This window comes from Faecalibacillus sp. H12, from assembly GCF_013361255.1.
GTDB lineage: Bacteria > Bacillota_I > Bacilli_A > Erysipelotrichales > Coprobacillaceae > Faecalibacillus > Faecalibacillus intestinalis.
In genome coordinates, this window is sequence record NZ_JABWDK010000002.1 from 115,344 (window position 1) to 172,551 (window position 57,208).

General features: G+C 29.6%; 61 protein-coding genes and 1 riboswitch (2 of these 62 only partly in view). Of the genes, 38 read left to right on the forward strand and 23 right to left on the reverse strand.

Going from position 1 to position 57,208, the window contains the following annotated elements; all coding sequences use genetic code 11:
- Together tnpA and HUU89_RS03620 are read right to left on the reverse strand one after the other, a co-directional pair.
- Positions 1-50: the 5' portion of an IS200/IS605 family transposase gene (gene tnpA / locus HUU89_RS03615; protein ID WP_217498416.1), read on the reverse strand. The gene continues 343 nt to the left of window position 1, outside the view; the window shows 50 of its 393 coding nt (coding positions 1-50); the start codon lies at positions 48-50; the stop codon falls past the left edge of the window.
- 96 nt (positions 51-146) lie between these two features.
- Complete coding sequence (locus tag HUU89_RS03620; protein WP_032090409.1) at positions 147-332, reverse strand: hypothetical protein; 186 nt, start codon at positions 330-332, stop codon at positions 147-149.
- Between the two features lie 102 nt (positions 333-434).
- Here HUU89_RS03620 and HUU89_RS03625 point away from each other — a divergent pair, with 102 nt between their 5' ends.
- Positions 435-983, forward strand: a complete 549-nt coding sequence (locus HUU89_RS03625; protein ID WP_217498417.1) for a D-glycero-alpha-D-manno-heptose-1,7-bisphosphate 7-phosphatase — start codon at positions 435-437, stop codon at positions 981-983.
- Positions 984-988: 5 nt separating this feature from the next.
- Here the strand turns inward: HUU89_RS03625 and HUU89_RS03630 are convergent, their stop codons facing one another.
- The 3 genes from HUU89_RS03630 to HUU89_RS03640 form a co-directional block, all read right to left on the reverse strand.
- Complete coding sequence (locus tag HUU89_RS03630; protein ID WP_032090408.1) at positions 989-1,849, reverse strand: Cof-type HAD-IIB family hydrolase; 861 nt, start codon at positions 1,847-1,849, stop codon at positions 989-991.
- Positions 1,850-1,926: 77 nt separating this feature from the next.
- Positions 1,927-2,565, reverse strand: a complete 639-nt coding sequence (locus HUU89_RS03635; RefSeq protein WP_175301016.1) for a ribonuclease HIII — start codon at positions 2,563-2,565, stop codon at positions 1,927-1,929.
- Positions 2,566-2,613: 48 nt separating this feature from the next.
- Positions 2,614-3,264, reverse strand: a complete 651-nt coding sequence (locus HUU89_RS03640) for a Crp/Fnr family transcriptional regulator (protein WP_175301017.1) — start codon at positions 3,262-3,264, stop codon at positions 2,614-2,616.
- An 85-nt stretch (positions 3,265-3,349) separates the two neighbouring features.
- On the opposite strand from HUU89_RS03640, the gene HUU89_RS03645 reads away from it, so the two are divergent.
- The 5 genes from HUU89_RS03645 (at position 3,350) to HUU89_RS03665 (ending at position 6,685) form a co-directional block, all read left to right on the forward strand.
- Positions 3,350-4,201, forward strand: coding sequence for a YitT family protein (locus tag HUU89_RS03645; protein ID WP_175301018.1), 852 nt, complete (start codon positions 3,350-3,352; stop codon positions 4,199-4,201).
- Between the two features lie 64 nt (positions 4,202-4,265).
- Positions 4,266-4,856 carry a GNAT family N-acetyltransferase gene (locus HUU89_RS03650; protein ID WP_032090405.1) on the forward strand — a complete coding sequence of 197 codons (591 nt, stop codon included), beginning with the start codon at positions 4,266-4,268 and terminating at the stop codon, positions 4,854-4,856.
- Entirely contained in the window at positions 4,857-5,393 is a 537-nt protein-coding gene (locus HUU89_RS03655; protein WP_175301019.1) for a prolyl-tRNA synthetase associated domain-containing protein, read from the forward strand.
- A complete protein-coding gene (locus HUU89_RS03660) occupies positions 5,386-5,943 on the forward strand; it encodes a hypothetical protein (RefSeq protein WP_175301020.1) in 558 nt (185 codons plus the stop codon). The genes HUU89_RS03655 and HUU89_RS03660 overlap by 8 nt, the downstream gene beginning before the upstream one ends.
- Complete coding sequence (locus HUU89_RS03665) at positions 5,933-6,685, forward strand: hypothetical protein (protein ID WP_175301021.1); 753 nt, start codon at positions 5,933-5,935, stop codon at positions 6,683-6,685. Before HUU89_RS03660 ends, HUU89_RS03665 begins: the two co-directional genes overlap by 11 nt.
- Here the strand turns inward: HUU89_RS03665 and dnaK are convergent.
- The 4 genes from dnaK to HUU89_RS03685 are packed head-to-tail and all read right to left on the reverse strand — an operon-like array spanning position 6,659 to position 10,280.
- Positions 6,659-8,419, reverse strand: a complete 1,761-nt coding sequence (dnaK, locus tag HUU89_RS03670) for a molecular chaperone DnaK (RefSeq protein ID WP_147579601.1) — start codon at positions 8,417-8,419, stop codon at positions 6,659-6,661. The two genes, HUU89_RS03665 and dnaK, sit on opposite strands and share 27 nt — an antisense overlap.
- Before the next feature lie 12 nt (positions 8,420-8,431).
- Positions 8,432-9,055, reverse strand: a complete 624-nt coding sequence (locus HUU89_RS03675) for a J domain-containing protein (protein WP_175301022.1) — start codon at positions 9,053-9,055, stop codon at positions 8,432-8,434.
- A complete protein-coding gene (locus HUU89_RS03680) occupies positions 9,052-9,885 on the reverse strand; it encodes a DUF5685 family protein (RefSeq protein ID WP_032090400.1) in 834 nt (277 codons plus the stop codon). Before HUU89_RS03680 ends, HUU89_RS03675 begins: the two co-directional genes overlap by 4 nt.
- A gap of 2 nt (positions 9,886-9,887) precedes the next feature.
- Entirely contained in the window at positions 9,888-10,280 is a 393-nt protein-coding gene (locus HUU89_RS03685; RefSeq protein ID WP_052010899.1) for a hypothetical protein, read from the reverse strand.
- Positions 10,281-10,494: 214 nt separating this feature from the next.
- On the opposite strand from HUU89_RS03685, the gene HUU89_RS03690 reads away from it, so the two are divergent.
- The 11 genes from HUU89_RS03690 (at position 10,495) to HUU89_RS03740 (ending at position 21,892) form a co-directional block, all read left to right on the forward strand.
- Entirely contained in the window at positions 10,495-12,084 is a 1,590-nt protein-coding gene (locus HUU89_RS03690; protein ID WP_175301023.1) for a vWA domain-containing protein, read from the forward strand.
- A 45-nt stretch (positions 12,085-12,129) separates the two neighbouring features.
- Complete coding sequence (locus tag HUU89_RS03695) at positions 12,130-13,881, forward strand: ABC-F family ATP-binding cassette domain-containing protein (protein WP_147579604.1); 1,752 nt, start codon at positions 12,130-12,132, stop codon at positions 13,879-13,881.
- 57 nt (positions 13,882-13,938) lie between these two features.
- Positions 13,939-14,832 carry a haloacid dehalogenase-like hydrolase gene (locus HUU89_RS03700; protein WP_175301024.1) on the forward strand — a complete coding sequence of 298 codons (894 nt, stop codon included), beginning with the start codon at positions 13,939-13,941 and terminating at the stop codon, positions 14,830-14,832.
- 106 nt (positions 14,833-14,938) lie between these two features.
- Positions 14,939-15,118 (forward strand): hypothetical protein, encoded by a 180-nt coding sequence (locus tag HUU89_RS03705; RefSeq protein WP_175301025.1) that lies wholly within the window; start codon positions 14,939-14,941, stop codon positions 15,116-15,118.
- Between the two features lie 55 nt (positions 15,119-15,173).
- On the forward strand, positions 15,174-16,034 hold the full coding sequence (locus HUU89_RS03710; protein WP_052010897.1) for a diacylglycerol/lipid kinase family protein: 861 nt from the start codon (positions 15,174-15,176) through the stop codon (positions 16,032-16,034).
- Positions 16,035-16,044: 10 nt separating this feature from the next.
- Entirely contained in the window at positions 16,045-17,418 is a 1,374-nt protein-coding gene (locus tag HUU89_RS03715; protein ID WP_175301026.1) for a UDP-N-acetylmuramoyl-L-alanyl-D-glutamate--2,6-diaminopimelate ligase, read from the forward strand.
- A complete protein-coding gene (locus HUU89_RS03720) occupies positions 17,411-18,211 on the forward strand; it encodes an HAD family hydrolase (RefSeq protein WP_175301027.1) in 801 nt (266 codons plus the stop codon). Before HUU89_RS03715 ends, HUU89_RS03720 begins: the two co-directional genes overlap by 8 nt.
- A complete protein-coding gene (locus HUU89_RS03725; protein WP_175301028.1) occupies positions 18,208-18,492 on the forward strand; it encodes a hypothetical protein in 285 nt (94 codons plus the stop codon). The genes HUU89_RS03720 and HUU89_RS03725 overlap by 4 nt, the downstream gene beginning before the upstream one ends.
- A gap of 65 nt (positions 18,493-18,557) precedes the next feature.
- Positions 18,558-19,895, forward strand: coding sequence for an MATE family efflux transporter (locus tag HUU89_RS03730; protein ID WP_317992319.1), 1,338 nt, complete (start codon positions 18,558-18,560; stop codon positions 19,893-19,895).
- A gap of 10 nt (positions 19,896-19,905) precedes the next feature.
- Positions 19,906-21,318: a beta-Ala-His dipeptidase gene (gene pepD / locus HUU89_RS03735; RefSeq protein WP_175301030.1), complete on the forward strand. Its 1,413-nt coding sequence runs from the start codon at positions 19,906-19,908 to the stop codon at positions 21,316-21,318.
- A gap of 1 nt (position 21,319) precedes the next feature.
- Positions 21,320-21,892 carry a PolC-type DNA polymerase III gene (locus tag HUU89_RS03740; RefSeq protein ID WP_175301031.1) on the forward strand — a complete coding sequence of 191 codons (573 nt, stop codon included), beginning with the start codon at positions 21,320-21,322 and terminating at the stop codon, positions 21,890-21,892.
- 8 nt (positions 21,893-21,900) lie between these two features.
- Here HUU89_RS03740 and HUU89_RS03745 read toward each other — a convergent pair whose 3' ends face one another.
- From HUU89_RS03745 to HUU89_RS03760, 4 genes are all read right to left on the reverse strand, one after another.
- The gene (locus tag HUU89_RS03745; RefSeq protein ID WP_175301032.1) at positions 21,901-24,249 is read right to left on the reverse strand and encodes a homocysteine S-methyltransferase family protein; all 2,349 of its coding nucleotides are present in this window, start codon (positions 24,247-24,249) and stop codon (positions 21,901-21,903) included.
- Positions 24,231-24,878, reverse strand: coding sequence for a vitamin B12 dependent methionine synthase (locus HUU89_RS03750; protein WP_032090388.1), 648 nt, complete (start codon positions 24,876-24,878; stop codon positions 24,231-24,233). Before HUU89_RS03750 ends, HUU89_RS03745 begins: the two co-directional genes overlap by 19 nt.
- Complete coding sequence (gene metF, locus HUU89_RS03755) at positions 24,859-25,746, reverse strand: methylenetetrahydrofolate reductase [NAD(P)H] (RefSeq protein ID WP_119363579.1); 888 nt, start codon at positions 25,744-25,746, stop codon at positions 24,859-24,861. The genes HUU89_RS03750 and metF overlap by 20 nt, the downstream gene beginning before the upstream one ends.
- An 86-nt stretch (positions 25,747-25,832) precedes the next feature.
- Positions 25,833-26,372 carry a DUF1836 domain-containing protein gene (locus tag HUU89_RS03760; RefSeq protein WP_032090386.1) on the reverse strand — a complete coding sequence of 180 codons (540 nt, stop codon included), beginning with the start codon at positions 26,370-26,372 and terminating at the stop codon, positions 25,833-25,835.
- A 141-nt stretch (positions 26,373-26,513) separates the two neighbouring features.
- On the opposite strand from HUU89_RS03760, the gene lspA reads away from it, so the two are divergent.
- From lspA to HUU89_RS03775, 3 genes are read left to right on the forward strand one after another with little or no spacing between them, the layout of a single operon-like run.
- Positions 26,514-27,014: a signal peptidase II gene (gene lspA, locus HUU89_RS03765; RefSeq protein WP_022002754.1), complete on the forward strand. Its 501-nt coding sequence runs from the start codon at positions 26,514-26,516 to the stop codon at positions 27,012-27,014.
- A complete protein-coding gene (locus HUU89_RS03770) occupies positions 26,989-27,894 on the forward strand; it encodes an RluA family pseudouridine synthase (RefSeq protein WP_119363577.1) in 906 nt (301 codons plus the stop codon). Before lspA ends, HUU89_RS03770 begins: the two co-directional genes overlap by 26 nt.
- Before the next feature lies 1 nt (position 27,895).
- Positions 27,896-28,363, forward strand: a complete 468-nt coding sequence (locus tag HUU89_RS03775) for a deoxycytidylate deaminase (RefSeq protein ID WP_022002752.1) — start codon at positions 27,896-27,898, stop codon at positions 28,361-28,363.
- Between the two features lie 26 nt (positions 28,364-28,389).
- Here the strand turns inward: HUU89_RS03775 and rnhC are convergent, their stop codons facing one another.
- Positions 28,390-29,148: a ribonuclease HIII gene (rnhC, locus tag HUU89_RS03780; protein ID WP_175301033.1), complete on the reverse strand. Its 759-nt coding sequence runs from the start codon at positions 29,146-29,148 to the stop codon at positions 28,390-28,392.
- A gap of 99 nt (positions 29,149-29,247) precedes the next feature.
- Between rnhC and HUU89_RS03785 the strand changes: the two genes are divergently transcribed.
- From HUU89_RS03785 to mgtE (HUU89_RS03820), 8 genes are all read left to right on the forward strand, one after another.
- Complete coding sequence (locus HUU89_RS03785; RefSeq protein WP_032090382.1) at positions 29,248-30,018, forward strand: CvpA family protein; 771 nt, start codon at positions 29,248-29,250, stop codon at positions 30,016-30,018.
- A 2-nt stretch (positions 30,019-30,020) separates the two neighbouring features.
- Positions 30,021-32,324 (forward strand): endonuclease MutS2, encoded by a 2,304-nt coding sequence (locus HUU89_RS03790; protein ID WP_175301034.1) that lies wholly within the window; start codon positions 30,021-30,023, stop codon positions 32,322-32,324.
- A complete protein-coding gene (gene uvrC, locus HUU89_RS03795) occupies positions 32,324-34,087 on the forward strand; it encodes an excinuclease ABC subunit UvrC (protein ID WP_032090380.1) in 1,764 nt (587 codons plus the stop codon). The genes HUU89_RS03790 and uvrC overlap by 1 nt, the downstream gene beginning before the upstream one ends.
- Before the next feature lie 36 nt (positions 34,088-34,123).
- Positions 34,124-34,327 (forward strand): helix-turn-helix domain-containing protein, encoded by a 204-nt coding sequence (locus HUU89_RS03800; protein ID WP_022002747.1) that lies wholly within the window; start codon positions 34,124-34,126, stop codon positions 34,325-34,327.
- A 53-nt stretch (positions 34,328-34,380) separates the two neighbouring features.
- Complete coding sequence (locus tag HUU89_RS03805) at positions 34,381-35,517, forward strand: M15 family metallopeptidase (RefSeq protein WP_175301035.1); 1,137 nt, start codon at positions 34,381-34,383, stop codon at positions 35,515-35,517.
- Between the two features lie 259 nt (positions 35,518-35,776).
- Positions 35,777-35,940: riboswitch (M-box (ykoK) riboswitch) on the forward strand.
- A gap of 101 nt (positions 35,941-36,041) precedes the next feature.
- Positions 36,042-37,373 carry a magnesium transporter gene (mgtE, locus tag HUU89_RS03810; RefSeq protein WP_147579618.1) on the forward strand — a complete coding sequence of 444 codons (1,332 nt, stop codon included), beginning with the start codon at positions 36,042-36,044 and terminating at the stop codon, positions 37,371-37,373.
- A gap of 41 nt (positions 37,374-37,414) precedes the next feature.
- The gene (locus tag HUU89_RS03815; RefSeq protein WP_175301036.1) at positions 37,415-38,362 is read left to right on the forward strand and encodes a ketopantoate reductase family protein; all 948 of its coding nucleotides are present in this window, start codon (positions 37,415-37,417) and stop codon (positions 38,360-38,362) included.
- A gap of 218 nt (positions 38,363-38,580) precedes the next feature.
- Complete coding sequence (gene mgtE, locus HUU89_RS03820; protein ID WP_175301037.1) at positions 38,581-39,924, forward strand: magnesium transporter; 1,344 nt, start codon at positions 38,581-38,583, stop codon at positions 39,922-39,924.
- A gap of 32 nt (positions 39,925-39,956) precedes the next feature.
- On the opposite strand, the gene HUU89_RS03825 is transcribed toward mgtE (HUU89_RS03820), so the two are convergent.
- On the reverse strand, positions 39,957-40,808 hold the full coding sequence (locus HUU89_RS03825; protein WP_175301038.1) for a Cof-type HAD-IIB family hydrolase: 852 nt from the start codon (positions 40,806-40,808) through the stop codon (positions 39,957-39,959).
- Between the two features lie 124 nt (positions 40,809-40,932).
- On the opposite strand from HUU89_RS03825, the gene HUU89_RS03830 reads away from it, so the two are divergent.
- The gene (locus HUU89_RS03830) at positions 40,933-42,279 is read left to right on the forward strand and encodes an MATE family efflux transporter (protein ID WP_032090372.1); all 1,347 of its coding nucleotides are present in this window, start codon (positions 40,933-40,935) and stop codon (positions 42,277-42,279) included.
- Here the strand turns inward: HUU89_RS03830 and HUU89_RS03835 are convergent.
- Complete coding sequence (locus HUU89_RS03835; protein WP_032090371.1) at positions 42,276-43,205, reverse strand: 4-hydroxy-3-methylbut-2-enyl diphosphate reductase; 930 nt, start codon at positions 43,203-43,205, stop codon at positions 42,276-42,278. The genes HUU89_RS03830 and HUU89_RS03835 overlap by 4 nt on opposite strands.
- 21 nt (positions 43,206-43,226) lie before the next feature.
- Positions 43,227-43,529 (reverse strand): hypothetical protein, encoded by a 303-nt coding sequence (locus tag HUU89_RS03840; RefSeq protein WP_107029031.1) that lies wholly within the window; start codon positions 43,527-43,529, stop codon positions 43,227-43,229.
- Positions 43,530-43,667: 138 nt separating this feature from the next.
- Here HUU89_RS03840 and HUU89_RS03845 point away from each other — a divergent pair, with 138 nt between their 5' ends.
- On the forward strand, positions 43,668-44,078 hold the full coding sequence (locus HUU89_RS03845) for a PTS sugar transporter subunit IIB (RefSeq protein ID WP_175301039.1): 411 nt from the start codon (positions 43,668-43,670) through the stop codon (positions 44,076-44,078).
- On the opposite strand, the gene HUU89_RS03850 is transcribed toward HUU89_RS03845, so the two are convergent.
- A complete protein-coding gene (locus tag HUU89_RS03850) occupies positions 44,070-44,996 on the reverse strand; it encodes a DUF1848 domain-containing protein (protein WP_175301040.1) in 927 nt (308 codons plus the stop codon). The genes HUU89_RS03845 and HUU89_RS03850 overlap by 9 nt on opposite strands.
- Positions 44,997-45,116: 120 nt before the next feature.
- Between HUU89_RS03850 and HUU89_RS03855 the strand changes: the two genes are divergently transcribed.
- Positions 45,117-46,496 (forward strand): DEAD/DEAH box helicase, encoded by a 1,380-nt coding sequence (locus tag HUU89_RS03855; RefSeq protein WP_032090367.1) that lies wholly within the window; start codon positions 45,117-45,119, stop codon positions 46,494-46,496.
- The gene (locus HUU89_RS03860; RefSeq protein WP_175301041.1) at positions 46,483-47,343 is read left to right on the forward strand and encodes a deoxyribonuclease IV; all 861 of its coding nucleotides are present in this window, start codon (positions 46,483-46,485) and stop codon (positions 47,341-47,343) included. The genes HUU89_RS03855 and HUU89_RS03860 overlap by 14 nt, the downstream gene beginning before the upstream one ends.
- Here HUU89_RS03860 and HUU89_RS03865 read toward each other — a convergent pair.
- The 4 genes from HUU89_RS03865 to rpsT form a co-directional block, all read right to left on the reverse strand.
- Positions 47,319-47,573: a hypothetical protein gene (locus tag HUU89_RS03865; protein ID WP_032090365.1), complete on the reverse strand. Its 255-nt coding sequence runs from the start codon at positions 47,571-47,573 to the stop codon at positions 47,319-47,321. The genes HUU89_RS03860 and HUU89_RS03865 overlap by 25 nt on opposite strands.
- Before the next feature lie 44 nt (positions 47,574-47,617).
- A complete protein-coding gene (gene ispG / locus HUU89_RS03870) occupies positions 47,618-48,676 on the reverse strand; it encodes a flavodoxin-dependent (E)-4-hydroxy-3-methylbut-2-enyl-diphosphate synthase (protein ID WP_119363562.1) in 1,059 nt (352 codons plus the stop codon).
- 25 nt (positions 48,677-48,701) lie between these two features.
- The gene (gene pepF / locus HUU89_RS03875) at positions 48,702-50,471 is read right to left on the reverse strand and encodes an oligoendopeptidase F (protein WP_175301042.1); all 1,770 of its coding nucleotides are present in this window, start codon (positions 50,469-50,471) and stop codon (positions 48,702-48,704) included.
- Between the two features lie 121 nt (positions 50,472-50,592).
- Positions 50,593-50,853, reverse strand: coding sequence for a 30S ribosomal protein S20 (rpsT, locus tag HUU89_RS03880; RefSeq protein ID WP_022002730.1), 261 nt, complete (start codon positions 50,851-50,853; stop codon positions 50,593-50,595).
- 113 nt (positions 50,854-50,966) lie between these two features.
- On the opposite strand from rpsT, the gene gpr reads away from it, so the two are divergent.
- Genes gpr through fmt form a run of 4 tightly spaced genes read left to right on the forward strand, consistent with a single transcriptional unit; the run spans position 50,967 to position 53,926 of the window.
- Positions 50,967-51,920: a GPR endopeptidase gene (gpr, locus tag HUU89_RS03885; protein WP_175301043.1), complete on the forward strand. Its 954-nt coding sequence runs from the start codon at positions 50,967-50,969 to the stop codon at positions 51,918-51,920.
- Positions 51,921-51,959: 39 nt separating this feature from the next.
- On the forward strand, positions 51,960-52,676 hold the full coding sequence (locus HUU89_RS03890) for a stage II sporulation protein P (RefSeq protein ID WP_175301044.1): 717 nt from the start codon (positions 51,960-51,962) through the stop codon (positions 52,674-52,676).
- Entirely contained in the window at positions 52,673-52,957 is a 285-nt protein-coding gene (locus HUU89_RS03895) for a hypothetical protein (protein WP_022002727.1), read from the forward strand. The genes HUU89_RS03890 and HUU89_RS03895 overlap by 4 nt, the downstream gene beginning before the upstream one ends.
- Positions 52,958-52,972: 15 nt before the next feature.
- Positions 52,973-53,926 carry a methionyl-tRNA formyltransferase gene (gene fmt / locus HUU89_RS03900; protein WP_022002726.1) on the forward strand — a complete coding sequence of 318 codons (954 nt, stop codon included), beginning with the start codon at positions 52,973-52,975 and terminating at the stop codon, positions 53,924-53,926.
- Between the two features lie 10 nt (positions 53,927-53,936).
- On the opposite strand, the gene HUU89_RS03905 is transcribed toward fmt, so the two are convergent.
- Positions 53,937-54,902 (reverse strand): D-2-hydroxyacid dehydrogenase, encoded by a 966-nt coding sequence (locus HUU89_RS03905; RefSeq protein WP_175301045.1) that lies wholly within the window; start codon positions 54,900-54,902, stop codon positions 53,937-53,939.
- Positions 54,903-55,310: 408 nt separating this feature from the next.
- On the opposite strand from HUU89_RS03905, the gene HUU89_RS03910 reads away from it, so the two are divergent.
- Both HUU89_RS03910 and HUU89_RS03915 read left to right on the forward strand, forming a co-directional pair.
- Positions 55,311-56,612, forward strand: a complete 1,302-nt coding sequence (locus tag HUU89_RS03910; protein ID WP_175301108.1) for a pyrimidine-nucleoside phosphorylase — start codon at positions 55,311-55,313, stop codon at positions 56,610-56,612.
- Between the two features lie 12 nt (positions 56,613-56,624).
- Positions 56,625-57,208 carry the 5' portion of an HAD family hydrolase gene (locus HUU89_RS03915; RefSeq protein ID WP_147579628.1) on the forward strand. 247 nt of this gene lie beyond the right edge of the window, so 584 of the gene's 831 nt are visible here — the first part of the coding sequence; its start codon is at positions 56,625-56,627; its stop codon lies off the right edge, out of view.

Consider the following 57,208-nt stretch of genomic DNA (forward strand, 5'->3'; position numbering starts at 1 on the left):
ACATGATATTTACAGGAATAGATCACATTATTATTCGATTTGTATTTCATGGGAATATTATACTATCAAAAGTTATCTGACGATATGATTTATTAATAAAATCTTAAAAAAGTTGCCTTATATCTCCACAGCTAAAGCCGAGAGCTTTACGGCAACATTTGGTAATATTTAATATATTCTTCAATTGCTTTCTTTAATTTAATAGAAATAATTTTCCTGTCTGAAACGAGTTCTTGACAAATAAGGGTTCTAATTCTTTCATTTTCTACAAGCAAATGATGAAAATATAAATCATTTGAATATTTTATAAAATTTTCTCTATTTTTGTTCATATAGATTCCTCCCTATATATATTGTCTTTTTTTGAGAAGTTTTCTTCTTTTTAGTAAAAATAAATGATAAAATTTTAGAAATAGAAGCTTTGGAGGTAAAGTATGAATCAAAAGGTTAAAATGAAGCCATCCTATTTAAAAATTGCTTTTTTGGATAGAGATGGGACTCTTATTAAAGATTATCCAGATGAAAAATGGAGAGAAATTAAAGAACCTGAATTTTTAGAAGGTTCAATAGAAGGACTTAAGAGATTAAAAGAGATGGGATATGGTTTTATCATTATAACAAATCAATATCTTATTAATGATGGAATTATTTCATTGAATGATTATCAACAGTTTACAGGAAAATTTCTAAAAAAATTAAAAGAAGAAAATATAGATATTCTAAAAATCTACTTTTGTCCGCATAATGAAAAAGATCATTGTCACTGTAAAAAGCCAAAACCTGGGATGATAGAACAAGCTAAAAAAGATTTTTTAATTGATATGAATAACTCTATCTATATAGGGGATAGTCAAGTTGATTATTTACTAGCAAAACATTTTAATTTAACTTTTTATGGAATAAATTATAATGGTGATAATGTTAAAAGTTATCGTAGTATTTTAGAAATTTCCAAACAAATAAAAAAGATTCAAAATAAATGAATCTTTTATAAGTTTTCTAAAGCATATTCAATAGCTTCACTAACAGCTCCATCTTTACAACTTGAAACAACTTTATAAGCTTTTTCTTGAATAACTTTTTCAGCGTTGTTTGGCGCAAAAGAATAAGGGAAACGTTCAAAGAGAGTAATATCATTCATACCATCTCCTAAAACAATAACTTCTTCTTTTTTGATGTTTAATAGGTCAATTACTTTTTCTAAAATAAGTCCTTTTTGCGCATTTTCATTTGTGATTTCAACATTATCAGGATATGAAGATAAATACGCAATCTTTTTCATATCTTTAAAATAAGGAAGGACCTTTTGTATTTCAGATTCATCATGTGAAAAAGCTTCTACTTTGATGATGTCTAAATCTTTTTTTATGAATTCATCAATCGAATCAAATTGTTGAATTTGACAGGCAGGAGAATCACTCATTGGACCTCCTGGTAAAAAATCTTCCATTTTATTTCCAAAACGGACACTACCGCGATAAGCAAAACGATCTCTTACGTAATCAGGTTTTAAAGTACTATAAAAACCATTTGTGGTAAAAATCATATACGGTGTATTATTTTCAATAAAGACAGGAAGAATTTCTTTAAGCATTTCTTTATCTAAATAACAATCCATGATGGCTTTTCCTTCTTTATTACAATATTGAGCACCATTTCCTAAAATGGCCGAACATTTTATACCTAAAGGGTCTAAAACACTTGTCACGCCATAATAATCTCTCCCTGAAGCCACAACAAATTCAATGCCTTTCGCTTGTGCTTTTTTTATACTTTCAATACATTTAGGATTGATGTAACCATGAGATAATAAAGTTCCATCAACATCACTGACAATCATTTTAATCATTTCTCTTTCCTCCGATAATCTTATTATATAAAAAATAAAGCATCATTTTATTTTTTTACTTAATAAGAAAAAAGAGTTTATTCAACTCTCTCTAAGATCTGTTTGTAGTTTGGAAAATTTGTTTTAGAAACTTTCCATAAAATGTCTTTTCCATGTTCTTGTACTAAAGAAGTTCCAACATCATTTGCGAGAATGTTAAAACCACGAGGAAGTGTTGTATTTAATGATTGACACATGTTTTGATAATATTGAAGATAAGCATACTGAGAAAGAATATGCGCACATTTCATCGCTAAAGACATTTCTTCTTTTTTAAATTCAATATGACGAACAACAACGATTTTGCTTTTTAAATAACGATAATATTTTTTAGGTGCTAAAAAAGCATCAATCGTTACTTTAGAAATAGGGTGTTCAATACGTTGAATAACATTGATCATCGCTTGATTATAAAGTTTTGCTTTAATACATGAAAGTTTTTGACCTTCTTTTACATATTGATTGTAATGACTATTATCAAGCAAAAGTAAACTATAGGTGAGTTTATCTTTTAATATCTTACCAATTTTTTCAATATCGCTCGATGACATTTCTTTATCTAGTCCAAGTTCATTCAGTTCTTTTTCATCTTTTTGATCAACATAACAGGCAACGACACATAATGGTCCAAAGAAATCAAGTGAACCTGTTTCATAACATCCTACATGACTTTCCATTATAAATTCCTCCTCTTTATATCTTATTATAACATAACTTATTTTTGTTTAAACTAGTGTTGATAAATATTGCTCGTAGAGTTTATCTCGTTTTAAAACTTTGATATGACCATATTCAATTGAAATCAAACCCTCATCTTTAAATTGATTTAAAACCTTTGTAACAGTTACTCTTGAAATGGCAAGTGAATCCGCAATTTCTTGATGAGTATAGGGAATATCTCCAAAAAGTAAATTTTTTTCAATATTGTTTGTAGCACTTAATTCATATAAAAAAGCAGCTACTTTTTCAAATCGGTCATAAGTTTGTGCCCATTTTAAAAGCTGAGTTAAATGATTGCAGTTATCATTAAAAATCTTAAGTAGAGTAATCGTCAGATCAAGTGAAGATGATAAATAAGGATAAAGATCTTCAAGATGACAAGTAATAATTTCAACATCATTAATAGCCGAAACGGTTGTTGGTCGATAAGCATTTTCATAAAGTGAAGATTCACCAAAAATACGTCCTTTATCTAAAACATCGTAATTAATTTCATCACCATTTTTAGTAATATGGTAAACCCGTACGCGACCTTTTAAAACCAGACATAATTCATCAGCATGGTCATCTTGCATATAAATAATATCATTTTTTTGATAGTGTTTAATGGTACCAGCTTGTTTAAAATAATCAAAGAGTTCGTCATTAATTTTCATTTTTTTCACCTACTTGTTTAAATTGTAACATATGTTACATTCTTAAAAAAGAAAAATTGTTAGGATATATCCCGAGGTGAGAGATATGAAAAAAATTATTCAAATTATTATTGGTAATGTTTTAATGGCTTTTGCTATTAGTACTTTGATTTTAGATAATTCCATTGTGGTAGGAGGGGTTTCTGGTATTAGTACAGTTTTTCATTTTTATACAGGAATTTCTGTTTCCCTTTGTGTAGGAATTATTAATATTGCTTTATTTATCATTGGATTTTGTTTTTTAGGAAAAGCATTTGCGATGAAAACATTGGTTTCAACATTCTTATTTCCTATTTTATTAGAATTCTTTAATCAACAACCTTATTTACATGGTTTATTAAATGATCAATTATTAATTTGTATTTTAGGAGGATTTTTATTAGGACTAGGAATTGGTCTTGTATTAAAAGCGGGAGGATCTACAGGAGGATTTGATATTTTAGCACTTATTGTTGAAAAATATTTTAAAATACCTGTGACTTTGCTTGTTAATGGGATTGATGCAGCAATTCTTGTTCTACAAATTTCATTCCATAGTGCTCCTGAAATCATTTATGGAATCATGACAATTTTAATTACAGCCTATATGATGAATTATTTATTATCATCAGGTAAAGGATGTGTCCAAGTTCTTGTAATGTCTAAAGAAATTGAACGTATGAAAACAATGATTTTAAATGATATGGACGCAGGTGTGACTTTATTAGATGGTAAAAGTGGTTTTTATGGAAATGAAACAGAAGTTGTTTTAACGATTTTACCTTATCGTAAACTTCCTGATTTAAAAGATAAAATTAAAGAAATTGATGAAAAAGCATTTATTATTGTTTCTCATGTAGAAGAAGTTAGTGGAAATGGTTTTACATATTCTAAAGAAATGCGAGAAGTTTTATCTTAGGTGTTCATTTTTATGGACATCTTTTTTAATTTGGTAGATAATAAGACAAACGGGGGAATGAGTTATGAAAATAGAGATCAGGTATGCAAAATTAGAAGATGCTGCAAGACTAGTAGAAATCTATTGTTATTATGTTGAAAAGACAGCGATTACTTTTGAATATGAAGTACCAGCTGTCGAAGAATTTCAACAAAGAATGGTACATGTCATGGAAAAATATCCATATTTAGTAGCTAAGGTGGATGATCAAATTGTCGGCTATGCTTATGCTGGTACTTTTAATGTTAGAGCGGCTTATGATTGGTGTGTAGAAACATCGATTTATGTAGATCATACTTTAAGAAAATGTGGGGTAGGGAAAAGACTTTATCAAGCTTTGGAAAAAGCTTTAAAAGCACAAAATATTACGAATTTAAATGCATGTATTTCTTCACCAATTCAAAATGATGAATATTTAGATACCAATAGTATTGATTATCATCATCATTTAGGATATCAAATGGTAGGAGAATTTCATCAATGTGGGTATAAATTTAAACGTTGGTATAATATGGTATGGATGGAAAAGTTTATAGGGGAACATCATGAAAATCAATTACCAATGATTCAATTTAATGAAATCAAAGATCAAGTGAATTTAAATGAGGTAGATTAAATGGAATTAGTAACAGGGAGACCACAAGATAAAAGAATAGATAAAGAAGAAAGAGTTTATGATTTACTCGATCAATTAAACATTGACTATCAACGCCTTGATCATCAAGAAGCAAATACCATGGAAGTGTGTTTAGAAATAGAAAAAAATTTAAAATCAACAATTTGTAAGAATTTATTTTTAGTTAATTCAAATAAAAGTCAATATTATTTACTAATGTTGAAAGGACATAAAAAATTCAAAACAAAAGTGATTTCAAAACAAATCAACAGTTCACGTCTATCCTTTGGAAGTGATGAAAAAATGTTGGAATATTTAGATATTACACCTGGTTCAGTGAGTGTTTTAGGTTTAATGAATGATCATGAACATCATGTTCAATTATTGATGGATAAAGATTTATTAGAAGATGATTACTTAGGATGTCATCCTTGTATTAATACAAGGAGTTTAAAAATAAAAATGAAAGATGTATTTGAAAAAATTATACCGGCTCTTCATCATGAACCTATCTTTGTAGAGGTTGATGATGAATAAAAAAGGAATCATCATTTATCTTGTCATGAAAGGACAAGATGAATTTGTAGAAAAGGCAAAAACTTACTTTCAAAAGAGTTCGTATTTTTTAGAGGTTATTGAAATTAATGATTGGCAAGATGAACTTTCTTTTGAATCAAAAACAGGAAAAGCATTATTCTATACAATTGACACAATTAAACAAAAGAATCTTTCTTTAAAATGTTATATTAGTGGTTATTCACTTGCAGGGCTTTTTAGTCTTTATGCGATGCATGAATTAGATTTAGATGGAGCAATTAGTGTATCGGGTTCTTTATGGAAAGAAGGATGGTTGGATTATTTAAAAGAACATCCCATTTATCATAAGAAAATATATTTGAGTTTAGGAAGTAAAGAACATAAAACGAGAAATGTTTTAATGAAAAATGTGTTAAAAAATACTTTAGAGACATATGAGATTTATCAAAAAGAGAATCAATGTTTCTTTGAAAAGAATGTAGGCAATCATTTTTTTCAAAGTGAACAAAGGATGATGAAAGGGTGGGATTATATTCTTTATGAAAAATAGAAAATTAACAGAGAAAAGGCTATTATTTATTAAAAAAATATTATTTGTTTTAACAATTTTATTACTGATTTATCATGTGGGATGGACAATCTTTATTTTAGCTTATCGCCATCATATTGGTGATGTTTACATAAAATATGTGACAACTATGATTTTTCGTATTCTACAGTTTAGTGCAATGTTGCTTGTTTTAGCAGCACCTAAATTTTTAAAGAAATGGTTTAAGATCAATGTTCCTTTAGCACTTTATATTGTGATTGCACTTTTTGCGTTTAATGCTTTAGTTTTAGGAGATGGACTTGATTTTTATGGAAAATATCCATGGTGGGATTCTTTTTTACATTTCCATTCGGGAATTATTCTATCTTTTGTAGCTTTATGGTTTATACATATTATGATGGCAGAAAAAAGCAAATTTATTTATATGAATAAATATTTTACATGCTTATTTTTAGTGGTTTTCTCTTTAGGAATTGGAGCGTTTTGGGAAATTTTAGAATATAGTTGTGATGGGATTTTTCATACAAATTCCCAACAATATATGGCTTCAACAAAGGGAACACTTGTTTCTAAAAATGATATTCCTTTAAAAGGGCATGAAGCATTAAAAGATACGATGAAAGATTTAATGCTTGATTTAGGCGGCTCTTTGATTGTCGCAACATATGGATTTGTAAGACATGATGAAATTGTCAAAAAAATATCGAGAGATCATTTATCTCCCGATGATATTTTGAGCTAGAGATTCTAAATGATTTTTAGAATCTTTTATTTTTTGTATTTCTTTGGATGAAGCTGTTTCATAATTGAATTTTCTTGTCATTTTCATTAAAGAAGAAAGTTCTGCTTTAATTTGTTTTCTTAATGCTTTATCCATTTCTTTTTTATGTGAGGCAAGACCATTTTGAACATTGATAATGAGAGTTTCTACTTCATTTTTTAAAAGCATATTATCTTTTGTCACTTGGTCTTGGCTTTCATACATCTTAGCTTGTCTAATTGCTTCTTCAATATCACTATCAGACATTTTAGAAGAGCCTTCAATCGTCATACTTTGACTGTTTCCAGAGGCAAGGTCTTTGGCAGAAACATGAACGATTCCGTTACTATCAATATCAAAAGTAACTTCGATTTGTGGAACACCGCGCATCGCACGTTTGATTTTTTTTAGTTTAAATTTTCCTAAAGATTGATTATCTTTTGCGAGTGGTCTTTCACCTTGTAAAACATTGATTTCTACTTGTGTTTGAAAGTTGGCTGATGTCGTAAAGACTTGACTATGACTGGTTGGAACCGTTGTATTTCTTGGAATTAAAGGTGTAGCGACACCACCAACTGTTTCAATAGAAAGTGTTAAAGGAGTGACATCTAATAAAAGAACATCATTCTCTTCACCATATAAAACCATTTCACCACTTAATTTTCCAGCTTGAATCGCAGCACCCAAAGCCACACATTCATCTGGATTTAATGATTTACTTGGTTCCATGTTCGTAATTTCTTTTACTTTTTCTTGAACCGCTAAAATACGAGAGGATCCACCAACTAAGATAATTTTATTGAGATCCTGTGGTGTAAGTCTGGCATCATTTAAAGCTGTTTGCATTGGTAAAACAAGACGGTCAATAAGTCCTTTTGTAAGTTCATTGAATTTTTGTCTTGTAAGTGTGATTTCTAAGTTTTTAGGTCCGTTTGTATCTTGATAAATAAAAGGCAAATTAATGAGGGTACTTGATTGACTTGAAAGTTCGATTTTAGCTTGTTCACTGGCTTCTAAAACGCGACTATAAGCGACGGTATCTTTTCTTAAATCAATACCTTCTTGTTTTAAAAAGCTTTCTAAAATAAAATCACAGATAGCTTTATTAAAATCATCCCCACCTAAATGATTATCACCAGCTGTTGATAAAACTTCGATTACACCACTACCAATTTCAATAATCGAAACATCAAAAGTTCCACCACCTAAATCAAAAACCATCACTTTTTGCCCATAAGCATTTTCAAGCCCATAAGCCAGTGCTGCAGCGGTTGGTTCATTAATGATTCTTAAAACTTCTAATCCCGCAATTTTTCCAGCATCTTTTGTTGCTTGCCTTTGGGCATCATTAAAATATGCTGGAACAGTAATAACCGCTTGGTTGACTTCTTCTTGTAAGTAAGCTTCGGCATCATTTTTTAATTTTTGTAAGATCATTGAAGAAATAAGCTGTGGAGAAAGTTGTTTTCCATCAATTTCTACATGATAATTTTGTCCCATTTCTCTTTTAATAGATGAAATCGTACGTTTTGGATTCATTGATTGTTGACGTTTAGCCAGTTCTCCAACAAGTTTCTTTCCATCTTTATCAAAAGCAACAATACTTGGTGTTGTCTTTTGGTTTTCTTTATTTTCAATAATTTTAGCTTTTCCATTTTCATAAAAAGCCATACAACTATTTGTTGTTCCTAAGTCAATTCCAATAACCTTTGCCATAATTTTCTCCTTCTAACAACATAAAATAGGGTAATGATATCCGCCACCACAACAACATGACATCATACAATTTAAAAGCATAATCGAATAACAACAATTCATCATACTTGCTGGATTACCGTATTGTTGACTGGTTTGACGATATTGTCTTGTATTTCCTTGTAATTGATTTAATAATAAAATATATTGCATATTCATGGGTTCCATTTGAACAGCTGTTTGAGCATATTCCTGTGCACGAATATTATTTCCTAAACTATTTTCAGCTAAAGCAGCTAAATAAAACCACATACCTGTTTTATTTTGAATTTGATTTAAAACATTTAAAGCTTCTTGATAACGTCCACCTTGAATAAAACCACTAGCTTCTTGATAAGCTTCTTGGTCATTTCCATGATACTGATAGCCGCCGGTTGTTTGACTACCATAACTTTGTTGTTTAAAACCTTTTTTTCTTTCATCCATAATGGTTTTATATGCATTTTGGACTTCTTTAAATTTTTCAGTGTATTCTGCTTGATGAGGGTTTCCAATATTAGCGTCAGGATGATATTTTTTAGAAAGTGTACGATAAGCTTTTTTGATTTCATCATCACTGGCACTAGGGGAAATTCCTAGTATTTGATAAGGATTCATGATTTTTCCTCCATTCTTTTCTTTTTAATCAGTTCAAATTTTGTCCAAATACCACTATAGATAATATTTCGTAAAAGTTCAACATTTTCAATCAAAGGAAGCTTTTCAAAATAAAAACTGCTTCTAGAAATCATCATTTCTAAAATATTAAAACAATATTCTTGAAAGTGTTCTTCTTTAAATTTATTTTTAAAAGGATTATAAGTTTGTTTTTTGATATCTTCTTCTACATCTTCAAAAGCATCAATCAAATAAATAAATTTTCCTAAATAAAATCCCATTTGATAAAGATCATCTTTAAAAACATCTTCTTGATAAACACAAATACTTGCCATGATATGACCAAAATGACCAGCAACTTCATCTAAATCTAAACAATGTGATTTTTCTAGATAATGAATTTGGTCTAAATGTTCTTTAATTTTTTCTACTTTATCAGGATATTTCTTTTTAATTCTATTAAATTCTTTTTTTAAAAGTTGTTTAAAAGTTTTACTTTTTAAAGAATTTTCATCTAAAACATCGTCTTCTAATTTATAGTACGTTAAAACAATATTCATATCACTGACATAATCCATATATTGATTAGTACGTACACTCTTTTTATGAAAAGGATGTAATGGGCAACGAATTAAATATTGTTTATCTGTCGGTTCATACAGACTAGAAAGCAAAATTCCTACAAAGTTTAAATCATAATTTAAAGTCAATTGACCACGGCGACCATGATTTTGTTTTAAAGATTGACATAAACCACAATAATATTCTTGATATTTATCATAATCTTTAATTTTTAATTCTGGTTTATTAATAACGACATAGCCAAACATAATTAAGTTCTCTTTTCAAATTTTTGATGACAACTTGGACAAGTCACAATAATTTTTCCTTTTCCTTTAGGAAGTCTTACCATTTGTTTACAAGAGGGACAACGGTAGTATTTATGACTACGATCAGAAAATCTTTTCTTTTGAAGATTAAAAAATTGTTGAACAGGTTTAATTGCTTTTAAGTATTTTTCATTTTCTTGATAACGTTTATATGTTTGTCTAGAAAACATACGATAGATAACTAAAAGCCAAATAAGATATCCAAGTGACATAATGATTCTATTATTAAAGAATATATTAAGGATAAATAAAGCGATGACAAAAAATAATGCATGATTATTTAAAGTATCTATTCCATATCTTCCTTGCATGAATTGAATTAATTTTTCTTTCATAAACATCTCTCCTTACATTGATGAGGTGATTATATGCTTGAATTATGTATTGAACATGAACTCTAAAAAATACGATAAATTGAAAGTCTTTGACATCTTCTTACAAGATAGGGCATAGCTTGTAAAAATATTTTTAATAATTATTTAAAAAGGCAATCAATCGACATGATTTGTATTTTTTTCTTTTTATTGTAGAGATGGAAAGGAGAAAAAAATGAAAAAATTAATATGTCTTTTAACAGTTTTTGTAAGTTTATTTTTTATGCAAGTTCCTGTTAAAGCAAGTGACATCAATTGGGATATTTCTAAATCAAAAACAGCCACACAACTTGATGAAAATTATCGAAGCCAGGTGACACTTTCGCTTCCTGCTAAAAGTGAAAAACTTGTTTCAGATGTTGTTTTTGTTTTAGATAAATCAACAAGTACACAAATTGAAAATCAAACTTTAGATATGTTGGAAAATTTACAAACACAAATTTCACAAACAAATGCTAAAGTAAAAGTCGGGATTGTTATTTTTAATAAAGAGGCAAATGTTTTTGGATGGTTTGATCTAGAAAATGATTTGGATGATATCAAAAAGGCGATTTTTAAAGAAATAACATCTGGAACGAATTGTCATGCAGGATTATTAGCAGGAAAAGAACTATTGGATCAAGATCAAGAGGTAGCAGCTAAACGTAAGTATATGGTCTTTGTTAGTGATGGTATTACTTATATGTATAATCAAAAAGCAACGGTTACAGCTTGGTCGTTTGAAAATGATGGCATTGTTGCAAGTTGGCCAGGACCTGATAATTGGAATTTAAAATATGGTCAAGAAGATCTTCCTGATTGGGATAATTATTTAACAGATGTAAAAGAAAAATTAGCCATTCAAGGAGATCAGTATGATTATCTTTATGGTGAGGCTCCAACAAATATAATGCCTCTAGAAGAATCTAAAGAAGGGTTAAATTCTGTTGATAAAGCTCTTTATTATACTGTTTCTACTTACCAAGCAATGAAAGATGAAGGATATCATTGTTATTCAATGCTTGCTAATGGATATAGTAATTATCCATGGGCAACATCTTTTATGAATTATTTATCTAAAGGACAAGAAATTTCTTTTAAAGATATTCAAAATGATATTTATTATTTATTGGATCAAGGAACTTATGTAGAAGACTTTATGGGTAAAGGAAAAGACAATTATGGAAATGATTATGATTTTGACTTTATAACAGATGTAAAACAATTTTATATGATGGTTGGAAATCACAAATATGTTCCAGAATTCATCGAAGAAAATCATTATGGTTTTAATCATCAAGAAAATGGTTATGCTTATGAATTATTCTATTATCCTGAAGAAAAGGAACATTTTATTTGGAAAATGAATGTATCTGTGAGTCAATTCGAACATGTTCAACTTGTTTATACTTTACAACTTATAAATCCTCAAAAAAAAGCAGGAGAATATGGGGAATACGATGAAGATGGTCATCTTTTTAAAGAAGGATTAAAAACAAATACGCAAGCTATTTTACATCCTATTGATAGTTTTTCTAAAGAATTAGAACCTGAAGAATTTTTGTTCCCAACAGTTTCATACAAAGTAATAGAAACTAATGTTAATGAACCTGAAAAGCCAAGTGAAACAATTAAAACGGAAGTTAAAAAGTCAACACCTGTAACGACAAGTCCTGTTGCTACGGGAGATGATACAAAACAAGAATTTTGGTATGCATTATTGGGATTATCAATTTCAACACTTCTTCTTTTATTAATAAAACATTACAAGACAAGACGCGAGTAGTCGCGTTTTGTTTTTGTTTGTGGTATGATAGCGTGGGTGATGAAAATGTTAGTGTCAATGACAGATTTAACAAAATATAATGGAGAAAAGTGTATTTTAGATCATATAGAATTACATATAGAAGATAAAGATAAAGTAGGAATCTTAGGAGTTAATGGGACAGGGAAATCCACATTATTAAAAATAATTGCGGGAATAGAAGAATATCAAGGTAAAATAAGTTATCAAAAAGATATCCGTATTAATTATTTACCACAAACGCCACTTTATAATGAAAATGATAGCATTATGGAAACTGTTTATAAACAATTAGATTCTAAAGAAATTCATGATTATGAAATTAAAGCACAGTTAGGTAAGTTTGGTATTATAGATGAAACACAAAAGATTAAAGAACTTTCAGGAGGTCAACTTAAGAGAGTTGCTTTAGCAATTGCTTTAATTAAACCTTGTGATTTACTTATTTTAGATGAACCAACAAACCATTTAGATAATGGGATGATTGAATATTTAGAAAAATTCTTAATTAAATGGTCTAAAGGCTTATTAATGGTGACACATGATCGTTATTTTTTAGAAAGAGTTGTTAATCGTATTATTGAAATAGATCATGGTCAAATTTATAAATATGAAGCGAATTATTCAAAATATCTTGAGCTTAAACAAGTTCGTTTAGAAACACAACTTTCTAGTCAAAGAAAAAGAAAACTTTTTTTAAAAAAAGAATTAGAATGGGTACGTGCTGGTGTACAAGCACGTACAACTAAAAGTAAAGATCGTCTTCAAAGATTTGAAGAATTATCAAAAGTTAAAGATGTAGAAGTCAATGGAAAAGTAGAAATGATTCATACGTTCTCTCGTCTTGGTAAAAAGACAATCGAACTTCATGAAATTTCTAAAAGTTTTGAACAAAAGAAACTCTTTGATGAATTTTCATATATGTTTAAACAACATGATCGTATTGGGATATTAGGAGATAATGGAACAGGGAAATCAACTTTATTAAATATTATTACAGGAAATTTAAAGAGTGATACGGGTTATGTAGAAATTGGCGAGACTGTTCGTTTTGGTTATTTTAAACAAGGATATGATGATCTTCCAATGAATAAGAAGGTCATTGATTATATTCAAGAAATCTCCAATGACTTTAAAGTAGATGGTCAAGGATTATCTGCTAAAGATATGTTAGAAAGATTTTTATTTGATGCTAGGTTACAACATACACCAATTTCTCGACTTTCTGGTGGTGAAAGAAGAAGACTTTATTTGTTGCGTGTATTAATGATGATGCCTAATGTTCTTGTCTTAGATGAACCGACAAATGATTTAGATATTGATACTCTTAATATTTTAGAAGATTATTTAGATGATTTTGAAGGTATTATTATGACTGTTAGTCATGATCGATATTTCTTGGATCGTATTTGTGATGGTTTATTTATCTTACAAAATCAACATTTAAGATATGTTAATGGGGGTTATAGTCAAAATCTTGATACTACAACTAAAGAAGAAAAAGAAAAGAGTCAAGGGGCTTTAGCTTATAAACAAAGTAAACAAAAGAAAATCAAAATGACTTATATGGAAAAGAAAGAATTTGAAGAAATTGAAGATGTCATTATGGATTTAGAAACAAATTTAAGTCAAATTGAAGAAAAGATGAATGGTGTTACTAATTTTAAAGAAATTGATGAACTTTCAAAACAAAGAGATGACTTGCAAAAACAAATTGATGAGAAAAATGAAAGATATCTTTATTTATTAGAATTACAAGAACAAATAGATAATCAATAATTGACTCTTGTATATACATATAGGATAATAGAGACATGAAAAGGAAGGTTTTAAGAAATGAAAAGATTATTAAGTTGTACAAGTAGTGAAATGTTGAAAATGGATGGACAAGAATTAAAACAAGCTATTCTTGCTAGTGAAGGAAGAACTGTGATGACAGAAACAGTTGTTGCGATTGAACCTTTATTAGGAGATCTTACAAATGCTGAACTTGCTGTTTCATTTGGAAGTGACATGGTTTTATTAAATTGTTTTGATTGTAATAACCCAGAAATCAAAGGGTTACCAGAATGTGATAATCCTGTAGAAAAATTAAAAGAAATCGTTGGTCGTCCAATTGGATGTAATCTAGAACCAGTTGATTTAGAAGCTGAATTAATGGAAGAAAGACGTGTGATTTCTACAGGTAGACAAGCAAGAAAAGAAACTTATATTAAAGCTCAAGAATTAGGTTTTAACTTTATTTGTTTAACAGGAAATCCAGGAGTTGGAGTTTCAAATCATTCAATTTGCGAAGCAATCAAAGAAGCTAAAAAATATTTTAAAGGATTAATTATTGCAGGGAAAATGCATGCTGCAGGAATTGATGAACCAATCGTTGATATGGAAAGTATTAAAGAGTTCATTGAAGCAGGGGCAGATGTTATTTTAATGCCAGCAGTTAATACAGTTCCAGGTTTATCTGAACAAGAAGTGACAAAAGCTTGTCGTTATATTAAAGCTCATGGGGCTTTATCATTAAGTGCGATTGGTACAAGCCAAGAAGGTGCAGATGAAGGAACAATTCGTGAAATTGCTTTATTAAATAAAAGATGTGGAATTGATATTCAACATATTGGAGATGCAGGATTCTGTGGTATTGCCTTACCTGAAAATATTATGGCATTATCAATTGCGATTCGTGGTAAAAGACATACTTATCATAAAATTGCTTCATCAATTAATAGATAGAATGTCACTTATGTTTGAAAGATGTCATTTAAGTTATAGATAATGAAAGAACGGTTGATTTATGATACATTAATCATAGATCTATCGTTTTTATATGGAGGTTATTATGAAAAAGGCTCTTATTATTGTATTTATAATGTGTTTATTAGGGATGATTTTTTTATCAGGAAGTATCGGTGTTTTTTTTGAACCGATTGAAGTTTTTAATAAAGCTATTGTTGTAGCTATTTTAATTATTGCTTTTATTATTTGTTGTCTTTATAGAAAGAATAAGAAAAGAAGATAAGATGGAGAGTGTTAATTGCACTCTCTTTTATGTTATAATGGATAAGGTGATAAACATGAAACATATCTTTATATTAAAACCAGATACTTCTAAAAGTTTGATTAATTGTATAGTAACAATGATGCAAGGAAAACGTTATGAATTACGCTATACCAAAGATTTAGATGATGCAAGAAAGATAGCCTTATCTTATCAAGATGAAAAGGAAGTTTGTCGTTTATATGCGATAGGTGGCGATGGTTTTGTTCATAAGGTGGTCAATGGCATGGTAGGATCTTTTCATGAACTCGTTGTCATTCCGCAAGGAACAGGTAATGATTTTGCTAGAAGCATCTACAAAAATTTAGATGCGATAAAGATTTTTAAAGAGTCATTAAATAAGCAAGCCAAAGCAATTGATGTGATTCAATGCAAAGAAGATTTATATTGTATCAATGTCTTTTGTTGTGGTTTAGATGCTGATGTTGGAAATCTAGTGAATACAAATCGTAAGACAACCTTATTTCCAAGAATTATGCAATATAGTTTAACGATTTTAAATAAGATTTTTCATTTAAAATTTTATCCAACCGATATTTATACATATAATAAAGATATTTATCAAGGTAATGTTTTGATTTGTACCTTTTGTAATGGTCATTATTTTGGGGGTGGCTATCAAGCTGGTTATTATTCATCTTTAGAAGATGGTATGATTGATATATCGGTGGTACCAGAAATATCTAAAAAAGAATTACCATATTATTTAAAAGGACTGATCACCAATACATTACATAAAACAAAAAAATTTCAACATTTTAAAGAAGATGATGTTTGGGTCAAAACCAATCAATATGTTAATATTGATGGTGAAAAATATGAACCAGGAACATATCACTTAAAATGTTTACATAAAAAAATTCAATTAGTTTATTAAGGAGATTACTATGGAAATAGATTTAAAAACAGATTCACGTAAAGTAAAACCAGGAGATACTTTTATTGCGATTAGAAATGTTAATCGTGATGGTCATGATTACATTCCTCAAGCTATTAAAAATGGAGCAACGAAAGTCATTGTAGAAGAAGGAAACTATGATGTTGAAACTGTTGTTGTTGAAGATACAAGAGCATATTTAAAAGATTATTTGTACAAACATTATTATCCTTATTTCAAAGATATGAAATTAATAGGGGTTACAGGTACAAATGGTAAAACAACGATTGGTTATATGATGTATCAAATGATGACGATGCTTGATATTCCTTGTGCTTATATGGGAACAATTGGTTTTTATTATTGTGGGAACTTTATTAAAATGGTTAATACCACACCTGATGTAGATGTACTTTATGATTATTTTATTAAAGCAAAAGATGCGGGGTGTAAAGTATTAGTGATGGAAGTTTCTTCTCATGCGCTTGCGAAAGATCGAATTCATGGCTTAGAGTTTGATGAAGTGGCTTTTACAAACTTAACACAAGACCATTTAGATTTTCATAAAACATTAGAAAACTATGCGAATGCTAAACAACTCTTATTTAAAAAGACAAGAGGAAATAAAATTGCAGTCATAAATGGAGATGATCCACATGCTTCTCACTTTGAACTGGAAGGAAATCATAACCTTCTTATTTCAGATACAAAAGGGGATGTGTTAATTCAAAATATTGAATTTTCTCATTTAGGGACAACTTTTACTTTTAAATATCAAGAAAAAGAGTATCAAACACATATTCAAATGGTAGGAAGATACAATGTTTATAACTATCTTACAGCGATGCTTTTAATTCATGAATTAGGATATGAAATTGATGCTATTTTAGCCTTAAATACAAAACTCAAAGCACCTAAAGGAAGAATGGAGTTAATCGTTTATGGTACAAATGGTATCTTTGTAGATTATGCCCATACCCCTGATGCCACTTTAAATGTTTTAGAAAGTGCTCAAGAATTTAAAAAAGGAAGAATTATTACGATTATTGGTTGTGGGGGAGATCGTGATACGACAAAACGACCAATCATGGGGGAAATTGCCTGTAAACATAGTGATCATGTCATTATTACAGATGATAATCCACGAACAGAAGACTCTCAAAAAATCATTAATGATATTTTAGTAGGTGTTAGTGGTGATTATGAAGTCATCAATGACCGTCATCTAGCGATTGCTAAAGGAATGAGTTTATTAAAAGAAAACGATATCTTAATGATTTTAGGAAAAGGTCATGAAGATTATCAAATTATTGGAACAGAAAAGATTCATTTTTCTGATCAAGAAGAAGTAGAAAAATATATAAGGGAGCATATACATGACTAAAATTGCATTTTTTGATGTGGATGGAACGATGATCAATGTTCCTCATCAATTATTAAAACCAACAGATAAAACAATTCATGCTTTAAAAGAATTTCAAAAACAAGGAAACTATATTGTTGTAGCGAGTGCAAGAGGGGTTAAACCAGAATGTTTAGACGAAATTCCTTTTGATGGCTTTATTGGTTGTGATGGAGGCTATATTGAATTTCATCAAGAAGTTTTATTAAATAACGTTTTTAGTGTGAAAGATTTAAACTTACAAAATAGTGTTTATGAAGCAACCAATGGTCAATATATTATCAGTGAAAGAGCGACAAGTTATTTCAGTGATGTAGATGGAGAACTCATCAAAAAACATTTAAGGCTTTATAATGGGACAGATAAATTACCTGAAGAGTATAATGATGATTGGCGTTTTCAAGATATTAAAGCCAATACAGTAACAGCGCTTTTCTATAATGCAAAAGACTTACATGAAGCCTTAGATATGTTACCAAAAGAATGGTCCATCAATGCTTATGATACAGGACATATTCGTATGGATGTACATCCTCAAGGTTACACAAAAGGAACAGCGTGTGAGTATTTATATCAAAAATTAAATATTCCAAGAGAAAATACTTATGCTTTTGGTGATGGTGAAAATGATATTGAAATGTTTCATCTTGTAGGAACTTCTGTTGTGATGGGTAATGCGGATGATGAAGTTAAAAAACATGCTTCTACAGTGACTTTAACAGTGGCTGAAGATGGTATTGCAGATTTCTTTGAAAAGGAATGTAATATTAAATGAGAATTAGAAAAATAAATTTTCAAGAAATAAGTTTTGAGTATTGTCCTTATCCTCAGTCAATGTATGATTCCATAAAGAGAATAGGTTTATCTTTTCCTATTAAAGTTAATATTATTGATGGTCAATATTATTGTAAAGACGGGAACAAACGTCTTTCAATTATTCAAGATTTATTAAAAAATGAAGAAGGCTATGAAAGAAGAAGGGCAGTTCCTTATATTATTTATAATGATGGAAGTTCTAGATCTAATGATTGTTGGCGAGATCGCAACATGCATTAGATTTTTTTCATTTTTTGAAAGCATAAAACGAGAATAAATAAGAGGTATATAATAAATGCGAGGAAGTGATTATTTTGTTATTTAGTAATAGAGATTTAAAAAAATTGATAATACCTTTAATTATTGAACAGGTATTAGCATTGACAATTGGGATTTTTGATACGATGATGGTTTCCCAATGCGGGCAAAGTGCAGTTTCAGGAGTGAGTATTGTCGATGGGTTAAATGTGTTGATTATCAATATCTTTTCGGCACTAGCTACAGGAGGAGCTGTTGTTTGTTCGCAATATATTGGTAAAAAAGATGAAAAGATGGCTTGCCATAGTGCCAAACAGCTCTTATTTACCATTTTAAGTTTATCGCTTGTTATTATGGTTTTATGTATGATTTTCAATGGGAATTTATTGAATTTGATTTTTGGACATATTGAAAGTGATGTGATGGCTTATGCAAGAACTTATTTTTTCTTTTCAGCCTTATCTTATCCTTTTATTGGTTTATTTAACGGTGGGGCTGCTTTATTTAGATCAATGGGAAATAGTAAAGTGGCTATGACAAATTCATTTTATATGAATATTGGAAATATCGTTTTAAACTACTTCTTTATTTTTATTTTAAATATGTCAGTCAAAGGAGCAGCAATTGCTACTTTACTTTCAAGAATGTTCTGTTCATTTATTATTTTATATATGTTATTAAATAAAGAACATATTGTACATATTGATACGTATTTAAAATATAAGTTTGATTTTTCAACTGTCAAAAGAATCTTAAAAATTGGTATTCCAAATGGTTTAGAAAATGGAATGTTTCAAATGGGGAAAATCCTTGTTCAACGACTTGTTTCAACTTTTGGAACAGCTGCCATTGCAGCACATGCTGTTGCCTTTAGTTTAACGTCTATTGCCGTTGTTCCAGGAATGGCTTTAGGACTTGCTATTTTAACAGTTGTAGGCCAATGTATTGGGGCTAATGATTATCAGCAAGCTAAATATTATACGAAAAAACTGATGATTATTGCTTATATTTCTACGATTATATCGGCTGGTATTTTACTTGTTGGGGTTAGATATATTTTAAGATTTTATGCTTTACCACAAGATACTGCTAATTTAGCGGTTTCCATGGTCTCTCTTCACTGCATTTTTGATTTCTTTGTTTGGCCAATGGCATTTTCTTTCCCAAATGCCTTACGTGCAGCCAATGATGCAACTTTTACAATGATCGTTTCTACATTTTCAATGTGGACTTTCCGTTTTGCTTTAAGCTATGTTTTTGCTTTGTATTTACACATGGGTGTCATTGGTGTTTGGTGGGCTATGATTGTTGACTGGATTTTTAGGTCAATTTGTTTTATGATTAGATATAGATCCAATAAATGGATGAATAGAACATTAGTATAGGGGAATATATATGGAAAAAGTAGAATATTATTTTAGAGAAATTTCAAAGATTCCAAGAGGATCTTACAATGAAAAAGCAATTTGTGATTATGTGGAAAACTTTGCAAAAGAAAGAAATATAAAATATGTAAGGGACAAAATGCATAATATCGTGCTTTTTAAAGAAGCAACAAAAGGCTATGAAGATCATGAAACAGTCATGTTAGAAGGACATATGGATATGGTCTGTGAAAAAAATAATGATAGTGATCATGATTTTTCAAAAGATTCTATTGAACTTATTGAAGAAGATGGTTTTTTACATGCCAATAAAACAACATTAGGAGCGGATGATGGTGTTGGTGTTGGTTATATGCTTGCTTTACTAGATGATGAAAGCTTAAAACATCCAGCTTTAGAATGTGTTTTTACCGTTCAAGAAGAAGTAGGACTTAATGGAGCAATGGGTCTTGATAAAAGTATTTTAAAAGCGAAAAAGATGATTGGACTTGATAGAGGGAAAGAAAAAATTATTACTGTAAGCTGTTCTGGAGGAAGAAGAGCTGTTGTTGAAAAAGGACTTTCTTATCTAAAAAACGAATCACCTTGTTATCAACTTTATGTGGGTGGCTTACAAGGTGGACATTCAGGAGGCGTTATTCATTTAGAAAGAGGAAACGCTAATGTGATTATGACACGTGTCTATTATCATCTTTCTTTAAATAATATTGAATTTTTATTAGGAAGTTTTAAAGGTGGTTTAAAAGATAATGCGATTCCTAGAGAATGTGTCAGTGTCTTTGCTTCAAATGATGATTTTAAAAAAATCAAAGAAGTTGTTTTAAAAGTAGAAAATGATTTAAAAGAAGAATTAAAAGAAAGTGATAAACATATATTTGTTCGTTTAGAAAAAGTAGATTCTTTAAATGAAGTGATTTCAGTTAAAGAAAGCCAAGATATTATTTCAATGATGTATTTAATGCCTAATGGTTTTATGCATAAATCTTTAAAAATGGATCTTACCAATATTTCTTTAAATATGGGTGTAGTGGAAATGAATGAAAAATTCAATATTTATTTTTCAATTCGTTCACCAATGGAATCAGCTAAAGATGAATTATCAAACAAATTGAGTTTAATTGCTTCAATGTTTAAGGCAAAATATGTTTTAGATAATAACTATCCAGGATGGAATTACGATGAAGGTTCAAAACTTAGAAAACAATATGTTGATTTTGTTAAAGAAACAGAAGGAATCACTTTAAAAGAAGAAGGAACACATAGTGGTCTTGAAACAGGTATTTTCAAAGGGGCACTTCAAGATTTAGATATTATTACTTTAGGTCCAGATATGTTTGATATTCATACTCCTGATGAAAGATTAAATATGAATTCATTTTATAAATGTTATCAAAGATTAATTCATTTTTTAGAGAGATTATAAGATGTTAGAACTTATTAAAGTAAAATATGATCAAGATATCAAAAAACAATTAGAAAAAAGATTTATTGCTTTTGACGTAGAAACAACAGGTTTGAATCCAAAAGAGGAAAGAATTATTGAATTAGGAGCTGTTCTTTTTGAAAATGGACAAGCTGTTCAAAAATTTAATACACTTGTTAATGCAGAAGTAGAAGTTTCTGAGTTTATTTCTAATTTAACACATATTACTAATGAAATGTTAGAAAACCAACCAAGAGAAGAAAAAGCGTATAAAATGTTTCAAGAGTTTATGAAAGAAGCGCTTCAAGGAGAAGTTCTTGTTTGTGCGCATAATGCTCAATTTGATATGTCGTTTTTAAAGAAAACATTTGATCGGCTTCAATTAACAGGAAAGATCTGTTATGTAGATACCTTACAATTATCAAGAAAATATATTCATGGACCTTATAATTATAAACAAGGAACGATTGCTCGTTATTTACATATAAAAAATGAAAATGCGCATCGTGCTTATGATGATGCTTATGTTTGTGGACAAATTTTAAATCATATAGTAAAAGGAAGTTTTCAATAAACTTCCTTTTAATGTACAATTTCATTAAGTAAATTGACGGCAGCCATGGCATCTTTTGTATAGTGATCCGCATGAATATCTTGTGCGATATCTTCTGTTAATACGGCACCACCAACAAAGATTGGACACATGTTTTCTTCTTGCTTTAATAAAGTAATCGTTTCTTCCATTGAAACAACCGTTGTTGTCATTAAAGCTGAAAGACCAATAGCTTTAGGATGATGCTTATGATAGGCTTCTAAAACGACCTCTGCAGGCACATCTTTTCCTAAATCAATGACTTGATAACCGTAACTTTCTAAAACAACTTTTACAATATTTTTCCCAATATCATGGATATCACCATGGACAGTCGCAATTAAAACAGGACCTTTAGAAGATTTCGTTGTTTTAAATGTTTGTTTGATCACATCAAATGCAATTTTGCTTGCTTCTGCTGATTGGATCAATTGAGGTAAAAAGATTTTACCTGTTTCATAGTCTTTTCCAATTTGGTCAAGAGCAGGAATTAAAATGTCATTGACGATTGTTAGTCCATCTTGACTTTCTAAGGCTGTTTCTGTTGCTTTTTTCACTTCATCTTTTAAACCGTGTAAGACAACATCGTTTAAAGAAAAGGATGTTGTTTGTTTTGGTAAAACGACTTGGTTTTGTGCTTGTTTTTGAATGTAATTTGTAGCATCTTGGTCATAATTATAAAGTACATTGAAGGCGTCGATTGTATTCATTAATTCTTGATCTAATGGATTGATAATTGGTAAATCAAGTCCTGCCGACATGGCCATTGCTAAGAATGTTTTATTAAGTAAAGGACGATTTGGTAAACCAAAAGAAACGTTACTTACTCCTAAAACAGTATGGACACCCAATGTTTTAACCATAGAAACAGCTTTGACTGTTTCCATAACTTCTTTTTGTTGGGCAGAAGCGGTTAAAACAAGACAGTCGATAATAATGTCTTTTTTATCAATGCCATATTCTTTTGCTTTATTAATAATTTTTTTAGCGATTTCAAATCTTTGCTCAGCTTTTGGAGGAATGCCATTTTCATCTAAGGCTAAACCAATGACAACACCACCATATTTTTTTACAACAGGGAAGACGGCTTCCATGGTTTCATCTTTCCCGTTGACAGAGTTAATAAGTGGTTTTCCATTATAATAACGACAAGCTTCTTCAATTGCTTGGAAATTAGAACTATCAATTTGTAAAGGGAGTTGAATAACTTCTTGTAATAATTTAATAACATGCTTCATCACTTTTGGTTCATCAATACCAGGTAAACCGACATTGACATCTAAAACATGAGCTCCTGCTTGTTCTTGTTTGATGGCTTCTACAACAAGTTCATCATAACGTTCTTCTTTTAAAGCAGCTTTTAATTTTTTCTTTCCTGTTGGATTTAATCTTTCTCCACAAACAACAACATGTTTTCCAAATTCAACAGTTGTTGTTCCTGAAGAGACACGTGTCAACAAAGAAACTTCTCTTGGAGTCACTGTTGTTGGGCAGTTTTCTTTTAATTTTTGAATAAATTCAGGGGTTGTTCCACAACATCCACCAACGATAGCGATTCCTTTTTTAACAAGGGGAACGATTGCCTCAATAAATTCATCTGCTTTCATTGGATAAACGGTTTGTCCGTCTTCTAAAAGAGGGAGACCTGCATTTGGTTGAATCATAACAGGAAAAGAGGTACTTTCTAAAATGCTTTCAATAATTGGAGCCATTTCATTTGGTCCTAAAGAACAGTTGATCCCTAAAGCGTCCACTTTTAATCCTTCTAAGACATTGACCATTGTAAGAGGATCACATCCTGATAAACTACGACCATTTGTTTCAAAGGTCATCGTCGCAAAAATAGGAAGATCACTACATTCTTTAACGGCTAAAATACTTGCTTTTAATTCATAAATATCTGTCATTGTTTCAAATAAAACAACATCAATATCCTCTTTTACAAGTTCTACCATTTGCTTAACGCTTTGATAAACTTCATCAAAAGTTAAAGTTCCCATCGGTTCCATAAGTTTACCAATAGGTCCAATATCTAAAGCAATATAAGCATCAGGTTTGACTTTTTTAGCTTCTTTTGCATTTTGAATAGCCGCTAAAATCACTTCTTGATAACTATATTTATGTTGTTCTAATTTAAGGGGATTTGCGCCAAATGTATTGGTTGTAATAAAATCAGCTCCTGCTTTTAAATAACGATGATGGATATCAATAATCATTTCAGGATGTTCAATATTATAATATTCTGGAATTTCTCCAGCCTTCATTCCTAGTTCTTGAAGTTGTGAACCAAAACCACCATCAAAAATAAGAAGATCTTTATTTAATCTTTCGCGTAACATGTTTGACCTCTCTTTCTAAAATTACAATCTTTTATATGTAAACAATTCTGACATGTTTTTTCTTTTCTATTATCACCTAAACCAATCAAACCAATCATTGATTTTTGAGGTAATAAAATATTACTTTCTTGAACCGTCAAACCAATTTTTTTAGAACTTTCGATAATGAATGCAAGCTCTTTATTGAGTTCAATAGGGACACAACCATAACCTGGACAAAAACGAAACGTTCTTTTACCAATCAGTTGTTCATTTTCATATTCATTACATTGCACTTCTAAAAAACTACTTGCAACGGCATCAAAAATAGTTGCTTTGGTCATATCGATATGACTGTAATAATGAGATCTTTTTTCAACTTGCAGGCCTAAAGTACAGCCAATAATAACAACATCATGACAATTTTGAAATAAATTATTCAAGTCTGGATAATCGAGATTTAAAGAAATTTCATCAATTCTTAAAGGATGAAAAGAAAGAGGAAATTTACGATAAGTTGCTCTAAAAGAACTCATTTTTTCAATTTCCTCTATGCATTCATCAATCAAAACATTCATTTTTTCATCAAGTATTTGATGATGATATCCTAAATACTTTAAAGCATTTTCTTTAATCTTTGAAAAATTCATCACGAATATATTCTGTTCTTTTTAAAATTTCTTTTGCAATCTCTGGTTTATTCATTGTATAAATATGTATTCCATCTACACCATGAGTCATTAAATCGATGATTTGATAAGTTGCATAGTGTAAACCAACTTCCCTTCCCGCTTTAGGATTTCCAGCAAAACGATCGATCATAGCTGCTAAATCAAACGGAACAGAACAATTTGACATTTTTGCGATATTTTTTAACTGTTTTGGATTATGAGCAGGCATAATTCCTGCAAGAATAGGGACATGAATTCCAATTTTTCTTGCTTCTCTGACTAGACGATAATAATATTGATTGTCATAAAAAATTTGAGTAACAAGATATTTAGCTCCAGCATCGACTTTTTTCTTTAGGTTTAAAAGATCTTCTTCAAAGTTTTTAGCTTCATAATGTGTTTCTGGATAACATCCACCAGATAAACAAAAATCATTAGGAAAGTTTTCTTCAATGAATTCATTTAATTCACTGGCATATTTAAAATCACCATGATTAATACCATCACCATCTTTAGGATAGTCGCCACGTAAAGAAAGGACATTTTCAATACCATTTTCTTTAAGTTCTTCTAGAATTTCTTTGATTTCATCCTTTGTATTATTCATACATGTTAAATGAGCTACAGATTCAATACCATATTTATTTTTAATGGTTGAGGCAATCTTACATGTATTTTTAGATGTAGAACCATTAGCTCCATAAGTGACAGAAATGAAATCAGGATTCATTTTTGCTAGTTCATCAATGGTTGCATAAATAGATGTGATATCATTTTCATTATTTTTTGGTGGGAATATTTCAAAAGACAATGTTGGTCTTTTCTTTAATAATTCATTAATTTTCATATAGTACCTCGCTTTTTTTATACATTATATAGAAAAATAAATAGATAGTAAACGAAGAAAAAATAAAAGTTGGCTATTGTTTTAAACTATATTTCTTTCGTTTCAATAAGCATTTCCGCAATATTTGTTAGCGAATGACTTAATGAAGATAAAATAGCCACCAATAAAAATAAATCTTGATAGTTTTCAATTTTTAATTGATAATCATCCATTATTTTTTGAATCATTTTTTGAAGTTGGAAATTTAAAGAGTGTTTAATATCTATAAAATGATCATAAAGATTTGATAAATCATCGTTATTTTCATAAATAGGTGTCAATAGATCTTTAATTTCCTGAATGGAAAGATTATTTTTTAATTGATAGATGATCAACATTTGAATGATTTGTTCCTTAGTGTATTTTTTTCCTTTTACAGGCGTAATGACTTTTGCTTTGGAATAATTATTGATCATGGTTTTAGTAAGTAATTTATCATCTTCATTTTTTTTATGATTTGCTAGATGGGTTTCAAAAAGAGTCATAATTTGATCCATATAGAGATCTAAATCAGGAATATCTTTAGATGTAATAGAACTTTTTTGACTTTCTTTTTCAACAAGAGTTTCTAGTGTTTCTTTATTCATAATTTCACCTCATATTTATTTTATAGATTATCATATTTTTTTGCAATATAAACTATTTGAAATGGTTTTAAATACTACATATTTAAAAAAGTCATACTAGGATTTTAAAAAGCTTTATTGTATAATGTCCTTGGTGATTAGATGAAAAATATAAGTAAGAAAAATTGGGTTTTATATATTGTTACTTTTTTGGTGGTTGTTATTGGAGATCAACTTACAAAAATATTAGTGTCTTCTTCGATGATGCTAGGGCAATCGCAAGCGATTATTGATAATTTCTTTTATTATACATATTCGCATAATCAAGGAGCAGCTTGGGGAATGTTATCAGGACATATTAGTTTGTTTGTAGTTGTTTCGCTTGCTGCAGCAATTTTTATGTTTTATTACTTTAGTAAGACAACCAAAGCTCAAAGATTAACACGTTATGGAATTGTTTTAACTTTTGCAGGTCTTGTTGGAAATCTAACAGATCGTCTTTATTTTGGATATGTTAGAGATTTTATTGATTTTATTATTTTTGGTTATGATTTTCCTATTTTTAATATTGCTGATATGGCAGTAGTAATAGGAGTAGGATTGATTATTTTAGAGATTATATTTGAGGATTATATTAATGGAAAAAAGAAAATTAGAGATTAATGAAGAAAATGTACGTTTAGATAAGTTTATTATGAATTCAATTTCTGATTTATCAAGAACACTTATTCAAGAATATATTAAAGAAGGGCATGTTCTTGTAAATGGAAAAATTGAAAAAGCAAGTTATAAAATTAAAATGAATGATGCTATTGAAATCACGATTCCTGATAATAAGGAGATGGATGTTTTACCAGAAGATATTCCTTTAGATATCGTTTATGAAGATCAAGATGTTATCGTTGTCAATAAACCTTCAGGGATGATCGTTCATCCAAGTGTGGGAATTTATAGTGGTACTTTAGTAAATGCTTTACTTTATCATTGTAAAGATTTATCAGGAATCAATGGTGTGAATCGTCCTGGTATTGTTCATCGTATAGATAAAGAAACAAGTGGTTTATTAATGGTAGCAAAAAATGATAAAGCTCATAAATCATTGAGTGAACAGTTAAAAGAACATAGTGTTACACGTCGTTATGTGGCTTTAGTTCATGGTGTTATTCCACATGTTCATGGTAAAGTCAATGCACCAATTGGTAGAGATGTCAATGATCGTCAAAAAATGGCTGTCACAAAAAATAACAGTAAAGAAGCAATTACTAATTTTACAGTATTAGAAAGATATGATGATATGTCTTTAATTGAATGTCGACTTGAAACAGGAAGAACGCATCAAATTAGGGTGCATATGTCTTATATTGGTTATCCAGTTTATGGAGATCCTAAGTATGGAAAGAAAAAAGATGATCAAAGTCATGGACAATTCTTACATGCTAAAAAATTAGGATTTATTCATCCTACTACAGGTGAATATTTAGAGTTTGAATGTCCTTTACCTGATTATTTTCAAGCAAAACTTGATGAATTGAAAGGAGAATAAAATGTCTAAAAAGATTATTAGTTGGCAACAATATTTTATGGGAGTTGCTAAGCTTTCAGCTTATCGTTCAAAAGATCCTAATACACAAGTAGGAGCGTGTATTGTTTCTCCAGAAAATAAGATCGTAGGAGTAGGATATAATGGACTTCCATGGGGATGCGAAGATGATCAGTTTCCATGGGCAGCAAGAGAAGGAGATTTGTATGATACAAAATATCCTTACGTTGTTCATGCAGAATTGAATGCCATCTTAAATAGTATTTCTCATTTACAAGGATGTACGATCTATGTTTCTTTATTCCCATGTCATGAATGTGTGAAAGCCATTATTCAAAGTGGTATTAAAGAAATTATTTATGAAGATGATAAATATAATGGAACAGACAGTGATCGTGCTGCAAAACGTATGTTAGATGCCGCGGGTGTCAAATACACAAAAATTCCAGCATTTGAATTAAATAGTTTATAAAATAAAAAGGTCTTCTTTGGAAGACCTTAAATTACATCTTTAATACGCTTATAATTAGTCATATTAGTTTTTGTTACTTTAAGTAACATTTTTTTACCATACTTTTTAGCAATACTTACAGCAACATGATCGACAACTGAGCTTGTATTACCACGAGGCAATTTCACTTTCAAGCTTCTAGACATGTTATTAAAATATTGGTAAAAGGCATATTTTGAAAGAATAGACGAACACATAATTGCAAAGTATTGTTCTTCTCCTTTTTGTTCAAAAGATAAATCCTTAACAACGATTACTTCACTCTTTAAATAATTATAATACGTTTTAGGTGAAACAAATTGATTTACGACTTTTTTATCAACTTTCATTGCAACTTTTTGCATTACATTTGTAACGGCTTGATTATAAAGTTTTGCTTTAATGTTTGCTAGATTATTACCAGCAGCTGCCATTTGATTGTAGTGAGAATTGTCAAGAATCAACAAACTATAAACAAGTCGATCTTTGATCTCTCTAGCAATTTCAATAACTTCTTGAGGTGTCATGAGTTTAGGATCACGAACATTTAAGCTCGCTAACCAATCATAATCACGTTCATCGATATAGCATGCAACAACACATAATGGTCCAAAAAAATCACCTGATCCTGTTTCATCACAGCCAATGTGAGAATAAGGATAATATTGTTTTTCTTGGTTTGATGGACCACCATTACTTAAAGGGGCATAGTTTTCAACATGCATATCCATAATATTCATTGGTTTGTTATTATTTGCTACATTCATGTCATTTCTTTCCTCCTACCATATATACTAATTATAGCATATTTTTCAAATTTTGACACTATATTTTTGTTTTGATACAATAATTGCAAGGAGGTATTTATGGCTTTATTAAATAATCCCTACATAATCGATATAATTATAGGTCTATTCCTTATTATATATACATTTATTGGTTATCTAAAAGGATTCATTATTCGACTTTATGACTTTTTTAGTCTTTTTATAGCTTATTTTCTAACAATTAATTTTTCTTTTCCTTTATCTAAATTGATTACACTTTATCAATTAGAAGGTTTATTAGAACCAATTGGTATAAAGGTCAATCAATTGTTAGTTGCTGTTATTTTATTTATTGTTGGTTATTTCATTTTAAAGGGAATTGGTGTTTTATTAAAACCGTTTTTAAAGAAAATTGTTTCTTTATTAAAAATGACAAAATTATTAGATCATTTATTAGGTTTGATTTTATCAATTATTGAAGGAATCATTATTGTATATTTTGTTCTTTCAATGATTTTTATTCCTTTTATCAATCAAGGAAAAGAAACAATTGAACAAACGTATATAGGCTCTTTTATAATTGATACCATGCCTCATTATTTTTCATCTATTGCTGATTTTAAAGATTTAAATCAATTAACACATCTAGATGTTTCTTTATCTGATGAAAAACAAGTATCTATGGTGACAAATTTTATAGAAGAAGCAAGTCAAAATAAATGGTTAGATGATGAAACAATAAAAGATTTTATTTATAACTATTATAGTGAAATAGATTTACAAACAGTAGATCAAGAAGATTATCAAAGAATATCTTCTTTATGTCAAAATTATGATATTGATATCAATCTTTTAACGAAAGGACATTAGAAATGAAAAAGAGTTATCGAACATTGGAGTTTTCATTTATTCAAGATTATATTAAAAACTATTGTTTTAGTGAAATGGCTAAAAAGCGAATTGATCAAATACAGCCTTTTCAAGATATAGATGATTTAAAACTCTATCAAGATGATATTTCAAGTGCTATGAAAATCATCTATGCTTATGGACGTATTCCTTTAGCCCCTTATGAAGATATTAAAGAAATACTTCAAAAAGCACAAAAAGGTGGTGTTTGTTATCCTCAAGATTTATTAAAAATCGTACAAATATTAAAAAATGTACAAGAGGTACAAGCTTATTTGGATCAAGAAATTGAACAAAGTCATTTACTTGAAATATTTTCATTACTTTATTTACCTAAAGATTTATATAATGAAATTTTAAAATGCGTCGATCCAAGTGGAAATATTTATGATCATGCAAGTCATGAGCTTTATCGTTTAAGAAGACAAATTTCAGCGATTGAAGCCAATATGAGAAAGAAAATTGAAGCATTAAGAGCACAAAATAAAGATTATTTATCTCATGATGTTATTTCAACAAGAAATGATCATTTTGTTTTACCCGTCAATGTTTCTTATAAAACTCAAATCAAGGGAATTCATCATGGACATTCTTCTTCAGGAAGAACAACATATGTAGAACCAGAAGAAATTGTTTCTTACAACAATCAACTTTCACAAATTAAACAAGATGAACAACTAGAAATCCATCGTATTTTATTAGAACTAACAAAAAAGGTAAGAAGTTATGATCGTGTTTTAAATGAAGATTTAGAAATCATGATAGAAATGGATGCTGTTTTTGCTATTAGTGAATATGGCAAAAAGTTAGATATGGTGATGCCAGTTGTTGATGAAAATTGTCAGGAAATTGAGTTACTTAAAGCGAGACATCCTTTGATTGATCAAAAAGAAGTTGTTGCTAATGATATTGTTTTAAAGAAACCACAAGATATTTTACTCATTAGTGGAAGTAACACAGGAGGTAAAACAGTTGCTTTAAAAACAGCGGGTTTACTTTCTTTAATGGCTATTTGTGGACTTCCAATTCCTGTCACTCAAGCGAAACTTCCATTATTTGATGATGTTTTTGTAGATGTAGGAGATGAACAATCTATTGAACAATCGCTTTCTACTTTTTCATCGCATATGAAAAGATTGGTTTTTATTACGCAACATGCGACAAAAAACAGTTTAGTTATAATTGATGAAATTTGTTCAGGAACTGATCCTAAAGAAGGTGAAAGTTTAGCAGAAGCTATTTTAACTTATTTACATAAAAAAGGTGCTTATATTTTAGCTTCTACTCACTATAGTGCATTAAAAGAATTTGCGAAAGAATCAGATTATATTAAGATTGCTTCGGTTGAATTTGATCAAGAAAAAATGCAACCTACTTATCGTTTATTGGATGGTAGCGTAGGAAATTCTTATGCTATTGAAATTTCAAAACATTTAGGTTTAAATCAAGACATTATTCAACATGCTTTCATCATCAAAGATGAAAGTATGACAACATCACAAAAGTTATTAGAAAAATTACAATCAGAATTATCAGCTGTTTTACAAGAAAAAGAAGCTCTTGAAAAATTACAAAAAGAAACAGCAGATAAAGAAAAGCATTATCAACAATTGATTGATAATTATCAATCTAAAAAAGAAAAAATGATTGAAGAGGCTCAAAGTGATGCGAATAAGATTCTTGAAGAAGCACAAAATAAAGCAGATGAAATTTTAAAAGAATTACAAGGACAAATTAAGCCGCATCAAGTTATTCAAGCTAAAAAACAATTAGGTGATTTAAAACATCAAAAGAAACAAGTTGAAAATCATGAAGATCATGATTATAAAATAGGTGATATTGTTAAAGTATTATCTGTTAATCGACAAGGAGAAGTTGTTGACATCAATAAAAAAGGAATGTTGACGATCTCAATGGGTGGTTTAAAATTGAATGCTAAAAAAACAGAAGTTCAATTTATGCATGAAAAAGTTCCAGAAAAGAAAGAAACATCTAATATCCGTTCATTACGAAGAGCTAATAAACAAAGTTATGAACTTAATATTATTGGTATGCGTTATGAAGAAGCAATGAATGCAGTAGATAAATTTATTGATGGAGCACTCGTATCAAATTATTCAACAGTACGAATTATCCATGGAATGGGAACAGGTGTTTTAAGAAAAGGTGTTCGAAAGTTATTGGATAAAAATAAATATGTAAAATCTTATCAAGATGGTGGACCAAATGAAGGTGGATTAGGTGCAACAGTGGTATATTTTGAATAATGGATCTTCAATATATTAAAGATAAGTTATCACTTTTACCAATGCAACCAGGCTGTTATTTAATGAAAGATAAAGATGGTACGGTGATTTATGTTGGAAAAGCAAAAAAATTAAAAAATAGGGTTTCTTCTTATTTTGCAGGAAGTCATAATTATAAAACAACAAAGCTTGTTCAAGAAATTGTTGATTTTGAATATATTGTGACAGATAGTGAAAAGGAAGCCCTTTTATTAGAAATCAATCTAATTAAAGATTATGCACCTAAATACAATATTAGTTTTATGGATAATAAATATTATCCATATATCCAATTAACAAAAGAAAGACACCCACGATTGAAAATCGTTCGAAACGCTAAGGATAAAAAACATAAACACTTTGGCCCTTTTCCAGATGGTACAGCAGCTAGAGAAACATTTAAATTATTAAATCGTCTGTATCCTCTAAGAAAATGTAATCACATTCCCAAAAAAACATGCCTTTACTATCAATTGAATCAATGTTTAGGGCCATGTGTCAATGAAGTAGATGAAGAAGAATATAAAAAAATAACCAAACAAATTACACAGTTTATTCAAGGAGATACCAAAGAAATCATCGATGATTTACAAAATAAAATGATGCAAGCTTCAGAAAGTTTAAATTTTGAACTTGCGAAAGAATACCGTGATTTGATTCAGCATATCAATCATGTTACAAGTAAACAACATGTTCAATTTGCAGATCAAATTGATCGAGATATTTTTGGCTATTATCAAGATAAAGGGTATCTTTCTTTACAACTTTTCTTTATGAGAAATGGAAAATTACTTGCAAGAGATTTAAATCTAGTACCTTTACAAGATGTCCATGAACAAATTACACAATTTATTGTTGGTTTTTATCAAGAAAATACATATCCTAAAGAGATTCTATTACCAGAGGATATTGATACAACTTTGTTAGAAGAAATAGTTGAATGCAAGATCATTAAACCTCAAAAAGGTCAAAAAGCAAAACTTGTAGAAATGGCAACAAATAATGCAAAAGAAGCTTTAGAAAAGAAATTTTTATTGATTGAAAAGAATCAAAAGGCAACGGTAGGTGCTATTAAACAATTGGGAGAAAAATTAAATATGATTACTCCTAGAAGAATTGAATTGTTTGATAACTCTAATATCCAAGGAGCTTATGCAGTTGCAGGAATGGTTTGCTTTGTTGATGGGGTACCTTCTAAAAAAGATTATCGTAAATTTAAAATCAAAACAGTTGAAGGACCAGATGATTACGGTAGTATGAAAGAAGTTATTTATCGTCGATATTATCGAGTACTTGTAGAAGGATTAAAAAAACCAGACTTGATTATTGTTGATGGTGGTAAAGGACAGATTAAAGTTGCAAAAGAAGTCATTGATAGCTTAAATATTGGTATTAAAGTATGTGGGCTAGCCAAAGATGATCATCATTCAACTGCTGTTTTAATTGATAGTGACTTTAATGAAATTAGTATTGATAAAAAAAGTGAACTCTTCTTTTTACTAACACGTATGCAAGATGAAGTCCATCGCTATGCGATTTCATTTCATAAAAATGTTCGTTCTAAATCTTTATTTCAGTCTATTTTAGATGATGTTGAAGGTATTGGACCAAAACGTAAAAAAGAATTATTAAAACATTTTGGTTCTGTTAAAAAATTAAAAGAAGCGACGCTTGAACAATTAGAAGAAGTCTTACCTAAAGAAGTGGCAAAAAATTTATTTACTGTTTTACAAAACACCAAATAATATAATTTTCATATACTACTATTAAGGAAGTGGACTATGAATATTATATTAACCCCAAGAGAAAAAGAAATATTTCATTTATTAGTCAAGAACTATTCTACAAAAGATATTGCTAGAAAGTTAAATATTAGTGAAAAAACAGTGAGAAATCATATATCAAATGTAATTCAAAAATTAGGTGTAAAATCGCGTATACAAGCAGTATTTGAATTGATTAGGTTAAAGGAATTACAGCTTTAGCTAATTCCTTTATTTTTTTTCTATAATTCTATATAATAGGGATGGTGATGAAGATGAAATTAAAAAGCTGGCATCTTTATGTTCTAGCAACCTTATGTTTTCTATTTGCTTTTACATCATTAAATATGAAATATGATCGTTTTTATCGAGTAAATGGTATAGATAATGATAATCGATCTTTAATAGAAAAGTATTTAGATAAAGAAGAACAGGATTATTTAATTGATCATGGAATATCAGTAGATGAGTTTATTGATTATATTATATATGATCAATTTCATTTACAATATTATCAATATTATAATGAGTTAAAAGAAGCTAAAAAATATGATTCATTAGAAAATTTAATTAATGATGTCAATAGTGTTGTTGATCGTCTTACAGTAGAATTTGGAACGCAAACAGATACATATTTTAAAACACTAATTAAAAATGATTTATTTTATGCTTATCAAAAAAGTACGTATTTTGATTTTGATAATGTACGTTATTATCAATTGTTAAGGACACTTTATAGTGATGATGATTATAGTTATATTATACTTACAAATAATTATGTAAATACTTTGGAAAATGAAAAAGATGATACATATAAGCTCTTTAAAGAAATGGTAAGTACGTATGATGCACAAGGTCTTTATATTTTGATGAATACAGAATTAAAAGCGAATGCTTCTCGACTATATAAAATAGATACAATGTCTCAAGTAATTGATGATACAACTTTTATTGGTGGTTATGAATCTAAACATATGACAATGATTGAAAATATTTCAAGATTATCTTATTCCATGTATTTAAATGAAGAAGCTTATAATGCTTTAAAACAAATGTATGATGATTTATATAAAAATACTAAAAAAAGATTTTTAGTGACAAGTGCTTATAAAAGCTATGATGTTTTAAATTTAGAAGAAAATACGTCACAAGCTGGATATAGTGAATTTCAATTAGGAACATCTGTTTCTTTAAAAATAAATGGGATAAAAGATGTTGAATTTGTTTCAACAGATGTTTATCAATGGCTTTTAGAACATAGTTATGAATATGGATATGTTTTAAGGTATCCAAGTGATAAAGTAACAATTACACAAAAAGAAAGTTGTAATATTTTTAGATATGTTGGCAAAGAAAATGCGCAAAAGATGCATAATCAAAATTTATGCTTAGAAGAATTAAATAATCAATAATTATTAGATCATTATTCTAATTTAAGGAGATACTTATGAATAAAAAGGGTTGGTATTTGGTACTAATATTAGGTTTTTTATTAGTAACAATATAGCTAGGTAAATGGATAGGTTTACAAAGGCAAATGGATTTTATTGATCTAGCATTAGGACTAATGACGGGAATAGGACTTATTGTTGCTGCAAGTATTAAAATCAAAAGAGAAAGATAAATTTTTATTGACAAGTGTATTTTAATAAATATAATGAACATGAATTGAATAAACAACGGTAGGTGAGGTTACCGCAGGGATTTGGATATCCTAAGATTACTGCCGCAAAATTGTGGAGACACAATGCGCTGGTTAGCAGATAAAGTCGCAAAGGCTTTGTTTAATGTAATTGATATGCCCTGTGATACTAAAGCTTGAACGGATGAAATGAAGAATAGAACATCGCTCAAGCAGCGATGTTTTTTTGTGAGGAGGTGAGTTATATGGACGAGGGTTGTCAAAGGCAAATTCAAAGAAGGAGGAAATATAAAAATGAAAAAAGAATTAATGCTAGAATTATTAAATACAAAACAATACAAACAATTACATACTTTATTAATGGAAAACAATACTGTCGATATAGCTTATCTTTTACAACAAATAGAAATTGATGATTGTGCTATTGCTTTTCGTTTACTTTCTAAAAAGAAAGCAGCACAAGTATTTTCAAATATGGATATTAAAACGCAAAGTCAACTTGTAGAATTGTTTAGTGAAAAAGAGTTAGAATCATTGATTGAAAATCAATATATGGATGATCTTGTAGATTTAATCGAAGAATTACCTGCAAATTTAGTAACAAGACTTTTAAAACATGTTGATGAAAATCAAAGACAAGTCATCAATCAACTTTTGAGTTATCCTAAAGATAGTGCTGGAACAATTATGACTACTGAATTTCTTTCTTTAAAGAAAGAAACTCAACTTGAAGATGCTTTAAATTATATTAAACAAAATGGAAATCATTGTAAAAGCATTTATACAAGTTATGTTTGTCAAGATAAAAAATTAATAGGAATTGTTTCGACGAAAGATATTTTATTAAATGATGAAAATAAAAGTATTGAGGAAATTATGAAAGAAGATTTTCAATATGTTTATACTCATACAGATCAAGAAGAAGTTGTTAATATTTTTAGAAAATATGATTTAGTTGTTTTACCTGTTTTAGATGATGAAAAAATGCTTGTAGGAATTGTAACAGTTGATGATGTCATGGATGTTATGGTCGATGAAACAAGTGAAGATATTTCTAAAATGGCTGCTGTAGAACCACATGATAAAAGTTATTTTGAAACATCTGTTTTTGAACATGCTAAACATCGTATTATTTGGTTACTTGTATTGATGTTTTCTGCAACGCTTACAGGAAGTATTATTACAAGATATGAAAATGCTTTTCAAGCAGTTCCTTTATTAGTCTCATTTATTCCTATGTTAATGGATACGGGAGGAAATTGTGGCTCTCAAAGTTCTACTTTAATTATTAGAGGGATTGCTTTAAATGAAATTCGTTTTAAAAAAATTTTTAAAGTGATGTTTAAAGAATTTAGAATTGCATTAGTAGTAGGGGTGATTTTAGCAATTGCGAATGGACTTAGAATTTATGTGATGTATCAAGACCTTAATATTGCTTTTGTGATTGCTTTATCTTTAATTGTAACAGTTATTTTATCTAAATTAATTGGTTGTATTCTTCCTTTAGTTGCCAATCAAATTGGTTTAGACCCAGCAATTATGGCTTCACCACTTATTACAACAATTGTAGATACATGTTCTATTCTTGTTTATTTCAATATTGCAGTACACATTTTTAACTTATAAATTTTGTGCTACAATATAGAAAAATAAATGGGGGATGAAAAATGGAAATAAAAACAGTTGCTGTTTTAGGTGCTGGAGCAGTAGGTTCATATATTATTTGGGGACTAGATAAAAAAGTAAAATTAGGTGTTATTGGCGAAGGGGAACGTGCTAAACGTCTACAAAAGGGATGTTTGATCAATAATCAAATGTATTATCCTGAAGTATGGTCACCGACAGAAGCACATGGAGTGGATTTACTGATTGTTTCTTTAAAATATTGTGCTTTAAAAGATGCCTTAAAATCTATTCAAACGATTGTTGATGATCATACAATTGTCATGTCTTTAATGAATGGCGTAGATAGTGAAGAAATCATTGGAGAAGCCATTGGAAAAGAACATCTTATGCCATCTTTAATTAAGATTGCTTCACGTAAAGAAAATGGTTATCGTTTTGATCCTGAAACAACTATTGGAATTATTTTTGGAGAATTACAAGCACATTGTCAAAGCAAACGTGTACAAGCAATAGTATCATTATTTGAAAATACAGGAATCCACTTTCGTGCAAGTGAATATATTCAAGAAGAAATTTGGAGTAAATTTCGTTTAAATATTTGTAATAATTTACCTCAAGCTATTTTAGGTGCAGGAGTAGGATGTTATCGAGATAGTGAACATATGAAATTTATTCAAGATGGTTTACGTCATGAACTTGAAACTATTGCACATGCTAAAGGAATTGATTTAAGTAAAGCTGATTCTTCTTCGTCGCGAGGAAGTGCTGTGCCAGCAAGTGCTCGTTATTCAACATTGCAAGATTTAGATGCTAAACGTCATAGTGAAATTGATATGTTTTCTGGAGCGTTGATTAAAATGGGGAAGGAGCTTCATATTCCTACACCTTATAATGAATATACTTATCATATGATTAAAGCACTTGAAGAAAAGAATGATGGTTTGTTTGATTATGATCAAGAAAATCAAAGAAATATGTGTTCTAAATAAGAAGATACCAAATGTTATCTTCTTTTTTTATAAAATCAATCTTTTTATTATGTAAAAAATGATTTTTTTCTTTAAAAGTTTGAACATTATGATAAAATGAACAAGGTGGAGGTGGTAATAATGATAGTAGACCCGTTATCCGGTGGACACAATGGTAATAGTGAGGATCATTTACCACCGTCGGTAAAGTTCCTCTTTAAATAAGAGGGGGAAAATAAATGATAAAACAAATGACTTCTGAAGAATTAAAAAATTTAATTCTTCATGGGAATAAAGAAATAATTAAAGAAGTTTTAGAAAATATTCACCCGGCAGATATCCTTGATATTTTACATGAAGATGAAGATTCATCAAAAGAAATTTTAGAACATTTACCAAATGAAGTTATTGGTGATATTTTAGATGAAGAAGATGATGAAGAACTTATCTTAGAATGGTTGAATTTATTTTCAAAATACAAACAAAAACAAATCTTAGATGAAGTAAGTCATGACGTTATTACGGATGTTATCGGATCAATCGAAGATGAAGATGAAAAAAATGCTTTTTTAGAGTTATTGGAAGATGACGATAAAGAAGACGTCAAACAGTTATTACAATATAACCCAGAAACTGCTGGGGGAATCATGACAACTGAATATTTAGATATTCATGCAAATAATACAGTCAAAGAAACATTGTTATTTTTGCAAACAACGGAAGAGGAACCTAGACATTATCTTTATGTTGTAGATAAAGATAATGTATTAAAGGGGGTTGTTTCTTTAGGTGATATCGTTACAAGTACCTTTGATACACCAATGCTTGAGATTACAAATCAAAATGTTAAAGCTGTTTATTATTATGAAGACCAAGAAGAAGTTGCGAAGACTTTTAGTAAATATGGATATATTTTGATGCCTGTTATAGATGAACAACATCATTTATTAGGTGTTATTGATATCGATGATGTTATGGATGTCATCGAAGAAGAAACAACAGAAGACATGAACTTATTAGGAGGTGTTGGTTCTGAAGAACGTTTAGATTCAACACTTGTAGAATCTTTTAAAAACCGTATTCCTTGGTTGATTGTCAATCTTTTTACAGCAATTATGGCTTCAAGTGTTGTTAGTGTTTTTGAAGGAACAATTGCGAAAGTTGTTGCTCTTGCAACGATTAGTCCGATTATTACAGGAATGGGTGGTAATGCCGGAACACAAACTTTAACTATTGTTGTTCGTGGTTTATCACTAGGAGAATTAGATAAAGAAAATGCTCGCAAAGTTTTATTAAAAGAAATTGGACTTGGTATTTTAAATGGTGTTATCATTGGGGCATTAGTTTCAGCAGGGGCTTGGTTCTTTGCTGGTAATCCATGGTTTGGTGTTGTAGCTGGACTCGCCATGATTTGTAACATGATCGTTGCCACACTTGCAGGTTATTTTGTACCGGTTATTTTAGATAGATTTCATGTTGATCCAGCCCTTGCCAGTGGGGTTTTTGTAACAACATGTACAGATATGTTTGGCTTCTTTGCATTTTTAGGACTTGCAACCATTTTAATGTCACATTTACTCTAAAAAAAAACATTGGAAAAAAAGCCAATGTTTTTTTATATAAGTTGATATTTTTTCATGGTTTTATAAATACCATCTTTAGCAATATCATCACATACTTCATCAGCAATTGCTTTTAAACCTTCTTTAGCGTTACCAACAGCGATACCGATATGGCAATACTCTAACATATCAGCGTCATTCATGCCATCGCCAAAGGCAAAAGTATTTTCTTGAGGAATATTTAAATGATTGATAAGTGCTTCAATGGCGCTTGCCTTGTTAACACCAACAACGGATAATTCTCCTGAGTCATCTCCAAAAGAAGGAACGGTACAATGAATAACATTGAATGCATCAGAAAAGTTATCTATAATTGTTTGAAAAGGAATATCTTTATTTTCTAAAAAACAAATTTTATTGACATCACTACGATACATACTTTCTCCCTCTATTAAAGATGTAATAAAGTGACTTGGTTGTTCAGCTTTTTTCTTTCTAGCCTTTTCGTCATTTTCTAAATCGCCATAAGTAATCATTTCTAAGCGAGATACTAAATTTTCACTAGCAAATAATCCACCATTACTTTCAAGATAGTAGTCATAATCATTTTCTTCAAAGAAATCAACGACACGATGTACATCTTTGTTAGATACTTTTTTATGATAAAGCATTTCATCACCAATGGTTACAAAGCCACCACCAGCACCAATGATGCCATCAAAACCGACATCTAAAATATGTGGGTAGATTTCAGCAAGTGATCTTCCTGTACATAAAAAACATAAATTTCCTTTTTTTCTTGTTTCTCTTACTGCTTTGATTGTTGATTCTGGTACATATTCTCTTGCAGGTCTAACATCAACGAGAGTACCATCAACATCAAAAAAGATAATTTTTTTATTCATAACTAACCTCCAACTTAATTTTATTATAGCGAAAAGAATGTATTGAAATTATTTTTTTTCATTTCGTGCAAATATTTTTGTTTTCAATAAAATAAGAGTAAAATTATAAATGGAAGGTGAATGTATGAAAGGAAATACACAGGATTTAACAAAAGGAAGTATTGTCAAAGCAATTATTTTGTTTTCAATTCCTTTATTAATAGGTAACTTATTTCAACAACTTTATAATGCAGTCGATTCTTATGTTGTAGGAAATTATGTTGGAAAAGTTGCTTTAGCGGCAGTTGGTGCAAGTACACCAATTATTAATATGTTGATTGGTTTTTTTATGGGCATTTCAACAGGGGCAGGAGTTGTCATTGCTCAATTCTTTGGAGCTGGTAATACTTGTAAAATGAAAAGAGCAATTCATAATAGTATCGCTTTAACTCTTGTTATGGGAGTTGTTTTAACGATTGTTGGTTTATTATTTAATGATCCAATTTTAAAAGCAATTGGTGTTCCTAGTGAAGTGTTTTCTGAAGCTTCAACGTATTTATCTATTTATTTTTGGAGTCTTATTTTTGTAATGGTCTATAATATGGGATCAGGTATCTTACGTTCGGTGGGAGATTCTAAAAGACCGCTTTATTTTTTGATTTTTTCAAGTGTTGTTAATATTATCCTAGACTTTTTATTTGTTAAATATTTTCATTTTGGTGTAGCTGGTGCAGGATATGCGACTTTAATTGCTCAAGCTATTTCAGCAATTATGGTCATGTATGTTTTAATGAAAACAGAGGATGATTATAAAGTTATTTTAAAGGAAATTGGTTTTGACAAAGAAATTTTATTAAAAATTATAAAAATTGGTTTACCTACAGGTTTTCAACAAAGTATTGTTTCTTTATCAAATGTCATTGTTCAATCTTATATTAATGTTTATGGAGCCTCTGTTATAGCAGGTTATTCTGTAACGATTAAAATAGATGGTTTTGTTAACTTACCTTTACAAGCTTTTAATATGGCTATTACAACTTTTGTTGGTCAAAATATAGGAGCTAAACAGTATGACCGTGTAAAAAAAGGAGCTTATATTACAACAGCATTAGCAACACTTACCATTGCTTGTTTTGTAGTAATTATGTATTTCTTTGGTCGTGATTTTATTGCTTTATTTAATCAAGAAAAAGATGTGATTGATGCTGGAAGATTGATGCAGTTAACATTCTTACCATTCTATATTGTTTTACCAATCAATCAAGTTATCAATGGAGTTTTACGTGGAGCTGGACGTTCAGCTGTTCCAATGTATGTGATGATATTCTCTTTTGTTTTCTTAAGACAAATTTATCTTTTCTTAATTACAAAAGTAACAAGTGATATTGTTTATGTCTTTTTAGGATGGCCTACAACATGGGTCGTATGTAGTTTGATTTTTATTATTTATTTTTTCAAAGTACAATGGTTACCACAAGAAAAAGATGCCTAGGCATCTTTTTGGTTTAATATTTTATTTTTATCAATGATAGGTTTTTGATATGTTTTAGAATCATTGATATCAAATTGTTTTAAATAATCAATTACTTGATTTGTAAGATATGTTGGTGTAGAAGCTCCTGAGCTTACAGCAGCGTATCTTTTATTTTTTAACCATTCAATTTCTAAATCTTCAATACTTTCAATCATATAAACATCACATGTATGATAATCATGAGCAATACTAGCAAGTTTTCTTGTGTTGTTTGAATGAGGATCACCCACAATAAAGATAATATCAACATCATCTTCAATGTTTTTAATAGCTTCTTGACGTATTTTAGTAGCTGTGCATGTTTCTTTTTCAATTTCTACAAAAGGTAAAATTTCTTTTGCTTTTTCGCATAAATCATAAACATCATAAAGAGACATTGTTGTTTGATTAGTCATAACATATTTTTTAGTAGGATCTAATGTTTTTAAATCATCTCTATTTGTTATTAAATGAATTCTTTTTTCATCAATTGAAATTGCGCCTTCTGCTTCAGGATGTCCCTTTTTACCAATATACAAAATTTCATAACCTTCATTTAATTTATCTTGAATAAGATCATGAGTTTTAATTACATCTAAACAAGAGGCATCAATTACTTCTAAACCTTTTTCTTTCGCTTTATCAAATACTTTTTGACTTGCTCCATGAGCAGTAATAATGACTTTTCCTTCATTGATTTCATCTAATAGTTCTAATCGTGTTTTTCCTTTGATATCAATTGTTTGAATTCCTAAATCTTCTAAGGCATTTACAATATATTGATTATGTACAATCATTCCTAGAATATAAACAGGTGTTGTTTGGTGTGCTTGTTTTTTAGCTATTTCAATTGCACGAACAACGCCTTTACAATAACCTCTAGGAACAATACCTTTTACTAACATCTTTTATCACCTCAAAGATGATTATAACATATTTTCAAATATTTCATTGTTTTCTTTAGAAATTGGTTTTAATTCCTTTTCTATTTCATCAAAATCTATGTCATTTAAATGATTCATTGCTTTTAATAAAGTCAAACCTTGTTTGGTATTATCAATTAATGGTTTTACTTGATAGATAATAGGAATAACTTGATTTGCGATTTGAATACCTCGTATCGTTGTATGAAGAGTATGTTGTAAATTAAATTTTTTAGGCATTCTTTGAAAATAAGGATACATCTGAGGTTGATAGTAATAATAATTGGGGTTTTGATAAGGATACATAAAATCACCTACTATAAAATATGATAAAAAGATAAAAAAGTGAAACTTAAAAAGATAAGATAAAAATTACAAAGAAAAATAAAAACCCTTACATTGAAATAGAGGGTATGTTATACTCACAAATAGTGAGGTGTTTAAATGATTAGAATATTATTATGTTGTGGTGGGGGCTTTTCTTCAAGTGCTATTGCAACAAGGATGAAAAAAGAAATTAAAGAAAAAAATTTAGAAGATAAATACAGTATTGAATTTTTACCATTTGGTTTAGGATTAAAAGAATTAGACCGTTTTGATGTTGTTATTTTATGTCCACATTTGAAGGTAGAATTAGATAGAGCTTTAAAAAATCAAACAATTGATAAACCACTTTATTTACTTCCACCTAAAATGTATGGACTCATGAAATTTGATGAAATCATTGTCGATATTGAAGATGTAATGAAAATGTATCAAGAAAATCCAGTCGTACCTGTAAAATTTCCTGGAGAAGATAATTTATTACGTATTACTAGAGGTGTTGCTTATCGCCACGCACATCCTTTAAAATAGGGAAAGTTGTCGATCAATATAAGAAACCTGTTTTGCTTCTTTAATAATATCGTCTTTTTGAAAGTCTCCAATTAAAAAAGGGGACTTTTTATTATGCTTTTTAATATTTTTTAAAACAGTTACACGATCGTAATTGGCATAACAATAAAGGCAACTATGTAAACACGTATTATAAACGCCAATATCATTATTTAATAAACAACGGCATCCTTGTCTAGCTTCATTTATTTTAGGTAGTTTTAATGAATGGCCTAGAGCTCTTTCAATAATTTGTTGATTCATACATCCACTTGTATAAACACCTGTTGTTTTTAAAGATTCATTTTCGTGACATGTATAGATTTCAAAGTTATATTTTTTTCCAATTTCTACAAATTTTTGACAAAGATAGATTTGATCTTTTTGATTTACTTCTTGAACTTCTTTAAAATTCTTTTTTGTTTTTTGATATAAATCGATAAAACTAATGACACATTGATGAGTATATCCAGTTAGTTTTTGACACATTTTTTCAAAGATTCGAAGATGATATTCAATGGTATAATAATCATTTAAAAAGATAGGGTCATAACGCCAACCAATACAATGACTTCCTATTTTTTTAGATAATTCAATGAAGCTACGAATAATTTCATTTTTATTGGGAACATAGGGTTCAATCGTTTGATTGTAAGGGGTGATTGTTACAAACCAGAATTGTTTATAGTCTTTAATTAAATCTAGACGTGAAAGCATTGGTTTAGGATTTTTAGTACAAAAACAAATAATATCAATGACTTGAGGATCTAAAATATATTTTGTGACTTGATGAGGGAAATAGGGATTACGAACACAGACAAAACCTTCTTGAATACGATTAAAAAACCAGTCACTAAAAAAGGCAGGAATATCTGTACGATTACCAGTATTTAAGATCATCTAATCACCTCCAACAAGAATATTATAGAATAATTATAAAAATCCATCCATAATATTTGTTGAAATGTATCAAAAATATGGTATAATAACGTGACTAAAAAAAGAAAAAAGGAGGATTTTATGGCAACTTTTCAAGATTTTAAATTACAAGAATATTGTAATCAAGTAATTAAAGAGTTAGGTTTTAAAAAGCCAACCCCAATACAAGAAAAAGTCATTCCCCTTGTATTAAAAAATAGAGATATTATCGGGATTTCACAAACAGGGACAGGTAAATCACATGCATTTTTATTACCAATCATGTCTCGTATTGATGTCAATAAAGATTGTGTGCAAGCTGTTATTACAGCACCAACAAGAGAACTTGCTTCTCAATTATTTAATAACGCTAAAACATTTACAAAATATTTACCAGAATTACGTGTTTCATTGATTGTTGGAGGAAGTGACCGTCAAAGAGCTGTTAATAAACTTTCAACACAACCACACGTGGTTATTGGAACACCAGGACGTATCAAAGATTTATCTTTAGATGCGCAAGCTTTACAAATTACAACAGCAAAAACTTTTGTAGTCGATGAAGCAGATATGACATTAGAATTTGGTTATTTAGAAGATATTGATGCTGTGGCAGGAAAAATGGCTGATGATCTACAAATGATGGTTTTCTCAGCAACGATTCCACAAAATCTAAGACCATTTTTAAAGAAATATATGCAAAGTCCAATTACTATTGAAATCGATAGTAAACTTGCTACAACAGCCAATGTTGAACATATTTTACTCGCAACAAAGCATCAAGATCGTTATGATGTTTTAAAGAAGATCATGGCAACAATTGATCCTTATATTTGTATTATTTTCGCGAATAAAAGAACAGAAGTATCAAAGATTACGCGACAATTAAGAGAAGATGGTTATAAAGTTGGAGAAATTCACGGAGATTTAGAACCTCGTGAAAGAAAGAAAATGATGCGACAAATCAATAACAATGAATATCAATACATTGTTGCTACAGATATTGCTGCACGTGGAATTGATATTGATGGTGTTTCTCATGTCATTAATATGCAATTTCCAACAGAACCTGATTTTTATATTCATCGAAGTGGACGTTCAGGGCGTGGAAACTATACAGGTATTTGTTATAGTATGTATGATACAACGGATGAAAAAAATATTGCAATTCTTGAAAGAAAAGGGATTGAATTTAAGAATATGCAACTTAAAAACGGACAATTTGTGGATTTAGGACAAAGAGAAAAACGTAAAAAACGTATTCGTCAACAAACTGAACTTGAAAAACAAGTTCAAATGATTATCCGTAAACCTAAAAAAGTGAAACCAGGATATAAAAAGAAACGTAAATATCAAGTTGAACAAGTTGTACGTAAACAAAAACGTGCGATGATTCGTGATGATATCCGTCGTCAAAAGAAAGAACGTGCCCGTCAAGCACAAATCGCTAAACGTATGGAGGAAGGCAATGATAATTGGTAGTCATGTCTCAATGTCTGGAAAAGACATGCTTTTAAGTTCAGTAAAAGAAGCTTTATCTTATGGCGCTAATACGTTTATGTTTTATACAGGTGCACCACAAAATACGAGAAGAAAAGCTATTAGTGAATTAAAGGTGGAAGAGGCAAAAGCTTTAATGAAGGAAAATAACATCGATTTAAAAAATGTTGTTGTTCATGCACCTTATATCATTAATCTTGCTAACACGGTTAAAGAAGAAACTTTTGAATTAGCTGTTAACTTCTTAAAACAAGAACTCCAAAGATGTCAAGATATTGGGACATCGATTCTTGTTTTACATCCTGGAAGTCATGTAAAAGCTGGAGAAGAAGTAGGTCTTCAACAAATCATTAAAGGTTTAAATGAAGTATTAAAAGATACACCTTATCAAGGAAAGATTGCCTTAGAAACAATGGCAGGAAAAGGCAGTGAGTTAGGAAAGACATTTGAAGAAATCAATTATTTGATTTCTCATTGTGATTATCCTGAAAAATTAGGTGTTTGTTTAGATACGTGTCATATTCACGATGCAGGTTATGATTTATCAAATTTTGATGCAATCTTAGATGAATTTGATCAAGTGATTGGTTTAGATCGTTTACTTGTTGTTCATTTAAATGATTCTAAAAATGTTAAAGGGGCTCATAAAGATCGTCATGCAAATCTTGGCTTAGGTGAGATTGGTTTTGATATTTTAAATGAGATTGCTCATAATGAAAGAATAAAAGATGTTCCTAAGATTTTAGAAACACCTTATATTGATGGTAAAGCTCCTTATAAAGAAGAAATAGATATGTTGAAAAATCAAGAATTTAGAAATATTGAATGATGATTTTGAAACAAAGATTTCAATTTTAAACTAGTGGCAACACTAGTTTTTTTCATAATTGATTGAAATAGAATAGGTAAATAATGTTCACTACAGAGTAAAAAACGGTTTTGATCTATCACTTGATAGATTGCCTTCAAATCTTCTTCATTTAGCTCTAATGCTTGTATTTCCTTATTGCTTCTAAAATCTTCATACGATAAAAAATGTTCAATGAATAAATTTTCCATAGTTTTACGCCTCCATAGTTATATATATGAAAAAAAGATGGTTATTATGAATTAACCATCTTTAAAATTTCATCTTTGAGCGTTTGTACCATATCTTCTTGTTTAACTTTTTTAATAATTTTTCCTTTTTTAATCAATAATCCTTCTTTAACACCACCGGCAATACCAATATCGGCATTTTTGGCTTCACCTGGACCGTTAACTGCACAACCCATAATGGCTACGGTAATATCTTGATGGATATTATTTAAGAAATCTTCAATTTCTTTAGCGACTGGAATCAAATCATATTGAATTCTTCCACAAGTTGGACAAGATACAAGGGTAGGAACATTTTTAATTAACCCCAATTCTTTAAGCAATGTTTTTGCTACTTTAATTTCTTCTACAGGATGATCACTTAAAGAAACACGAATCGTATTTCCAATTCCTTGATATAATAAAGTACCAATACCTAAAGAAGATTTAATTGTTCCTCCAAGTTTTGTTCCTGCTTCTGTAACCCCTAAATGAAGGGGACAATCAAAGGTTTCACTAGCAAGTGTATAGGCCTCAATTGTAAGCATTGTATCGGAAGATTTTAAAGAAATACAATAATCATGGAAATCTAGACTTTCCAAAATATCAATATGTTTCTTTGCACTTTCAATCATTCCTTTAGCAGTAGGACGACCATATTTTTCTAAGATATCTTTTTCTAAAGAACCACTATTGACACCAATACGAATAGGAATATGATGTTCTTTACAAGATTCAACAACGGCTTTTACCTTTTCAATACTTCCAATATTTCCAGGATTGATACGGATTTTATCAATTCCTGATTCAATCGCAATCAAAGCTAAACGATAGTCAAAATGAATATCGGCAACTAAAGGAATGTGCACTTGTTTTTTAATATCTGCTATCGCATATGCATCTTCTTTGTCAAAAACAGCCATTCTAACCATTTCACAACCGGCATCTTCCAATTCTTGAATTTGTTTAACGGTTGCTTCTACATTTTTAGTTTTGGTATTTGTCATGGATTGAATAATGACATGATTATTACCACCTAATGTTAAATTTCCTACTTGAAACGCTCTTGTTTGTTCTCTTTTCATTTCTATCACCTAATACTATTATAAATTATTTTACCAGCTTTTCAAATTCATTTAACAAATCTTCAAAATAATGGAAAGCATCATCATAAAGAGCGTCATCTAAAGGATCAACACCCGCATGACTTAATAAGTCAACAGGAGATTCTTTTCCACCTGATTTTAAGAAGTTTAAATAACGTTCAACTTGTTGCGTGTCACCATTTAATATACGTTTCACGATAGCTAAAGCAACAGTCATTCCTAAAGTATATTTATAAACATAATAATCATAATAGAAATGAGGAACATAATAACAAGACCAACCTACAAGTTCATCCATTTTTACATCTTCACCAAAGTATTCTTGATTCAATTTTGCATAAAGATCAGTCATGATTTTAGAAGACATGGGTTCATTGTTTTTAGCCATTTCATGAAGACGGTGTTCAAAGTCCGCAAACATTGGTTGTCTAAAAATAAGACCAACACAATTTTCTAATTGTTCATAAATATAATAAGCTTTTTCTTCTTTAGATGAAGCATGATCCATCATATAGTTGATAAGTAAAGTTTCATTAACGGTTGAAGCGACTTCAGCGACAAAGATACGATAATTACTATTAATATAATCTTGATTATGGCTTGATAAATACGTATGCACACTATGACCTAATTCATGGATCATAGTTGATAAAGAATTATAATCGCCAATGAAATTCATTAAAATATAAGGTTGTGTTAGGTAACTTCCGCTACTATAAGCGCCACCACGTTTACCAACAGTAGGATAGTAATCGATCCATCTTTCCTCTTTAGCACGATTAATAATAGCTAAATAATCTTTACCAAAAGGTGCTAAAGATTGATTAATGATGTCAAAACATTCTTCAATTGTAAATTTCTTAGAAACACTTTTTACAAGCGGAACTGATAAATCATAATTATAAAGTTCATCTAGCCCAAGAATTTCTTTTTTTAAATGATTATAGCGATGGAATAAATAGCGATATTCATTATTTGCTTTATCTAAAATTTTAAAGAATAAATCAGTAGGGACATCATCATTAAAAACACTTGCTGCAAGTGGTGAATCAAAATGACGGATATCACTATAAAAAGCATCTTTTTTCATAACCCCTGAAAGCGTAGAAGCAAAAGTATTTTCAAAACGCTGATATTCTTTAAAGAAATGATGGTAGGCTTGTTTTCTAACGTCTCTATTTTTGTTCTTTAAAAATTCATTAAGTGTTGCTTGATTTAATGTTTTCTTTTGACCATTGACTTCAACATCTTCAAATTCTAGGCGTAAAGAATCAAAAACTTGTTCTGCTAATTCAGATATATTGTCTACTTTTGCAACCAATTCTTCTTGTTCTTTATCTAATAAATGAGGTTTAAATGCTAAAGCATTTTCTAAAGAATACCGATAAGATTTTAAACGTTTATCTTTTAAATATTCTCTTACTGTTTCATCATTTTCAACGATTTCATTATCAACAAAAACAAGTTTAACACTTGATTGTTGAATGAGTGACATCACTGTTGCCAACATCTTTTGATATTCTTGATTTTTAGGTTCTACATCGCAGTTTAAATGCGCAAAGCAATAGGCTTTACTTACAAGCATGGACATTTCGTCACGCTTTGATAAAAAACGTAGAAGCGTTTCAATGCTTTCTGTAAGCTTTCCTTGAAATGAAGTCAATTCATCAAGTAATTGTTGACTGACTTCTATATCATGATAAAACTCTTGAGGATCTTGATAAATTTTAGAGAGATCCCAAGTATATTTTTCTTCTATATCTTTTCTTTCCATAAATACATCTCCTTGTAATGTAAAAATATTTTACTCTTATTTTATTTCAAAGTCTATTAACATTATAATCAAGAAAAGAAAGAATAAACAAAAAAACCAGACATTTGTCTGGTTTCAATGATTAGATTGAGTTAACTAATTTAGCTAATTTAGATTTTTGTCTAATAGCGTAGTTTTTATGATGGATTCCTTTGTTTACATAAGAATCTAATTTGCTAGAAGCGATTACTAATGCTTTTTCAGCAGCTTCTTTATTTCCAGCTTCAACTTCAGCTCTTACGTTTTTGATTGCAGTTTTTAAAGCTGATTTATAAGAAGCGTTTTTAGCTCTTTTTTTGTTATCGTTTTTATAACGTTTAATTTGTTGTTTCATATTTGCCATGATCTTTCACCTCGCTTTGCAATTTGCCATTTCATTATATATAAAAAGTCAAGTAATTGCAACAATTTTGTGTAATTTGTTGGAAATAAGGTAATAATTTTTAAGGTGAGAATATGAATAAGTACAATACACATAGTGATTTGGCGAAAGAATCTTTAGAATTATTAAAGGAAGGAAAACATTATAAGCGCTTTATTGAAAAAATGGATAATTTTTCAATAGAAACCTATGAATTTTTAGAAGATACGGATTATTTGAAAAAGGGAAAGTATATCGAAATTTTTTTTAAAGAATCTTTTATGTCAATTAGTCAACATGTGACTCGACTTTTAAAAGAGATGATAGATCAAAATGATTATCCCCGTATTTTAATTATTGGACTAGGAAATCCTTATTTAACCAGTGATGCCATTGGACCACGTACCTTAAGAGACATTCGTGTGACTCATTATTTAGATGATGGTCTTAAGTTAGAAAACCATTATTATGATATTTTATCATTGACACCAGGTGTGATGTATCAAACAGGAGTTGAGACAGTTGAAGTGATTCAAGCAATGGTTAATCAGTTTCAGATTGATTTAGTGATCGCTATTGATGCTTTATGTGCAAGAGATTATCAAAAATTAGGACATGTGATTCAAATTAACAATGTTGGGATTCATCCAGGGAGTGGTATTGGTAATCATCGTCAGGCCATTCAAGAAGAAACTTTAGGATGTCCTGTCATCGCAATTGGTGTTCCTACAGTGATTTATGCCAGTTCCATTGTAAGAGATGTTTTTCAATTAATGAAAGACTATTTTGGGGATGCTTTGGATATAAAAAATAAATTAAAGATTGGTAAAAGAAAGAAATATGAAGGAGAGCTTTCTGTAAGTCAACAACAGTATTTATTAGGGCATGTAGGAAGTCTTGAACAAGAAGAATTAGAATCGTTGCTTTATGAAATACTGACACCAGTTGATCGTAATTTTGTGATGTCTGATAAACAAATTGACGAAACGGTAGAAAAGGTAAGTGCCATTCTTTCAAAGGCTTTAAATGACTTAAGGTATAATTCTTGATTTATTTCATATATTTGAATACATACAAGGAGAGCGCCTATGAAAATAAAAGTATCTATTCAAATTATTTTCAAAATAATGATCATTGTTTTAATGATTATCTATTTACCTTCTTATAGTCATCAAAATGTTAAAGTTTTTAAAGCAATTTCAACAACGGAAGCCTTGCAGACAAGCGTACCAGTTACCTCAAGTAAGAAAATTCATCTATATAATACACATCAAGGAGAAGAATATGTTGGATATAATGTAAAAGAGGGAGCAAGTTATTTAAAGGATTGTTTAACAAAAGAAGGTTATTTTTGTGATGTTGAACAAAATGATTTTGAAAACTATAAAAATATACATCGAATTGCATATAATCAATCTTATATTGTTTCAAAGATGTATTTAGAAAATTCTTTAAGAGAAAATGGGCAATATGATTTAGTCATTGATTTTCATCGAGATAGCCTTGATAAAAAATATTCTACACTGGTTTATAATCAAAAAAGTTATGCTAAGATTTTGTTTGTCGTAGGAAAAAGTAGTGGAAAATTTGATATGGTCAATCAATTATCTACAGAACTTTCTAACAGGGCAAATGAGAAAGTGCCAGGATTATCTAAAGGAATTATGGTAAAGAAAAATCATTACAATCAAGGGATTTGTGATCATACGATTTTAATTGAATTTGGAGGACAAAATAATACGAAAGAAGAAGTCCAAAATACAATCGAAGTGATGTCTCAAGTAATTAAGGAGTATTTACAATGAAAGAACTTTTAATTGATTTTACAATGGTCGGTTTATTATTATTTTGTATGAATGGTTTGTTGAATAATCATTATATTCAAAATGAAATGGTTTCTAAAAATATTGTTGCTTTTGAACAAAATGTACAAAAACAAAAAGAAGTTAATTCAGATGAAGGTCTCTATGATAATCAAAAAGATAATACACTTTCTTTAATTGTTAAAAAGATAAGTCAAATTTGTATCCAAATAATTCAAACAATTGTCTTGCTTATCTCTCAATTTATTAGTAATATCTTATAGAAGGAAGTGAAAAGAATGAATCAATTAAAAATCGTATTTATGGGAACAGCAACTTTCTCTGAAGCTGTTTTAAAAAACTTAATTCAACATGATTACAACATCGTCCAAGTTGTTTCACAACCAGACCGTCGTGTTGGAAGAAAAAAAGAACTTAAAATGCCTGAAGTTAAAGTTGTGGCCTTAGAACATGATATACCCGTATTTCAACCACAACGTATCAAAGATGATTATCAAGCCATTATAGATATGCAACCTGATTTAATTATTACAGCTGCTTATGGACAAATGATTCCACAAGAAGTTTTAGATTGCCCACGTCTTGGATGTATTAACGTTCATGCGTCATTACTTCCAAAATATCGTGGAGGAGCACCTGTTCATTATGCCATTTTAAATGGAGATGAAAAAACAGGAGTAACAATTATGTATATGGTAAAAAAGATGGATGCAGGAAATATCATTTATCAAAAAGAAACGCCTATTTCTAATGATGAAACAGTAGGAGAACTTTATGATCGTTTATCTATTTTAGGAGCTGAAGCGATTATTGAAGCAATGCCTGCTATTATTGAGGGGACAAATGAATCCATTCCTCAAGATGAATCAAAAGTAACATATTCTCCGGTTATTTCTAGAGAACAAGAAAAAATTGATTTCAATAAGCCAGCAGTAGAAGTTTATAACCATGTAAGAGGATTAAATCCTTGGCCTGGAGCTTATACAACGTATCAAGGAAAAACAGTAAAAATCTATCAAGGGCTTGTACATAATTGTCCAAATGCTATGACACATCACGCACACCAAGAACCTGGAACAATCGTGAAGATTTTTAAAGATGCTATTGGTGTAAAGGTACAAGATGGGGTTTATATTATTACTGAATTCCAATTAGAAGGTAAGAAACGTATGCTGGTAAAAGATTATCTTAACGGGCATAATATTTTTGAAGTTGATCAAAAGTTTGAATAGCGCTGAGGCGCTATTTTTTATATGTGACAACTTTTCGATAACCTGTTTGAAAATCAACTTCATTTTCTAAAGTTTCATGATTTTTTAAATGTTCAATATTTCTAATAACAAGCTCTGTATAATAATTACGAACACTTTGCCAAGCAAAACCACCTGAACTATGAGGAGTAATTAAAACACGATCATAGCTCCATAAAGGTGAAGTTGCAGGTAAAGGTTCTTCTTCCACAACATCTAAACCAACACCATAAAGATGCCCTTGATTTAATACTTCTATTAAATCTTTATTACTGATGGCACTTCCACGACCAACATTGATTAAGACAGCATCTTTTTTCATTTTTAATAATTTATCTCTGTTAAAAATATGAATTGTTTCTTTGCTTTGTGGAAGTGATAAAATCACAAAATCGCTTTGTGGTAAAATTGTATCTAAATCATTGATTGTTGCGACTTCATCAACATAAGGAAGCTCCTTTTGGACTCTTCTTTTAATAGCGGTAATATGACAATCAAAGGCTTTTAGTCTTTTCGCAATTTCATAGCCAATATCACCATAGCCAACAATACAAACACGACTATGATAAATTTCTTTTCCTTGCTTTGAAGGAAGCCAATTTCCTTCTTTCATTTGTAAAGCATACGTTTTTAAGCTTTTACAGAAAGTAATCATCATACCAATAACATGTTCACTAATGGCAATCCCATAACTTCCACTGGCATTAGTAAGTTTAGTGGTTTTATTTAAAATACCTTCTTTAATATATTGATCGCTTCCTGCACTATTAAGTAAGAGAGCTTGTAAATGTTCTTGATTTAAATTTAAATCAAGATGTGGATTTCCCACAATGACATCAACTTGATCAATATCTTCTTGAGTTGGTCTTCTTTTAATAAGAACAGTATCATTTATAAAATATTCTTGGATTTTTTTACTTTCGGCCTCTTGTAATGGGGCACATACTAAGATTTTCATAAATTCACCTCCAAGTACATTTTATCAAAAATTATTTTTTTCGCCAATTGGCACTAAAAGACTTGTTTTTACTTTCTTCAATACCACGATGTCCATAAGCTTCCACCGTATCAAAAAAAGTACAATCAAATTGATAAGCTTCTTGAATAGCTTCAATACCTAACTTTCTTTTGGTTGGTACTATGTCAAGATTTTTTATTATCGCTTGAATGTTAGATGAATGTCCATCCTTCTTTAAAAGAAGATTATTTTTTACCTTATGGGATTGTCTGTAAGAGAAATTCTTCTCAAAAAATGGAAGAATTTCTTTCTATGATTGAAAAGATTCTCTCGAAGTTATGAAAGTGTTTTCAAAATAAAATAAATTATAGTAAAATAAGATTAGATTGAAATAAAGGGGAAATGGCAATGAGAATGGTTGATTTAATAGAATATAAAAAGAATAATGGAGAATTCAATCAGCAACAAATTCAATTTATTATAGATGGTTATGTTGATGGAAGTATTCCTGATTATCAAATGTCAGCATTATTAATGGCAATTTGTTTTCAAGGACTTACTACAAAAGAAACGGCAATGCTTACACAAGCTATGGAATATAGTGGAGATATTATCGATTTATCGAAAATTGAAGGAATTAAAGTGGATAAGCATTCAACTGGGGGTGTTGGTGATAAAACATCTCTTGTATTAGGACCAATTGTTGCGGCTTGCGGTGGTAAAGTAGCTAAAATGTCAGGAAGAGGTTTAGGACATACCGGTGGAACATTGGATAAATTAGAATCGATACCAGGTTTTAATATTTATGTATCAGAAGAAGATTTTATCAAACAAGTCAATGATATTGGTTTAGCCATTATTGGACAAAGTGCCACACTTGTACCCGCTGATAAAAAAATTTATGCTTTACGTGATGTTACTGGAACGGTTTCATGTATTCCTTTAATTGCTTCATCCATTATGTCTAAAAAACTTGCCAGCGGGGCAGATACGATTTTATTAGATGTCAAATATGGAAATGGTGCTTTTATGCAAACATTAGAAGATGCCAAGAAACTCGCTCAAACAATGATTGACATTGGAAAACATTGTCATAAAGATACACGTGCAACTATTTCAAGTATGTCACAACCTTTAGGAAAGGCAATTGGTAATAGTTTAGAAGTCATTGAAGCAATTGAAACGCTTAAAGGAAATGGACCTCAAGATTTAGAGGAACTTTGTTTAAAAGCAGGAAGTACAATGCTTGTTCAAGCAAAACTTTATCAAGATGAAAAAGAGGCGTATAAAGCATTACAAGAGGTAATTTCTAATGGAAAGGCTTTAGAAAAACTCAAAGAAATGGTTCAAAGACAGGGTGGAAATGTTTCATATATAGAAAATCCTGAACTATTTGAAAAACCAAGTGTTATAATGGAAGTAACTTCAAAGGAAACAGGTTATGTCAAAGCATTAGAAGCAAAGAATTTAGGAATTGTTTCAATGAAATTAGGTGGTGGTCGCATGACTAAAGATGAAGATGTTGATCATGCTGTAGGACTTGTTTTAAATAAAAAAATAGGGGATCATGTAGAAATCGGTGAAACGTTATTGACTGTTTATGCAAGAAACAAAGTGAGTCAAGAAATCATAGAAGAAATTTATCAAAGTTATACAATTGTGGATGAATTTGTTGAAAAACCTATTTTGGTTGAAGAAATCATGAAGTAAGAGGTAAGAAAAATGAAGTATGTATTTTTTGATATTGATGGAACAATTCGTGGGAAAAGTAGAGAAATTACAAAAAGAAATAAAGAAGCTATTTGTAAGTTAAGAGAAAATGGACATAAGGCTTTCTTATGTACAGGAAGAGCACCTGTTTCGATTACACAAGATATTTTAGATGTAGGTTTTGATGGTGTTATTTCAGCAGCGGGAAGCTTTATTCAAATTGATGGTGAGTATATCTATGAAAACTTTTTAGATAGTAAGCTTTTACAACAAGCTATTGTTTTATTTTCTAATGCACAAGTTGGCTTTACTCTTGAAACGAAAGATGAACTTTTTCAATCAGGTTATGCTAGAGAGTACATGGAAAGAAGACAAATCAAAGATACACAAGCCAATCCAGAATTAGCTCGTTTCTTTGAAAAACGTAATCAAGCCTTCAAACCAATTACTGAATATGATCCTGGTAAAGATAAAGTGACTAAAATTGTTTTTATTGCATATGATAAATATGCATTGCTTGATACAGTGCCTCATTTAAGTAAAGATTTTAATGTCGTTGTTTTTTCTAAACCAGAAGATGATTTTATTAATGGGGA

Excerpts from the sequence above, each read along its gene's own strand:
- HUU89_RS03620 (WP_032090409.1), bottom strand. The coding sequence starts at position 332 with ATGAACAAAAATAGAGAAAATTTTATAAAATATTCAAATGATTTATAT.
- HUU89_RS03625 (WP_217498417.1), top strand. The coding sequence starts at position 435 with ATGAATCAAAAGGTTAAAATGAAGCCATCCTATTTAAAAATTGCTTTT.
- HUU89_RS03630 (WP_032090408.1), bottom strand. The coding sequence starts at position 1,849 with ATGATTAAAATGATTGTCAGTGATGTTGATGGAACTTTATTATCTCAT.
- HUU89_RS03635 (WP_175301016.1), bottom strand. The coding sequence starts at position 2,565 with ATGGAAAGTCATGTAGGATGTTATGAAACAGGTTCACTTGATTTCTTT.
- HUU89_RS03640 (WP_175301017.1), bottom strand. The coding sequence starts at position 3,264 with ATGAAAATTAATGACGAACTCTTTGATTATTTTAAACAAGCTGGTACC.
- HUU89_RS03645 (WP_175301018.1), top strand. The coding sequence starts at position 3,350 with ATGAAAAAAATTATTCAAATTATTATTGGTAATGTTTTAATGGCTTTT.
- HUU89_RS03650 (WP_032090405.1), top strand. The coding sequence starts at position 4,266 with ATGAAAATAGAGATCAGGTATGCAAAATTAGAAGATGCTGCAAGACTA.
- HUU89_RS03655 (WP_175301019.1), top strand. The coding sequence starts at position 4,857 with ATGGAATTAGTAACAGGGAGACCACAAGATAAAAGAATAGATAAAGAA.
- HUU89_RS03660 (WP_175301020.1), top strand. The coding sequence starts at position 5,386 with ATGAATAAAAAAGGAATCATCATTTATCTTGTCATGAAAGGACAAGAT.
- HUU89_RS03665 (WP_175301021.1), top strand. The coding sequence starts at position 5,933 with ATGAAAAATAGAAAATTAACAGAGAAAAGGCTATTATTTATTAAAAAA.
- dnaK (WP_147579601.1), bottom strand. The coding sequence starts at position 8,419 with ATGGCAAAGGTTATTGGAATTGACTTAGGAACAACAAATAGTTGTATG.
- HUU89_RS03675 (WP_175301022.1), bottom strand. The coding sequence starts at position 9,055 with ATGAATCCTTATCAAATACTAGGAATTTCCCCTAGTGCCAGTGATGAT.
- HUU89_RS03680 (WP_032090400.1), bottom strand. The coding sequence starts at position 9,885 with ATGTTTGGCTATGTCGTTATTAATAAACCAGAATTAAAAATTAAAGAT.
- HUU89_RS03685 (WP_052010899.1), bottom strand. The coding sequence starts at position 10,280 with ATGAAAGAAAAATTAATTCAATTCATGCAAGGAAGATATGGAATAGAT.
- HUU89_RS03690 (WP_175301023.1), top strand. The coding sequence starts at position 10,495 with ATGAAAAAATTAATATGTCTTTTAACAGTTTTTGTAAGTTTATTTTTT.
- HUU89_RS03695 (WP_147579604.1), top strand. The coding sequence starts at position 12,130 with ATGTTAGTGTCAATGACAGATTTAACAAAATATAATGGAGAAAAGTGT.
- HUU89_RS03700 (WP_175301024.1), top strand. The coding sequence starts at position 13,939 with ATGAAAAGATTATTAAGTTGTACAAGTAGTGAAATGTTGAAAATGGAT.
- HUU89_RS03705 (WP_175301025.1), top strand. The coding sequence starts at position 14,939 with ATGAAAAAGGCTCTTATTATTGTATTTATAATGTGTTTATTAGGGATG.
- HUU89_RS03710 (WP_052010897.1), top strand. The coding sequence starts at position 15,174 with ATGAAACATATCTTTATATTAAAACCAGATACTTCTAAAAGTTTGATT.
- HUU89_RS03715 (WP_175301026.1), top strand. The coding sequence starts at position 16,045 with ATGGAAATAGATTTAAAAACAGATTCACGTAAAGTAAAACCAGGAGAT.
- HUU89_RS03720 (WP_175301027.1), top strand. The coding sequence starts at position 17,411 with ATGACTAAAATTGCATTTTTTGATGTGGATGGAACGATGATCAATGTT.
- HUU89_RS03725 (WP_175301028.1), top strand. The coding sequence starts at position 18,208 with ATGAGAATTAGAAAAATAAATTTTCAAGAAATAAGTTTTGAGTATTGT.
- pepD (WP_175301030.1), top strand. The coding sequence starts at position 19,906 with ATGGAAAAAGTAGAATATTATTTTAGAGAAATTTCAAAGATTCCAAGA.
- HUU89_RS03740 (WP_175301031.1), top strand. The coding sequence starts at position 21,320 with ATGTTAGAACTTATTAAAGTAAAATATGATCAAGATATCAAAAAACAA.
- HUU89_RS03745 (WP_175301032.1), bottom strand. The coding sequence starts at position 24,249 with ATGTTACGCGAAAGATTAAATAAAGATCTTCTTATTTTTGATGGTGGT.
- HUU89_RS03750 (WP_032090388.1), bottom strand. The coding sequence starts at position 24,878 with ATGAATTTTTCAAAGATTAAAGAAAATGCTTTAAAGTATTTAGGATAT.
- metF (WP_119363579.1), bottom strand. The coding sequence starts at position 25,746 with ATGAAAATTAATGAATTATTAAAGAAAAGACCAACATTGTCTTTTGAA.
- HUU89_RS03760 (WP_032090386.1), bottom strand. The coding sequence starts at position 26,372 with ATGAATAAAGAAACACTAGAAACTCTTGTTGAAAAAGAAAGTCAAAAA.
- lspA (WP_022002754.1), top strand. The coding sequence starts at position 26,514 with ATGAAAAATATAAGTAAGAAAAATTGGGTTTTATATATTGTTACTTTT.
- HUU89_RS03770 (WP_119363577.1), top strand. The coding sequence starts at position 26,989 with ATGGAAAAAAGAAAATTAGAGATTAATGAAGAAAATGTACGTTTAGAT.
- HUU89_RS03775 (WP_022002752.1), top strand. The coding sequence starts at position 27,896 with ATGTCTAAAAAGATTATTAGTTGGCAACAATATTTTATGGGAGTTGCT.
- rnhC (WP_175301033.1), bottom strand. The coding sequence starts at position 29,148 with ATGAATGTAGCAAATAATAACAAACCAATGAATATTATGGATATGCAT.
- HUU89_RS03785 (WP_032090382.1), top strand. The coding sequence starts at position 29,248 with ATGGCTTTATTAAATAATCCCTACATAATCGATATAATTATAGGTCTA.
- HUU89_RS03790 (WP_175301034.1), top strand. The coding sequence starts at position 30,021 with ATGAAAAAGAGTTATCGAACATTGGAGTTTTCATTTATTCAAGATTAT.
- uvrC (WP_032090380.1), top strand. The coding sequence starts at position 32,324 with ATGGATCTTCAATATATTAAAGATAAGTTATCACTTTTACCAATGCAA.
- HUU89_RS03800 (WP_022002747.1), top strand. The coding sequence starts at position 34,124 with ATGAATATTATATTAACCCCAAGAGAAAAAGAAATATTTCATTTATTA.
- HUU89_RS03805 (WP_175301035.1), top strand. The coding sequence starts at position 34,381 with ATGAAATTAAAAAGCTGGCATCTTTATGTTCTAGCAACCTTATGTTTT.
- mgtE (WP_147579618.1), top strand. The coding sequence starts at position 36,042 with ATGAAAAAAGAATTAATGCTAGAATTATTAAATACAAAACAATACAAA.
- HUU89_RS03815 (WP_175301036.1), top strand. The coding sequence starts at position 37,415 with ATGGAAATAAAAACAGTTGCTGTTTTAGGTGCTGGAGCAGTAGGTTCA.
- mgtE (WP_175301037.1), top strand. The coding sequence starts at position 38,581 with ATGATAAAACAAATGACTTCTGAAGAATTAAAAAATTTAATTCTTCAT.
- HUU89_RS03825 (WP_175301038.1), bottom strand. The coding sequence starts at position 40,808 with ATGAATAAAAAAATTATCTTTTTTGATGTTGATGGTACTCTCGTTGAT.
- HUU89_RS03830 (WP_032090372.1), top strand. The coding sequence starts at position 40,933 with ATGAAAGGAAATACACAGGATTTAACAAAAGGAAGTATTGTCAAAGCA.
- HUU89_RS03835 (WP_032090371.1), bottom strand. The coding sequence starts at position 43,205 with ATGTTAGTAAAAGGTATTGTTCCTAGAGGTTATTGTAAAGGCGTTGTT.
- HUU89_RS03840 (WP_107029031.1), bottom strand. The coding sequence starts at position 43,529 with ATGTATCCTTATCAAAACCCCAATTATTATTACTATCAACCTCAGATG.
- HUU89_RS03845 (WP_175301039.1), top strand. The coding sequence starts at position 43,668 with ATGATTAGAATATTATTATGTTGTGGTGGGGGCTTTTCTTCAAGTGCT.
- HUU89_RS03850 (WP_175301040.1), bottom strand. The coding sequence starts at position 44,996 with ATGATCTTAAATACTGGTAATCGTACAGATATTCCTGCCTTTTTTAGT.
- HUU89_RS03855 (WP_032090367.1), top strand. The coding sequence starts at position 45,117 with ATGGCAACTTTTCAAGATTTTAAATTACAAGAATATTGTAATCAAGTA.
- HUU89_RS03860 (WP_175301041.1), top strand. The coding sequence starts at position 46,483 with ATGATAATTGGTAGTCATGTCTCAATGTCTGGAAAAGACATGCTTTTA.
- HUU89_RS03865 (WP_032090365.1), bottom strand. The coding sequence starts at position 47,573 with ATGGAAAATTTATTCATTGAACATTTTTTATCGTATGAAGATTTTAGA.
- ispG (WP_119363562.1), bottom strand. The coding sequence starts at position 48,676 with ATGAAAAGAGAACAAACAAGAGCGTTTCAAGTAGGAAATTTAACATTA.
- pepF (WP_175301042.1), bottom strand. The coding sequence starts at position 50,471 with ATGGAAAGAAAAGATATAGAAGAAAAATATACTTGGGATCTCTCTAAA.
- rpsT (WP_022002730.1), bottom strand. The coding sequence starts at position 50,853 with ATGGCAAATATGAAACAACAAATTAAACGTTATAAAAACGATAACAAA.
- gpr (WP_175301043.1), top strand. The coding sequence starts at position 50,967 with ATGAATAAGTACAATACACATAGTGATTTGGCGAAAGAATCTTTAGAA.
- HUU89_RS03890 (WP_175301044.1), top strand. The coding sequence starts at position 51,960 with ATGAAAATAAAAGTATCTATTCAAATTATTTTCAAAATAATGATCATT.
- HUU89_RS03895 (WP_022002727.1), top strand. The coding sequence starts at position 52,673 with ATGAAAGAACTTTTAATTGATTTTACAATGGTCGGTTTATTATTATTT.
- fmt (WP_022002726.1), top strand. The coding sequence starts at position 52,973 with ATGAATCAATTAAAAATCGTATTTATGGGAACAGCAACTTTCTCTGAA.
- HUU89_RS03905 (WP_175301045.1), bottom strand. The coding sequence starts at position 54,902 with ATGAAAATCTTAGTATGTGCCCCATTACAAGAGGCCGAAAGTAAAAAA.
- HUU89_RS03910 (WP_175301108.1), top strand. The coding sequence starts at position 55,311 with ATGAGAATGGTTGATTTAATAGAATATAAAAAGAATAATGGAGAATTC.